Raw genomic sequence first — 56,671 nt, 5'->3', positions numbered from 1 at the left:
CTTCAGATCGCCGCTGCCGGAATATCTGGCTGATTGAGGATAGGGGCAGAGCTGCCGCGTCATCACCGGCTTGCCTTCCTTGATCTGCTTCGCCTGGATCACCGTCGGCGCCTTGCCGTTCTCCACCCAGTCCATCAGCGGCGTGAAGGCATCGAAGACATCCGTGCCGTAGCCCATGGTGCAGTGGAACATGCCGGGCACCATGAACAGGCGGTAGAACTCCGCCGTCCGCTCGGCGCCCATCTGTTTGCGGACGGCTTCATAATAGTTGACGCCCATCATTGGGTTGAGCGCAGGGTCGGACCAGCCGAAATAGTTGATCATCCGCCCACCGCGTTTTTGGAATTCGCTGAGATCCGGGTTGGTGGCGTCGACGATCTCGCGGATCGCGCCGATCTTCGGATATTCGCTATCGAAGTCGAACGTCTTCCAGTCGATCGCCTTTCCCGAGGCGGGCAGCATCGCCATGTTCTTGACGAAGGTCTCCCCATAGGCCAGCTGCCGGCTCGGCCCCTGCTCGGAGACCATCCACATGTCCCAGCCGCTCACACCGGTCGGATCGACACCCTCGGTGCCGAACTGTACGCCGGGGAAAATCGTCTCCCCCTTGATCTTCACCCCGCCGGCGAGCGTCTTCAGCGTTTCCACCTGCGCCGGCGTAAAGCAGTCGGAACCGCCGGCCTCGCAAGTCTTCAGGTCCTTGGCCGGATCGAAATTGCATTGACGGGGATCGGCGATCAGCCCGTCCTTGGCACCGTCGATCGCATCGCATTTGTCCATCACCGCCTTGGCGAGCACCGGAAGCTGAGCCCGGCTGATCGGCGCCTTGAGCAGTGCCCGCGCGTTCCAGACGCCCCAGATCTGCGTATTGGTGAGATCGAGAACCGGAGCTCCGGCAAGGATGCCGTCGAAATCGCCCGGATAACGTTGCGCCGCCATCAGGCCCTGGCGTCCGCCGGTCGAGCAGCCATCCCAGTAGGAGAAGGAGGGATGCCGGTCGTAATAACGTGCGGCAATCGCCTTGGCGGTGTCGACCGTCACATGCACCGCGCGTGAGCCGTAGTCGATCAAGAGGTCAAGGTCTTGCGCAAAATCCCCGAGCTTGTAGGTCGCCGCATCGTGGCCGGTATTCTGCTGGACGGTGAGGAAGCCTTTCGAAAGCGCCGCATTGCGGGTGGCGACCCGTGAAGCTGCCGCAAGGTCCTCGCCCGCGTAGCCGCCATTGCCGAACATATAGAGCCGCCGGTTCCAGTTGTCCGGCAGGGTAATCTCGAAGCGAACCTGCGGCCGGATATAGCCGGTCACCTGGCAATGGCCGGGGACCGTTCCCACGCCGGCTACATGCGTGGCCTTCAGCGTCGTCATCTCGGCAAAGGATTGGCTGTTCAGCATGCCGCAGGCGATCTGCGGCGACACGGTGGCGGAAGCGAAATCCGGCCTGTCCTTCTGATCGATGAAACTGCTCTTGTTTTGTGCGAGTGCCGGGGTGAAGGCCGCAAGCGCCAGAAAGGCGCAGGGCGCCAGCAGAAAGGCCCGCTGAAGCGATCGTGTCATCAAGTTCTCCTCCCAAAGACCGGTTGACCACGTCAAGATGCCGCAGGAGGGAAGGGGTAACAAATAGAAAAACCGACGCCACCCATAACCTCCAGGTTGTCGTCGGTAGCGCGGTTTAGTTGAGGACGCGCATCAGGCCCGGTGAATCCAGCGAGAAGGCCGGGATCGTCACCTCGAAGGTCTCGCCTTCATCGGTCTGCATGTCGTAATGGCCGAACATCAGCCCGGATGGTGTGTCGAGAGGACAGCCCGAGGAATATTCGTAGCTGTCGCCCGGCTTCAGCCGCGGCTGTTCGCCGACGACCCCTGGCCCGTCCACCTCGTCGACGATGCCGTTCTGGTCGGTAATGTGCCAGTAGCGATGCACCAGCTGCACGGTGAGCGTCGAATGATTTTCGATGACGATGCGATAGCCCCAGACATAGCGGCTCTCTTCCGGATTGGATTGCTCCTCCAGATAGTAGGGTTCGACGGCGACATCGATATCTCTTGTCCGGGCGCGATACATGCGACACCTCAACAAATCTAACTTGGTTCGATATTGTACAGAGGCGCCGCAACGTCAAGAAATCTCGCGGTTTGAACAACCGAGTGTGAGCATTTGTTGAAGTTAAGGATAACCGGGATGGTGAATTTCTGGTCGATCCACCACCCCGGCCACTATCTTGAAAAGCGAACGCTTACACGCCGGCCTTGGAAAGCGCCCGGGCGAAATCCTCGATCAGGTCGTCGGTATCCTCGATACCGGCCGACAGGCGCACGGTGCCGGGCGAGATGCCGAGTTCGGCACGGGCCTCGTCCGTGAGGTTCTTGTGCGTCGTTGTCGCCGGATGGGTGATCAGGCTCTTGGAATCGCCGAGATTGTTGGAAATCTTGACGATTTCCAACGCGTTCTGCAGCTTGAAGGCCGCTTCCTTGCCGCCCTTCAATTCGAAGCAGACGAGCGTCGAGCCGGCCTTCATCTGCCTGGCGATGATATCGGCCTGCGGATGGTCCTTGCGGCCGGGATAGATGACCCGGGCCACCTGTTTCTGGTCGGCGAGGAAGTCGGCGATCTTCGACGCGCTTTCCGTCTGCTGCTTGACGCGCAGCGGCAGGGTCTCGATGCCCTTCAGCAGCGTCCAGGCATTGAACGGCGACATCGCCGGCCCGGTATGGCGGAAATAGTCGTGCAGGTTCTCGTCGATCCAGGCCTTGTCGGACAACACGACGCCGCCGAGGCAGCGGCCCTGGCCGTCGATGTGCTTGGTGGCCGAATAGACGACGATATGCGCGCCAAGTTCCAGCGGCTTCTGGTAGAGCGGGGTCGCAAACACGTTGTCGACGACGACCTTGGCGCCGATCTGGTTGGCGAGCTTGGCGACGCCGGCAATATCGACCACTTCGAGCGTCGGGTTGGTCGGGCTTTCCAGGAAGAACACCTTGGTCTTCGGCGTGATCGCCTTTTCCCAATTCTCCAGGAAGCGGCCGTCGACCAGCGTGCATTCGATGCCGTATTTCGGAGCAAGCGTCTCGACCACCCAGCGGCAGGAGCCGAAGAGAGCCCGGGCCGCGACGATATGGTCGCCGGCCTTCAGCTGGCAGAGGATCGCCGCGGTGACGGCGGCCATGCCCGAGGCGGTGGCGCGCGCGTCTTCGGCGCCTTCCAGCATGCACATGCGCTTTTCGAACATGTCGTTGGTGGGGCTGCCGTAACGCGCGTAGATGAAGCCGTCTGTCTCGCCCTTGAAACGGGCTTCGGCCGCTTCCGAGGTGTCATAGACGAAACCCTGGGTCAGGAAGATCGCTTCCGAGGTTTCGCCATATTGCGAACGCAACGTGCCGCCGTGTACGAGCTGGGTTGCCGGGCGCCATTTGTTAGTCATGCGTGTCCTCTTTCAGAACAAAAAAACCGGTCGCATAAGCAGACCGGTTTCGCACCCGGTCTTTTTAGCCACTTATTTAACGTGGCTGCAAGCCGACCGGCCAAATCACCACGGGATAAGATTGGCATAGCGCCGCGCCCCGCTTGCGTCAATGGCTCGCATTTGGTTTTGTCGCGTCGAAAACTTGAGAGAGACATGATGGCTCGCGAAACAGGAATCTTGGCGGACCGCGCGATCGCGGCGCTTTTCGACAGTGGACGGCTGATCTCCGAGCGGGAGCTCGACCTGGATCAGGTTCAGCCCGCCAGCCTCGACCTGCGCCTCGGCGCCAAGGCGTTTCGCGTACGCGCCAGCTTCATGCCCGGTCCGACGAGCCTCGTCTCCGACAAGCTCGATCGGCTGAAGTTGCACGTGATCGACCTCTCGGAAGCCGCGGTGCTGGAAACCGGCTGCGTCTATATCGTGCCGCTGATGGAACGGCTCGACCTGCCGGCCAATATGTCTGCCTCCGCCAATCCGAAAAGCTCCACCGGCCGGCTCGATATCTTTACCCGCGTGATCACCGATTACGCGCAGGAATTCGACAAGATCCCGGCCGGCTACTCCGGCCCGCTCTACCTGGAAATCTCGCCGCGTACGTTCCCGATCGTGGTGCGCCGCGGTTCGCGCCTGTCGCAGATCCGTTTCCGCGTCGGCAACGCGCTGCTCGGCGAGCCGGACCTTCTGCAACTCCATAACGACGAAACCCTGGTCGCCTCCGCAAAGCCGAATGTCTCGGGTGGCGGCATCGCCCTGTCGATCGATCTTTCCGGCGACAGCGTCGGCCTGATCGGCTATCGCGGCAAACACCACACGGCCGTCGTCGATGTCGACAAGAAGGCGCAGCACGATATCTTCGATTTCTGGGAGCCGCTTTACAGCCGCGGCCGCAACGAGCTTATTCTCGATCCCGACGAGTTCTATATCCTCGTCTCGCGTGAGGCGGTGCATGTCCCGCCGCTCTACGCCGCCGAGATGACGCCCTTCGATCCCTTGGTCGGCGAGTTCCGCGTCCACTATGCCGGTTTCTTCGATCCCGGTTTCGGCCATGAGGCGGCAGGGGGACGGGGCAGCCGGGCGGTGCTCGAGGTGCGCAGCCACGAAGTACCCTTCATCCTCGAAGACGGCCAGATCGTCGGCCGCCTGGTCTACGAACACATGCTGGAAAAACCCGAAGGCATGTACGGCGCAGGCCTCGGCTCAAACTATCAGGCACAGGGCCTGAAACTGTCGAAGCATTTTCGCGTCTGACACCACCTCCGGCTTGACAGTCGATGCCGTCTGTTGGAAATCTGCAGACCGACGCGGGTGTAGCTCAATGGTAGAGCAGCAGCTTCCCAAGCTGAATACGAGGGTTCGATTCCCTTCACCCGCTCCAATTTCCCGCCACACGCACCAGCTGCCTTTCAGCCCAAAGGGCCATTTATCGCCCCATCAGTCGATGACGGGACTGCGAGGTTAGGGGAATTGCGCATCGTGTGGTAGCTTGGCGCAGATAGCTGCCCAGTCGCGACGACACGGAGGTAGGGTCCATGGCTGAGGGCATAGACGCACTTTTCGCGCAGGCGGCGCATCTGGCCGCCGGGTTCCGCCAGGCAGATCCTCAGCTCCACCGGCCGCAACTGCAATACCAGGAATGTCTGGCGACGCTCGTCGAAGATCTCCAGGAAGAGACGCTTGCGATGGAGGACGTCCTTCAACATCTCGTGGAAAAGGCCGAGCCGGGCCTCCACCGAATGACCGGCCCGCGTTTTTTCGGCTGGGTAATCGGCGGCTCGCATCCGATGGGCGTGGCGGCAGACTTCCTGACAAGCGCCTGGGGCCAGAATGCAGGCAATCACACCGCCTCTCCTGCCGCCGCGTCTTTCGAAAAGGTGGCAGCCACCTGGCTCCTGGACGTTCTGGGCCTGCCTGCTCAATGCTCCGTGGGTTTCGTCACGGGAGCGACGGTGGCTAATTTCAGCTGCCTGGCCGCCGCGAGAGGCGAGGTGCTTCGCCGGGCCGGCTGGGACGCCGATGCAGACGGGCTGTTCGGTGCACCGCCGATCACCGTTGTCGTTGGTGACGATGCCCACACCACCGTTTTCTCAGCCTTGCAGTTCCTGGGACTTGGGCATGATCGCGTCGTCAGGATAGCAACAGACAGGCAGGGGCGTATTCTTGCCCGGCATTTCGAAGAGGCGGTCAACAAGGCGGCTGGTCCAACGATCGCCATCCTTCAGGCGGGACAAATCAACACCGGAGCTTTCGATCCGTTCGCGGAACTTATCCCGGTCGCGAGGAGCAGGGATGCCTGGGTACATGTGGACGGCGCATTTGGTTTATGGGCCAAGGCTTCCCCGTCGACACGGCATCTTTGTCCTGGAGTGGAGTTGGCGGATAGCTGGGCCACCGACGGCCACAAGTGGCTTCAGACGCCCTATGACAGCGGCTATGCGATTGTAAGGGACGAGGTCGCTCACCGGCGGGCCATGACGATCGCTGCCAGTTACCTCCCCATCGCGGCGGAAGGGGAGCGGGACCCGTCACACTACGTGCCGGAGCTTTCGAGGCGAGCACGCGGCTTCGCGACCTGGGCAATGATGAAGCACCTCGGCCGCAACGGCATCGCCCGTCTCGTCGAAGGGTGCTGTTCCTCGGCGCGGATCATTGCCGAACATCTGTCGCGTGAACCGGGGATCGAGATCCTGAACGACGTCGACCTCAATCAGGTGATCTGCCGCTTCGGCTCGGATCTCTCGACCGCCGATGCCGACGAGGTGACGAGAAGAACCATTGCGCGGTTGCAGCGCGAGGGAACGATCTTCGTGGCCGGAGCCAGGTGGAGAGGGATGGATGTCATGCGGATTTCCGTAAGCAACTACCGGACTGACGCGAGCACGGCGAAGCTGGCCGCGGAGACGGTGTCGGCTGCGTTCCGGAAGGAACGGTTGGGCAGCTGATGAGCTGCGACGGAGACCTTGCAGTCGGTGGCCGCCGGGCGCGTTGAGCGCCCGGCGAACCGGCTTTACTTCTTGGTGTCAGCCCAGCTCTTTACGAGCTCGTCGTAGTTGACGGTGACGGGCTTTTCCTTCTCGTTGGCGACCTTGAGCTGGGGAGCGAGGTTGCCCTTGGCGACCGCCTCCTTGTTCCAGTATGCGAGGTCGTGTTCCTCGGCGAGCTTCGGACCCATATCACCCTGGACCTTGGCGCGTTCCAGGCGCTGCAGGACCTTTTCCTGCTCGGCGCAAAGCGAGTCCATGGCGGCCTGAGCCGTCTTGGCGCCCGAGGACGCATCGCCGATCGCCTGCCACCAGAGCTGCGCGAGCTTCGGGTAGTCGGGAACGTTCGTGCCGGTCGGCGACCACTGGACGCGGGCCGGTGAACGATAGAACTCGATCAGGCCGCCGAGCTTCGGCGCGCGGTCCGTGAAGCTCTTGTGCCGGATGGTGCTCTCGCGGATCAAGGTGAGGCCGACATGGCTCTTCTTGACGTCCACGGTCTTCGAGGTGACGAACTGGGCATAGAGCCAAGCCGCCTTGGCGCGGTTGGTGGGCGTGGACTTCATCAGCGTCCAGGAGCCGACGTCCTGATAGCCGAGCTTCATGCCGTCTTTCCAGTAGACCCCGTGCGGAGACGGAGCGAAACGCCATTTCGGCGTACCGTCCTGGTTCATGACAGGCAGGCCTGCCTTCACCATGTCGGCGGTGAAAGCCGTGTACATGAACATCTGCTGGGCGATTTCGCCCTGGGCCGGCACGGGTCCGGACTCCGAGAAGGTCATGCCCTGGGCGGCGGCCGGCGCATAGGCCTTCATCCAGTCGAGATATTTCTGGATGGAGTAGACGGCCGCCGGGCCGTTGGTATCGCCGCCGCGTGCGACGCAGGAGCCGACCGGCTGCGACTTTTCGTTGACCTTGATGCCCCATTCGTCGACAGGCAGGCCGTTCGGAAGGCCCTTGTCGCCGTTGCCGGCCATGGAGAGCCAAGCGTCGGTGAAGCGCCAGCCGAGCGACGGGTCCTTCTTGCCGTAGTCCATGTGACCATAGACCTTCTTGCCGCCCACGTCGCGGCCGGTGAAGAACTCGGCAATATCCTCATAGGCCGACCAGTTGACCGGCACGCCGAGCTCATAGCCATACTTGGCCTTGAAGTCGGCCTTGTTCTTGGCGTCGTTGAACCAGTCGTAGCGGAACCAGTAGAGGTTGGCGAACTGCTGGTCCGGCAGCTGGTAGAGCTTCTTGTCCGGTGCAGTCGTGAACTTGAGGCCGATGAAATCCTGAAGATCGAGGCCGGGGTTGGTGACGTCCTTGCCTTCACCCGCCATCCAGTCGGTGAGCGAGCGGGCCTGCTGGTAACGCCAATGCGTGCCGATCAGGTCGGAATCGTTGACGTAACCGTCATAGATGTTCTCGCCGGATTGCATCTGGGTCTGCAGTTTTTCAACCACGTCGCCTTCGCCGATCAGGTCATGGGTGACCTTGATGCCGGTGATTGCGGTGAAGGCCGGAGCCAGCACCTTCGATTCGTATTCATGCGTGGTGATTGTTTCGGAGACGACCTTGATGTCCAGGCCGGCAAGCGGTTTTGCCGCATCGACGAACCATTGCATCTCCTTTTCCTGTTCGGCACGGGAAAGCGTCGAGAGTTCGCCGACTTCCTTGTCGAGGAACTGCTTTGCCTCCTCGGTGCCGGCATAGGCGGAACCGGTCAGAGCCAGCAGCACCGCTGCCGTCGTTGTCATAAGATGCCGTCGCATTTTATCCTCCCAGAGTTTTGCGATTGCAATTTCGTACCGAGTGGCGGTTCTCCCGCCACTTTTTCAGCTTGCCTTTCAGACGAAGCGGAAGACGCCGATTGCGTAGACCACTGCCAGGGCAAGAGCCCACCACAGGTTGGGACCGATAAGCCCCAACCATGCGAGATGAATGAATGCCGCGCCGAGCAGCGAGATGAAGAGCCGGTCTCCGCGCGTCGTTTCGAAGCGCAGGATGCCGACCCTCGGCGCCCCGCCGGGCGCGAAATATTCCCAGACGCTCATGCCGATGAGCAGGGCGAGGATCGTCAGAAAGAACAGGGCCGTCGGCAGTGTCCAGGCCATCCATGAAAAGCTCATGCGTGGTTCCTCCTTGTCAGACCCGGCCGAGGGCAAAGCCCTTGGCGATGTAGTTTCGAACGAAATAGATGACGAGTGCGCCGGGAACGATGGTCAGCACGCCGGCGGCTGCCAGCACGCCCCAGTCCATGCCCGACGCCGAAACGGTGCGCGTCATGATGGCGGAAATGGGCTTGGCGGCCGTGGTTGTCAGCGTCCGGGCAAGCAGCAGTTCCACCCAGGAAAACATGAAGCAGAAGAAGGCCGCGACACCGATGCCGGAGGCAATCAGCGGCATGAAGATCTTCACGAAGAACCGCGGGAAGGAATAGCCGTCGATATAGGCGGTCTCGTCGATTTCCTTCGGTACACCCGACATGAAGCCCTCCAGGATCCAGACAGCAAGCGGCACGTTGAACAGGCAATGGGCGAGGGCGACCGCGATATGCGTGTCGATGAGACCGAAGGCGGAATAGAGCTGGAAGAAGGGCAGGGCGAAAACGGCGGGCGGCGCCATGCGGTTGGTGAGCAGCCAGAAGAACAGATGTTTGTCGCCGAGGAACCGATAGCGCGAGAAGGCATAGGCAGCCGGCAATGCCGCCAGAACCGAGATCGTGGTGTTCAGCGCCACATAGATGATCGAATTGATATAGCCGTTGTACCAGGAAGGGTCCGTGAAGATGACCATGTAGTTCCTGAGCGTCGGGTTCTGCGGCCAGAGCGAGAAGGCTCCGGTGATCTCGGAATTCTCCTTGAAGCTCATGTTGACGAGCCAGTAGATCGGCAGAAGCAGGAAGATGATGTAGATCGTCGAGACCAGCCAGGAGAGGTTGCCTGCAGGCTTGTATTTGATTGTCCTTGCCATGGTTTTCCTCCCTCCTTCAATTGTCTGCATCGCTGCTGGTCATCACAGTGTAGAAGATCCATGACAGCAGCAGGATGATCAGGAAGTAGACGATCGACATGGCGGCGGCCGGACCGAGGTCGAACTGGCCGACCGCTGTCTTGACGAGATCGATCGACAGGAAGGTCGTGGAATTTCCAGGCCCCCCGCCGGTGACCACGAAAGGCTCCGTATAGATCATGAAACTATCCATGAAGCGCAGCAGGACGGCGATAAGCAGCACCCGCTTCATCTTCGGCAGCTGGATGTAGCGGAACACCGACCACCTTGATGCCCCATCGATTTTCGCCGCCTGATAATAGGCGTCCGGAATGGAAACGAGACCGGCATAGCACAACAGCACGACGAGGCTCGTCCAGTGCCAGACATCCATGACAACGACGGTGATCCAGGCGTCCAGAGGATCGCGCACATAGTTGTAGTCGATGCCGAGCGCCGCCAGCGTGTGGCCGAGCAGGCCGATATCGACCCGCCCGAAGACCTGCCAGATCGTGCCGACGACATTCCACGGGATAAGAAGCGGAAGGGCCATCAGCACCAGGCAGACCGGCACGCCGATGCCCTTCTTCGGCATGTTGAGCGCGATGAAGATGCCGAGCGGAATCTCGATCGCAAGGATGATGAAGGAGAAAAGCAGATTGCGCTGCAGGGCTTCCCAGAAGCGGGCCGAATGCAGGATATCGTCGAACCAGTCGGTGCCGGCCCAGAAGAAGGCGTTGTTGCCGAACGTATCCTGGACCGAATAGTTCACCACGGTCATCAGCGGAATGGCCGCCGAGAAAGCGACCAGCAGGAGCACGGGAAGCACCAGAAACCAGGCTTTGTTGTTCCACGTCTTTTCCATGGTTCAGGCCTCCCTGCCAACGCGCCACGAATTGGCATAGATATTCAGCGCAACGGGGTCGAAGGTGACGCGAGGCTCTGCCGGAACCTCCGTGTCCTCGGAAACGACGATCGCAATCGATTGCCCCCCAAGGCTTGCGCGAACGATCCTGCGCCGGCCGATGTCTTCGATGCGCGTCACCGTGACAGGCATGCCCTCCCGGCCGAGGCGGATGAATTCCGGCCGGATGCCCAGTTCGATCCTGCCACCCGCATCGAGCTTCGGCGCATAATCGAGGGCGATCGTCTCGGCTCCGAGCTTGATCGTACTCCAATGGATCTCGGCGGGTATCACGTTCATCCCGGGGGAGCCGATGAAATAACCGACGAATGTATGGCTGGGCCTCTCGAAGAGTTCGGCCGGCGTTCCGATCTGGACGATCTCCCCATCGTACATGACGACCACCTTGTCGGCGAAGGTGAGCGCCTCCGTCTGATCATGGGTCACATAGACCATGGTGAAGCCGAACTGCTTGTGGAAGCGCTTCAGCTGCGAGCGGAGCACCCATTTCATATGCGGATCGATGACCGTCAGGGGCTCATCGAAGAGGATCGCATTGACGTCATTGCGGACGAGACCTCTCCCGAGCGAGATCTTCTGCTTCTGATCGGCCGTGAGCCGTTGGGCCTTGCGGTTCGACCAGTCGGAGAGGTCGATGATCTCCAGCATCTCGCGGACGCGGCGATCGACATCCGGTTCCGCGATGCCTCTGTTGCGCAAGGGAAATGCCAGATTGTCGTAGACCGTCATCGTGTCGTAGATGACCGGAAACTGGAAAACCTGGGCAATGTTGCGTTCCTGCGTGGAAAGATTGGTGACGTCTTTTCCATCGAAGAGGATACGTCCATGGGACGGCTGCAGCAGGCCGGAAATGATGTTCAGCAACGTGGTCTTGCCGCAGCCGGAAGGGCCGAGCAAGGCATAGGCGCCGCCATCGGCCCATTCGTGGTCCACCTCACGCAGCGCATAGGCGGCGTCGGATTTCGGGTTGGGACCGTAGGCGTGGCGGATGTGATCGAGCGTGATGCGTGCCATGTTCGCCGTCCTCAAGCCGCCGCCGCGATGGCGCGGCCGTCTGTTCCAAAAGCCATCAGATGGCGGGTATCCAAGAAAAGCTCGATTTCGGTATCCGGATCGATGTCGTGGATGCCGGGTGCCAGCATGACCCAGCGCACACCGTTGTAGTGCATATGCACGAAGCTTTCGGAGCCGGTGATTTCCGAAATCTGCGTCTGGGCCTTCACCCTCGCAGCATTGCCGGTCTGTGCCGCGAGCCCCAGGTGATGGGGGTGGAAGGCGATGGTTACCGGGCCGTCCGGCACGCCGGACAGATGCGGCGGCACCGCGAGGCTGTCTGCTTGCTGGTATCGGAACGAGCCGCCGGACTTCACCACATCGATGAAGTTGAGCGGGGGATCGGCAAATGTCTTGGCCGTCACCAGGTCAGCCGGACGACGGTAGACCTCGATCGTCGGCCCGAATTGCGTGATCCGCCCTTCCGAGAGCGTTGCCGTATTGCCGCCAAGCAACAAGGCTTCGGATGGTTCGGTCGTCGCATAAACGAAGATGGCGCCGGATTGCGCGAAGATCTTCGGCAATTCCTCGCGCAGTTCCTCGCGAAGCTTGTAGTCGAGATTGGCGAGTGGCTCGTCCATCAGCACCAGGCTCGCATTCTTGACGAGTGCGCGGGCGAGCGCCGTACGCTGCTGCTGCCCTCCGGAAAGGTTGAGAGGCGTCCGATCGAGGTAGGGGGTCAATCTCAGTAAGTCCGCAGCACGGCGGACTTCCCGGTCGATGGTCTTTCCATCCTTGCCTGCAATCCGCATCGGCGAAGCGATGTTCTCGTAGACGGTCAGGGCCGGGTAGTTGATGAACTGCTGGTAGACCATCGCGACGTTGCGTTTTTGCACCGCGACGCCGGTGACATCGGCACCGTCGAAATACACGGAGCCGCTGGTGGGACGGTCAAGTCCAGCCATCAGCCGCATGATCGACGTCTTGCCCGAGAGCGTCGGGCCGAGCAATACGTTCAGCGAGCCGCGATCGAATGCAAGATTGGTCGGATGAATATGATACTCACCCCCCACCATCTTGGCGACGTTGCGCATTTCCAGCATTCGGGTTCCCGTGCCTCCTCACATCGGGAACACATGTCGCTTATCCGGCCATTTTTGCCGGTATAGCGGCCATGTACTCCTCCAGATATTGTCTTTCCGTCTCACTCAACCGCAGACCGTCCTTGGTTCTGCGCCACAACACGTCCTCCGCGCTCATGGCCCATTCACGGTCGACAAGATATTTCACTTCGGCCTCGTAGAGATCGCCGCCGAAATGGTGGCCGAGGTCCTGCATCCTGGTGGCGCCGTCGAGGATCATCGCTGCGCGGGTTCCGTACCGGCGCACCAGGCGCCGCGCATGCCGTTCTTCCAGAAACGGATAGCGGGCTTTCAGCTTTACCACTTCTTCCTCGTAACCCTGCGCAGGAAAATCGCCGCCGGGCAGATGGCTCTTCGCCGTCCAGGAATGGCCTTTTGCTCCGATCGCTTCGGCGATCTTCTCCAGCGCATGTTCCGAAAGACGGCGATAGGTAGTCAGCTTTCCGCCGAAGACGTTGAGCAGCGGTGCGCCCTGAGTGACGTCGACCTTCAGCACATAATCGCGCGTTGCTTCCTGCGCCTTTGAAGCGCCGTCGTCAAAAAGCGGGCGAACCGCCGAATAGGTCCAGACGATGTCTGCCGGTCGCACCGGCTCCCGAAAATACTCGCTCGCGGCATTGCAGAGATAAGTCGTCTCCTCTTCGGAGATTTTCACATCCTTCGGATTGCCGGAATAGTCCCGGTCGGTCGTGCCGATAAGCGTGAAGTCGTTCTCGTAGGGAATTGCGAAAATGATGCGATTGTCCCGGTTCTGAAAGAAATAGGCGCGGGATCCTTCGAATTTCCTCTTCACGACGATATGGCTGCCCTGGACAAGACGCACATGGCGGGCGTCATTGTTGCCGAGCGCCTCGCGGATCACCTGGTCCACCCAGGGGCCGGCGGCATTCACGAGCATGCGGGCCTGATAGGTCTCGGTCCTGCCGGTGCTGGCGCCGACGGTCTCGATCGTCCAGAGGCCGCCTTCCCGGCGGGCGGCAACCACCCGGGTACGCGGCAGGATCAAGGCGCCGCGATCGGCGGCATCCCGAGCGTTCAGGACGACCATCCGCGCGTCGTCGACCCAGCCGTCGGAATATTCGAATGCCTTGGTAAAAAGCGGCTTCAGAGGCTTTCCTGCCGGGTCGGTGCGCATGTCTAGCACCGCGGTCGGCGGGAGCAGTTTTCGGCCGCCGAGATGATCGTAGAGAAACAGGCCGAGGCGGATCAGCCATGCGGGGCGAACGCCTCCCTTGTGGTAGGGCAGGACGAAACGCATCGGCCAGATGATGTGCGGCGCCATGGCCCAGAGGGTTTCGCGCTCCATCAGCGATTCCCGCACGAGCCTGAATTCGTAATGCTCGAGATAACGCAGGCCGCCGTGGATGAGCTTGGTGGCACCGGAGGAGGTGCCCGAGGCAAAATCGTCCATCTCCGCGAGTGCGACCGAATAACCCCGTCCGGCCGCATCGCGTGCGATGCCGCAGCCGTTGATGCCGCCGCCGATCACGAAGATATCGTGGATTTTTTGACCCATTATTTCCCTCGCTGATCCGAAACGGCAGCAAGCCCCTAGGCATTGTGAACTTAAAATGGATTAAATCGAAAATATTCCGAATGTCAAACGAAACTGAAGGGCTAATGAACTTCAGCGTTCGTCCCCGAAGTCTCCACCAGCGCAACGCCGTTCTGCAGACAGATTTCCCGGATCGAAGGAGACGCGCAGTGGTCGGTAATAAAGGTCTGGACCTGGGAGATCTGGCCTATACGCACGGGGGCGGTGCGCTCGAATTTCGTCGAGTCGGCAACCAGGATCACGTGCCTGGCATTGGCGATGATCGCCTGGGCAACTTTCACTTCCCGAAAGTCATAGTCGAGAAGAGCCCCATCCGGGTCGATCGCCGAAACGCCGATGATCGCGTAGTCGACCTTGAACTGGCGGATGAAATCGACCGCGGCTTCACCCACGATGCCGCCGTCCGATTGACGAACGACGCCGCCGGCAATGACCACCTCGATTTCGTCGAGAAGTCGCAACCTGTTGGCTACATTAATATTATTGGTAATCACCATGAGCTCCCGGTGATTGACCAGTGCCTCGCTGACGGCTTCGGTGGTGGTGCCGATGTTGATGAGAAGCGAGGCGTTGTCCGGAATGAGGTTGGCAGCCGCGACGCCGATCGCCTGTTTTTCCGCGGCGGCGATCTGCCTGCGTGCGTCATACCGGACATTCTCGTTGCTGCGGGGAAGCGTGGCGCCGCCATGGATCCGCGTGAGAATTTGCTTGTCGCACAGATCATTCAGATCTTTGCGGATCGTTTGCGAGGTTACCGAGAACGTCGCCGCCAGGTCGTCGACGAGCACTCGCCCCGCCGACTTCGCAAGTTCGACAATCTTCGTCTGGCGGTCCGTGATGAACACCTCACCCCTCCGTTCGCTTTTCTTTCACTTTTAGCGAAAGCGCGCGTAAAGGCAAATGCCGTGCGTCGATTTTTCGACGCACGGTGGGGACCGAGCTGGGAGTGCTCAGGCGGAGCGGATGTCGGCGACACCCTCCAGCTCGGCCATCACGGCGTCCGACAGCTGCAGTTCCGCCGCGGCGAGGTTTTCACGCAGGTGGCCCACGGACGAGGTTCCCGGAATGAGGAGAATGTTCGGTGCGCGACGCAGCAGCCAGGCAAGTGCGACCTGCATCGGCGTTGCGCCGAGGCGCTGGGCGACGTCCGACAGGATCGACGATTGCAGCGGGCTGAAGCCGCCGAGCGGGAAGAATGGCACATAGGCGATGCCATCACGGGCGAGATCGTCGATCATGGCATCGTCTTGCCGGTGAGCGAGATTGTACTGGTTCTGCACGCAGACGATCTTAGCGATGCCCTGACCCTCGGCAACCTGTGCCGGCGTGACGTTGCTGAGCCCGATGTGGCGGACCAGGCCCCTGCGCTGAAGCTCCGCCAGAACCGTCAGGGGCTCTTCGATCGAGCCCTCGGCCGGGCCGTGGACATCGAACATGATACGCAGATTGACGACGTCCATGACGTCGAGACCGAGATTGCGCAGGTTGTCGTGGACGGCCTGTGTCAGCTGCTCGGCGGAGAACGCCGGGTTCCATGAACCGTCGGTCCCGCGCATGGCGCCGATCTTGGTCACGATCATCAGGTCGTCGGGGTACGGATGAAGCGCTTCGCGGATGATCTGGTTGGTTACGTGCGGACCGTAAAAGTCGCTGGTGTCGATGTGATTGACGCCAGCCTCGACCGCCTCGCGCAGGACTGCGATTGCCGCATCGCGGTCCTTCGGCGGGCCGAACACACCCTTGCCCGCAAGCTGCATGGCGCCGTAGCCGAGCCGTCTCACGTTGCGGTCGCCGAGAATAAATGTACCCGCTTGGTCTATGTTCGACATGGGATATCTCCTTTTCAAGATGACGTGGATATAGAACTTGAGAGACCGCACGAAAATTGGGTACAGTCGGCACAGGCTGTGCGGAATTTCGAACAATGAAGATCGATCTGGGTGATCTGAATGCCTTTGTGGCAGTGGCGCGCGCCGGCGGGTTCCGCGAGGGTGCGCGGACCACAGGCGGCAGCGCATCAGGATTGAGCGAGGCGGTACGGCGTGTCGAGGCGCAACTCGGGGTCAGGCTTCTCAATCGGACGACACGCAGCGTGGTGCCGACGGAAGCAGGCGCCGGCCTGCTGGCTCGGTTGACCCCAGCACTCACCGAGGTCGACGCGGCCCTCGACGTGGTCAACAGGTTTCGCGACAAACCTGCGGGCGTTCTCCGTCTCAATGTACCGGTCAGCGCCGCGCGGCTGGTGCTCCCGGCGATCATCCCGCGGTTCCTCGCAGCCTATCCCGACATACGGCTCGAAATCACCGCCGATGACAGCTTCGTCGACGTCCTGGCTGCGGGATGCGACGCCGGCATCCGCTATGACGAGCGGTTGGAGCAGGACATGATCGCGGTTCCGATCGGTCCGCGCCTGCAGCGCTTCGCCGCCGCGGCATCTCCCGCATACCTCGATCGCCACGGCCGCCCCGATCATCCGCGCGACCTGCTTGGCCATGCCTGCATTCGCGGGCGTTTCACAAGCGGCGCGATGATGCTCTGGGAATTCGAACGGGACGGCGAGGTGGTGCGGATCGATCCGACGGGGCCGCTGATCGTGCAGATAGGTGCGGCAACCGATCTTGCCGTCGATGCAGCGATTGCCGGCACCGGCATCATGTTGCTGTTCGAGGACTGGTTGCGGCCCCATCTCGACAACGGCTCGCTCGAACCCGTGCTTGAGCCATGGTGGCCGCAATTTTCCGGCCCATTTCTCTATTACCCCGGCCGGCGGCTCGTACCGGCGCCGCTGCGGGCCTTCATCGATTTCGTCAAGGCGTCCAACCAATCATGAGAGCGTGACGCCGCCCTTGTGTTCGACCGAGGGGCGTCCCTCATGTCGGATGTCCGTTAGCTGCAGCCCGCCTTCTGCCGGTCCCGGCTGGAACCACGTTCCCGATGGGGCGTTCAGGAGCAGCGCGGAGCATGACATGGCTGGCAACTGGATTCATCTTTGCATCGACATGCAGCGGATCTTCGCTGAAGACACTCCTTGGCACGTCCCCTGGATGCGCCAAGTATCGCCATCGATCGAGGAGATTTCCGGCCTCCACCCGGAGAAGACGATCTTTACGAGGTTCGTCACGCCGTCGCGGCCCGAAGCGATGGAGGGCATGTGGCGGGTGTATTATGAAAAGTGGCGGATGATGACGCGCGAGCATCTCGATCCAGGCCTTGTCGATCTGATCCCTTCCTTGAAAGCACTTGTCCCTCCGGCACGCATCTTCGACAAGATGACGTATTCTCCCTGGGTCAGCGGAGGGCTGCATGGAATGCTCTTGAAGGAGGGTATCGAAACCGTGGTCCTGACCGGCGGTGAGACCGACGTTTGCGTCCTCTCCACGGCGCTTGGCGCCATCGATCTCGGATACCATGTGATCGTGCTGAGGGATGCCGTCTGCAGCGGCGCGGATGACACACATGACGCGTCGCTCGAACTTTTGGGAGACCGCTTCTCGGTTCAGCTCCACCTCGCGACGACCGAAGAATTCCTGCGAGAACTCTAGAAAGCCCGCCCGCTCGGCGGAAGCACCAGCCTGCCCGATTTCCGAGCTAAAAGCCCGGTTTAACGCCGCGAAATAAAGCACTCCGCGCGGCCCTGCTCCATTTTGCTGCTCCGGGTTTGGAGGTCCCTGCCGACATATTAACGAGTCGTTGACTACGTGCTTTAGCGATTTTTAATATTCGCATATGCTAGTGGATGCGAGCAGCGCAATGCGGACATGACGTCTTCTGCAGCCTTGGGCAAAACAATAACGCAGGGATCCGCCATGCTCGCACGCCGACCGAAGGAGAGCCGTGAAGGCTACTCCGTTTTCATCGCCACCTCGCTGCTCCTTCTTGTTGCCATGATCCTGGGTGGGATAGGTGCTCACGTGGTCGATCGCATGCGCAGTTCCGCCAACGCGCTGGACGACAACAGAGCCATTCTGGCGGCAGAGGCGGCGGTCTCCTCGTTCAAGGAAAAACTTGCCGCGACCGTGCGGGACAATGCCGTCTGGGATGACGCCTACAAGGCGATAACCCAAGGGGATCGCGAGGGTTGGGTCTATGAGAATTGGGGCAAGACCAGCGAGGACTACGCGCTCTATGACGGGATAGTGCTGACCGCGCCAGCAGGCGGCAAGAGCATCGCCTATCTCAAGGCCGATATAATAGACCCGACCGAATATCTCGGCTCCAAGTTTACGGGGCAGACGGAAGCCGCCGCTCGGCCTGGCATAGACCCCATCGTCAATTTTTTCAGAAACGGCGATGATATCATTGCGGTGGCTTCGGAAGCGGTCCAGCCGTTCGGGTCGCAGGTACAGGATCAAACCTTCTATGTTCTCAGCTTCTTCAAGACCCTGACGTCTGAAGTCGTGGCCCAGATGGCCAAGGAACATCAGCTCCCGGAGCTCCACATAACTGACCGTCCGGCGGGCGATCTTCTGAATTCCCCGCTCATGGATGTGGATGGAATTGAAGTCGCGCGTTTGGCTTGGCCAAGTGCCGCTCCGGGAAACACGATTTTTGACGAGGCGCGCCCTTTTATCGCCGCGGCGGTCGCAATCCTCGGCGTTTATCTGGTTGGTGTCCTGTTTGCAGGCCTGTCAGAAACGCGGCGGTTGAAGAGCTTGGCGGATCGCGCTCAGCACGAAGCCACGCATGACAGCCTCAGCGGTCTCTTGAACAGGCTCGGCCTGATCGAAGGACTGGACCGGTTGATGCAGGCCGACAAGAGCCAGGTGCTGGTCTTGCACCTTATCGATCTCGACGGTTTCAAGGCAGTCAACGATGCCTGGGGGCATGCGATTGGAGATCAGCTGATCAGGCTGGTGGCGGAAGCCCTGCGCGACATCCATGGAGACATATTCGGTGTCGCCCGGTTGGGCGGTGATGAATTCGCTCTGGTTCAGCGCGGCTCCGCGAACCTCGCCGAATTTGACAATCAAGTTCTTGAACGTCTCAAAAAGCCGTTTCTCATCGAAGGCCGCACGATCGAAATTGGCGCAAGCATCGGCGTCGCCTGCCGTGACGACGCAGGGAATGCGCACGAACTTCTTCGCCGGGCGGATATGGCTCTTTATGAAGCGAAAGAAATGGGCAGGGGATGCGCCGTCACCTATCATCCGGATCTTGACCGCCAGCGCGAGAAGATCGCAGGTTTGGAAAGCGACCTTCGGCGCGCCCTCCAGAACGACGAGATCCAGCCGGTTTTCCAGCCGCTGGCTTCGGCGGCCTCGGGCGAGATCACGGGCGTGGAGGCTCTGGCAAGGTGGAGACGCGCCGAAGGAGCAATCGGCCCGGACGCGTTCATACCTCTGGCGGAGAAATGCGGATTGATCGACATCCTGGGCCTCCAAATGCTTCGGAAGTCCATCGTGGCGTCCCGGGCATGGTCTCCGCTCTCCCTGTCGGTCAATGTTTCTCCGATCCAGCTATGCAACCCCAATTTCGCCGGGGATGTGCTCGCTGTCTTGAAAGAGGAAGGTTTTGATCCTTTGCGGCTGACACTGGAGATCACCGAAGCGGTGTTGATGTCCAACCCTGAACAGGCGAGACGCTCCATCACCGCCCTGAAATTGGCAGGCATCCGTTTTGCTCTTGATGATTTTGGCGCCGGTTATGCCAGCATCGGCACGCTTCGTGAGTTCGGCTTCGACCGGATGAAGATCGACCGGTCTCTCGTTCAAGCCATAGATGACGGCAGCACCGGCCGGAACGTCCTGACGGCCACGATCTCCTTGGCCCAGGCCCTCGGGATTCCTGTCACGGCCGAAGGCATAGAATCCGCCGATCAAGCGGACGTCCTCCGAATTGCCGGTTGCGATCAGCTGCAAGGCTTTCTGGTGGGCAGACCCATGGGGCGAGACGAGCTTGCGTCCTGGTTAGCGTCATCGATCGCCGCCTGAGGGTTCTTGTGACAGCGCCGGCCTAAGCCGAATGCTGTTGTCTGACCTCGTCGAACGGCAGCTCCACCGTGAAGGTCGTACCCTTGCCCAGAAGGCTCTGGACTGAAATCGAGCCGCCGTGCAACTCCACAATTTCCTTGACGATATTGAGACCGATCCCCGTTCCCGCGATACCGGTGGCGCTGCGGGCGCGAAAGTAGGGTTCGAACAGCTTCGGCAGGTCGTCGGCATCCATGCCGATGCCGGAATCGCTGACGCTGACCAGAACCCGCTGGCCGTCCTTCCATCCGCTGACACGGATTCTGGAACCGGCGGGCGAATATTTCACCGCGTTTGACAACAGATTGGAAAAGACCCGCTCTATTGCGGCCCCGTCGATCATCTGCAGGCCTGGAAGCGCTTCGAGATCATGGCTGATCGTGTGGCTCTTGCTGATCTCCGCCCGGCTTGCGATGCAATGGCGCAGAATCGCACTGAGCGAACCGGCTTCCTTGTTGATCGCAATGGTTCCTGTCTCCAGCCGCCCGGCGGCAAGGATGCTTTCCATCAGCTCGACCATGCGGGCGACGGCGCCCTTGATCTGCAGAGCCTTGCCCTCCAGGAACTGGGGGGTCGCAGCCGCCTTCGTGCGCGTCAGCCGCTGAGCCGCTCCGTCGATCACGGCCAGAGGCGTCCTGAACTCGTGCGAGATCATCCCGACGAAGCGGCGCTGCTGCGCATTGATGCCCCGTTCATGCTGGAGAAGGCGATCCAGCTCGACGTTCTTCTCCTGCACTTCCGCGGTCCTCGCCAGAACGATCTTTTCGAGTTCGTCCCGATGCTGGCGCAATCTGCGCTCGCTGGACTGAAGGGCTTTGAGGGCAAGCTGGCGGTCGTGCACGTCCTCGAGGAGGCCATACCAGCGGATGACCTTGCCGTCGCCGTCGAGCCGGGGAGCAGCACGGTTCCGATACCACCGATACCGCCCTTTTGTTGTCCCGATCCTGTAGATCATGTCGAATGGCACGCCGGTGTGGACCGCGGATCCCCATTTGGCAATCACTTCAGGCAGGTCCGCCGGGTGCAGGGTCTTCTCCCACCCCCGTCCCAGCGCCTCGCCGACCTCCCGTCCGGAAGCGTTCTGCCACCCTGGACCGACTTCGATGACGTTCCCTTCTGCGTCGGCCAACCACGGTGTTTGGGGATGCAGTTCAACGAGCGAGCGATAGTGTTCCTCACTGGCCCGCAGGACCTGTTCTGCGTGACGGAGTTTGGTAATGTCGGAAATGACGACAACGACAACCGGTTTCTTTCCGCCGGGCACTGGTACGAAAGACCGCCGTTTGTGCGTGAAAAGCGTCCGGGTCGAACCATCCGGCCCGGTGAGCTCTTCCTCGAACCGCCGTTCCTCGCCGGTGGCCAGCACTCCCGCATCCACCTTCTGGATTCGATCGGCTTCGTCCGCAGGCAAGAAGTCGTGGTCTGTGTGGCCAAGCACGTCTTCGAGGTTCACGCCGAACATCTCGCATGCCTTGCTGTTGAGGAACAGGAAACGCGACTCTCCATCCTTGATGATCGTAGGTCCTGGAGCGTCCTCGAACAGGTCTTCCAGAAGTTCGCGGTGAGGCGTTTGCAGATCAGGTCCGATGGCGGAGCAATGGTTCATTCGCAGGCGTCCAGTTACTCGCGTAAATTGATCGATGCCTAATGTACATTCAGAGCGTTACCGAATGCTGAAACCGGACGTTGCTGCCTTACGCGGCAAGGCGCTTCTATCAGCAGGCCGGCGAGGGCCATTTCTTCAGCGCGCCCTGACGGAAATTTCGTGGCCGTATCACGGTATGCGGCCGCTTATCAAGGCATGCCCGGTGACCGCTGCGGGCATGCCGGGCAACTATTCCTCGACCCAGTAGGAGGTCGTATTCTCGATGACTTTCTTGATTTTGCGATTGTCTCTCCACTCTCGTCCCGTGTCACGGATAACCGGTTTCTGCTGGGGAGAGAAAATGTAGTTCTTGTGCGGCGCCGCCAACCGTTCAAGCTCTGCGTTGACGCCGGAATAGAATTGTTTTTCCGGATCCCGAGAAGGGTCCATCAAGCTTGAAGCCTGTCGGGCGAACGAGCCCCGAAGAATGGAAGGGGAGGTGGTGAATTTCGGAAAAGTCTTGAACAGCGGGATTTTTATGCCGAGGAACCGGGCATATTCGTTCCTCTCGTGAAGATGGCCGTCCTTTGCGATATTCCAGTTCTGATCGGCCGTATGAAAGGAAACCTGCATCACGCCCGGATCTGAAAACGGGCCCAAAATTTCCTCGCCGAGGTCGGTCAGCGCGACCCAGTCATCCTCGAGGTGGAACACATAGTCGGAATGCGTGTTGGTCCACAGACGCTGGACCGCGGCGCCAAAACCCGGCTCGCTCGGTCTGAAGAAGGAGGCTGACGGCAGATAGTTGCCGACCACGCGCAGGCACTCGGCTTCATCCTCTTCCGCGCCGAAGATCGGATCTATGTTCACCAGGACGTTCGAGAAGGAAAAATGAGCAAAGCAGCGCTTGGAGAAACTTTCCAATGTCTGCTCGAGCAAGCCCGGCCTTCTGCCGGCAACTATACACAAATCCATACTAAAATTCGCCACGCAGCATATCTCCGGAAAACCCGGAACTCCGTATAGAGATCCTTTCGTCCAGATACCATAGTGCCCCAAAGGTCACCACCGGCGTCGAGATATGCTGTCCCGTGACCGCGCATAAAGACGCTTGATCGGAGCCATCCGAAATCGACGGCAAGCGCACTCTACCGAGGGAGGGGTCTGGCCCCGCCTCGATCTTCAGAACACGGCTCAGTTCACGGCCGCCTCCCGCAATGGCAAGCGGCAACGCCGAAAGATCGGGCAACTGCTCCGGCAGGGAAACGCCGGTTGCGTTCCACAAACCGATACGGGCTACCTTCTGAAGAAGGAAGCCAGGTATGCAAGGGTGCCACTGGATCTGCGGGTGGCTATCGAACGCACCTGATGGGCGACTGTACTTGCGCTCACATGGGCTCCGAAGTGGCAGAAGCAGACCAGTTTATGGAGCTGTCTGTCGGACAATTCAAAAAACCGTCTGGCTTCCCCATAGGTGTCGTCCCGCATCCCCGCTGCGCGCAGGACCGGATCGCCGAAGGCGACGGCAATCGCCGTCCCGTCGCCACGCATGGCGGCCCTTATTTCATCCGGCTGGTATTCGGTTTCCCGAAATGTCGAAAGGGATCGATCGGGGTTGAGCTCAAGAATCTCGGCCCACCGCTCGAGCCGCTCGCTGCTGGACATCTGGAAGTCGGGATAGCTGCGATTTATCCTGGCGATAGTCCTCAGCTGGTCGACTGCACGTTGCTCCATTACGGCCTCCTATTTGAACAAAATAGATGCCCGTCGCCCAATCTGTAATGTGATCCAGACCGCTTTTGATGTCCAATCACGATTGGCCACCGGCAGGAGCTCCGGTCTTTCCTGTAATCAAAATTGATGAGCGGCAGGGCAACGCCGATAGCGTGGTGCCGGGCCAGGGGCCGTCGGATGGGCAGAGGCTTGCTCATGCACCGTCGTCAGGCGAAAAGGTCACCCTTCTGAAGGATTTCGCGGGGATGGGCGGAATGTTCCTTCACCACCGTCTCGCTGCTGTCGATTTCCTGCAGCATGACGTCGTAGCCCCAGAGATCCGCCAGATGCTGCAGAACCTGCCGGGTTTCGCTGTCTTCGAGAACCCAGTCGTTCGGCGCCCGGTGTTGCAGGAGAAGGCGACGGTCCCCGGCGAGATCGACATCGATGATGTCGATCCTCGGATCGGTCCAGCCGATATCGTATTCGCGCGCCAGCTGGCGGCGAACGCGTTTGTAGCCCCGCTCGTCGTGGATCGCCGAAACCAGTATCCCTTCGCTCATCTGCGGATCGTCGTAGAGCTGGAAAAGGCGCCACTTGCGGATCAGGTGCGGGCTCAGGAACTGGCTGATGAAGCTCTCGTCGCGGTAGTCCGCCCAGATGCCGCGCAGGACCTGCATCGGATCTCCGCGGCCGGCGATATCCGGGAACCATTCGCGGTCCTCATCGGTCGGCTTCGTCACGATCCGCTCGATATCCTGCATCATCGCAAAGCCGATGGCATAGGGGTTGAAGCCGGAGAAGCGTCGGTCGTCATAGGTCGGCTGGAACACGACATTGGTGTGGGACTTCAGGAATTCGAAATAGTTCCCGTCGCTGATCTGCCCGCGGTCGTGCAGCCTTTCCATGATCTGGTAATGGACATAGGTCGCGGTCCCCTCGTTCATCACCTTGGTCTGGCGCTGCGGGTGGAAATATTGCGCCACGTGGCGGACGATGCGGAGGATTTCCCTTTGCCACGGCTGCAGCCGGGGCGACGACTTTTCGAGGAAATAGAGCAGATTGTCCTGCGGCAGGCCGAGCGCCGCGCGCCGTCTTTCGAAATCGACGTCGGCCGCATCGCGCTTGCGGCCCGTTGGCACCGTGCGCCAGAGGTCGTTGAACATCTGCTCTTCATGGGCGCGCCGTTCCAGCTGGCGTTTTTCCTCCTGACGCAGGTCGAGCCGCGTCTTGCCCGCATAACGGTGCACGCCATGCGACATCAGCGCATGGGCGGCATCGAGGGTCCGTTCGACCGCCGTTTCGCCGTAACGTTCTTCGCAGCGGGCGATGTAGCTCTTGGCGAAATCGAGATAGTCGAGAATGCCCTCGGCATCCGTCCACAGCTTGAAGAGATAGTTGTTCTTGAAGAAATGGTTATGACCGAAGGCCGCATGGGCGATCACCAGGGTCTGCATCGTCGCGGTGTTCTCCTCCATCAGGTAGGAGATGCAGGGCGACGAGTTGATGACGATCTCATAGGCGAGATCCCGCATGCCGCGGCGGTAGAAGGCCTCGTGATGGGCGAAATGTTTCCCGAACGACCAGTGCCGGTAAAACAGCGGCATGCCGGTCGATGAATAGGCGTCCAGCATCTGCTCGGCGGTGATCACCTCGATCTGGTTCGGGTAGACATCGAGCCCGAGTTCGCCGATCGCGATCTCCTCGCAGGCATCGTGGATGCGCTGCAGGGTGGCGAAATCCCAGTCGGCGCCATCGAAGAGCAGTCGATTCTTCTGCATAGCCGCCTGGGTCATGGCACCGCCTTCGTTGGTGTCGAACGCTTCTGGAAGAGGTCGTGGAAGACCGGAAAGATCTCGTTCTTGCGGCAGACCTTGCGCATCGCAAGAGTTGCCGAGCTCGATCGGATGCTTTCATAAAGGCGCCAGAGGGGCGAATTGGAGGCGAGGGAATCCCCGCCTTCCTCATCGACTTCGATATAGGCGAAATACTGGCAGAGCGGCAGGATCTCGTGTCTCAGCAGATGGCCGGCAGGACCTTCGTCCCGGTAGGAGTTGTCGCCATCCGACGCCTGCGCGGCGTAGATGTTCCATTCGGTGGGATCGAAGCGTGCGGCGATGATGGAGCGCATCGCCACAAGCGCGCTGGACACCAGCGTGCCGCCGGTCGCCTGGCCGTAGAAGAAGGTCTCCTCGTCGACCTCCTCGGCCTTCTCGGTGTGGCGGATGAAGACGATTTCCACCTTCTCGTAGCGCTGCGAAAGAAACAGATAGAGCAGCAGGTAGAAGCGCTTGGCCAGATCCTTCATGTGTTCCGACATCGATCCGGAGACGTCCATCAGGCAGAACATCACCGCCTTCGCAACCGGCTTCGGTTCGTTGTCGAAGCGGCGGTAGCGCACGTCGAGCGGATCGACATAGGGAATGCGCCGGATTCTGTCGGTCAGCGACTTGAGTTCCGCCTCCAGCGCAAGGCGGGTCTCATCATCCTCGCTTTCCTCGATCTGGCGTTGCAGCGCCTCGATCTCGGCGGGCTTGGGGCGCTTGAGAGCGATGCGCCGCATCATGGCGAGCCGCGTCGTCCGGTCGATGGAGAGATTGGAAGGGGAGCCGGAAATGGAGTAGCCGGCGCGAACCGGGCTCATCTCCTCGGTCTCGCTCAGCCGCCGCTTGGCGAGTTCGGGCAGTTCGAGGTCATCCAGAAACACCGAGAGGAATTCCTCGCGCGTCAGCACGAAGCGGAAGCCGTCTTCACCGTCGCCCTGGCCGGCCTCCTTGGGCCTGCCGGCACCCTGACCCGGCGGGCGGGGAATGATATCGCCTTCGACGAACGCCCGGTTGCCGGGCAGGACATGGTCCGTAATCCCGCCTTCGGCTCGGCGGAAGCTCGGCTCGCCCATGCCGCCGATCGGAAGGCTGACTTCGCCGCCATCCAGTACATCACGGATGCTGCGGCTTTGCAGGGATCGCCTGACTGCTTGCTGCACGGCCTCCTTCGCGCGCCGCAGAAACCGCTGCCGATTTTCCAGACTTTTACCGCGCGGGTTCAGCCGCCGGTCGATGATGTGCATGTTGGCTCCTGCATGAGCATTAGGGTCTGTACTCAACTAGGTTTCGGACACCGCACAACCCAGTATGCCACAATCCTACGTCCTGTCGTCACACACAATGATGGAGATGGAATCCACCTTTGTGTGTCTAAGGAACTGAACGGTTTTCTGCATGCTGCGTTCCAAATCCTAATTGAGTACAGACGCTAACCTGCCTGTTTAACCCGCATGTACCACTCCACCAGACGACGAACCTGTCTCTCGGTGTAGCCGCGCCCCGTCATGCGCGACACGAACTCGCTGTGTTTCTTTTCTGTTTCGCCGTCCTTCTTCGATCCGAAGGAGATGACCGGCAGAAGATCCTCCACCTGGGAGAACATTCTTTTCTCGATCACTTCCCGGATCTTCTCGTAGCTCGCCCAGGACGGGTTCTTGCCGCCGTTATTGGCGCGCGAGCGGAGGCAGAACTTGACGATCTCGTTACGGAAATCCTTTGGATTGGCGATACCCGCCGGTTTTTCGATCTTGGTCAGTTCCTGGTTCAGGAGTTCGCGATCGAGAAGCTGCCCGGTGTCGGGATCCTTGAAATCGACATCCTCGATCCAGGCGTCGGCGTAGTCGACGTAACGATCGAAAAGATTCTGGCCGTAGTCGGAATAGGATTCCAGGTAGGCCTTCTGGATCTCGTTGCCGATGAACTCCGCATACCGCGGGGCAAGGTCTGCCTTGATGAACTCGATATACCGCTTTTCGGTTTCCTCCTGAAACTGTTCGCGGCGGATGGCCTGTTCCAGCACGTACATAAGGTGGACCGGATCGGCGCCGATATCCGTCGTGTCGTGGTTGAAGGTCGAGGCGAGTACCTTGAAGGCAAAACGTGTCGATATTCCGTCCATGCCTTCATCGACGCCGGCCGCGTCCCGATATTCCTGGACGCTGCGGGCGCGCGGATCGGTTTCCTTGAGGCTCTCGCCGTCATAGGCACGCATCTTGGAGAAGAAGGTCGAGTTCTCGTGCTTGCGCAGCCGCGAAAGTACGGAAAACCGGGCCAGCATCTCAAGCGTCGCGGGCGCGCAGGAGGCATCCGCAAGCTCCGAGCCTTCGATCAGTTTCTCATAGATATGCTGTTCTTCGGTCACCCGCAGGCAATAAGGAACCTTGATGACGCAGATGCGGTCGATGAAGGCCTCGTTGTTCTTGTTGGCCTTGAAGCTCTGCCATTCCGCTTCGTTCGAATGGGCAAGGATGACGCCGGAGAAGGGAATGGCGCCGATATTCTCGGTGCCCATGTAATTGCCTTCCTGCGTCGCCGTCAGCAGCGGATGCAGCATCTTGATCGGCGCCTTGAACATCTCGACAAATTCGAGCACGCCCTGGTTGGCCCGGTTGAGCCCGCCGGAATAGCTGTAGGCGTCCGAGTCGTTCTGGGAATAGTTTTCGAGCTTGCGAATGTCGACCTTGCCGACCAGCGAGGAGACGTCCTGATTGTTCTCGTCGCCCGGTTCGGTCTTGGCGATGCCGATCTGGCGCAGTCGCGAGGGCTGCAGCCTCACCACCCGGAAACGGGATATGTCGCCTCCGAATTCATCGAGCCGCTTCAAGCACCAGGGGCTCATCAACCCGCTGAGGCGCCGGGTCGGAACGCCGTACTGCTCGAGCAGCATCGGCCCCATCGCCACCGGATCGAAGAGATTGAGCGGGCTTTCGAAAACCGGGCTGATATCGTCGCCGGCCTTCAGCACGTAGATCGGATTGGCTTCCATCAGCAGCTTCAGCCGCTCGGCAAGCGACGACTTGCCGCCACCGACCGGACCGAGCAGATAGAGGATCTGCTTTCGCTCCTCGAGCCCCTGCGCGGCATGCCGGAAGAAGGAAACGATCCGCTCGATCGTCTCTTCCATGCCGAAGAAACCGGAAAAAGCCGGATAGGCCCGGATGGTGCGGTTCATGAAGATCCGGCCGAGCCTGGCATCCTTGGCCGTGTCGACCATCTGCGGCTCGCCGATCGCCGCCAGCAGCCGCTCGGCCGCATTGGCATAGGCCATCGGATCTTTCTTACAAATCGCCAGATACTCGGCGACAGACATGTCTGTCTCGCGCCGCGCTTCGTAGTTCCTGGTGAAGGCATCGAACAAGGATTCACTCGGCATAGGCTACTCCAGTCAGGGTTGCGCTACTGCTCGACTGCCGCAAAGATTGAAAACGCTGCGGCAATCTATTGAGAATCAAGATGTTTCTAACCCTAATACGACACCCGGAGCGTTTTCATGGCAATGCACAAAAATGTGCGTCCACAAATCCGTGCTGACTTGGCAAACAGCAAGTCGGGGCCTGTTGCATGCCCACCACAACGTCTGCGCACCGCTTCGGGTCTTCCAGGAAGTCGCGTCGTTGGCGGGGAAGACAAGCCTTGCTTCGCCGTCTATGGATGCAGCCGGCAGCGAGACGGGCATTTTTTTATGGACCAGCAATTTTTCGATAGAGGCTCCGTGGAGGTGGCGCGTGACCTGATCGGCGTCGAGCTCGATGTTTGCGGCGCGGGCGGCGTGATCGTCGAGACGGAAGCCTATGAGCCGGACGACCCGGCATCCCACAGTTTTCGCGGGCCCACGCAGAGGAACGCGGTGATGTTCGGCCCGCCCGGGCATGCCTATGTCTATCGCTCCTACGGCATTCACTGGTGCCTGAATTTCGTCTGCCGGCCCGGCAGCGCCGTGCTGATCAGGGCGCTGCAGCCGGTCAGAGGCCTTGAGGAGATGGAGAAGAGGCGCCGCCTTGCCGATCCGCTACTCCTGTGTTCCGGTCCGGGCCGACTCTGCCAGGCGCTCGGCATCACCATTGAGCACAACGGCCTGCCGCTGTTCGCGCCTCCGTTCGATCTCACTTTTCCGCAAACACCGCCATTGATCGTCACCGGGCGGCGGATCGGCATCTCCCAGGCTGTCGATCTGCCATGGCGTTTCGGTCTTTCCGGCTCGCTGCATGTCAGCAGGAAATTCACCGGCAAGGGTGGCATGGCGCTTTGAGTTAAAGCTTGTCCGTTGCTGCCGCTCGCCGATATGGGAGACAAGGCGGGTTGGCCGACATTCAAGCGGCGATTTGAGAAAAACCGTAACCACCGCGCAATGCCGAAGCGAATGCCCTGATAGCGGGTAATATGCGCCCGGTTGAAGCAAATCAGGCATCCTTGCACCTTCCATTAACCTTCAGGCAAGGAATTAACCATACATATTAGAGACCACGGCGAAATGGGATGACTGCGGTCTCCCACCAGGCATGAAGCCGCAAAGCCGTACCGGTCCAATCCGGTATCCGCTCATGAAAATCCAGCAAAGCCGTGGTGACCGCGTTGCCCATGCCCGACGGATATTGGTCCGGTTTGGCGAGCATCCCCGTTCATCAGGCGCTGGCGACAGCAGCTCGCATGCCGCCGATCCTCTCCGAGGATTGGCTTGATTAATTTGGGGACGGCTTTGGTGCAGGAAATGCCATCGGATCAGGCGCGACGTGGCCAGGCAGGCAGCCTGGGCGAGAGACTGGCATTTGCCGGCCTCGACGGCGAACTGCGCGATCTGCTGCGCCGCTGCCGCCCGCAGCTCGACCGGCATCTGAAGACCGGCCTGCGCGACCTTTTTCACCGCTTTCAATCCTTTCCGGAAGCCGCTCGCAATTTCGAAAGCGAGCAGCAGATCGAACGGCTGCACGATCTGCAGGCCTCCCATTGGGGCGTGCTGACCGATGCCCGCTTCGATGCGCTCTATGCCGAGCGGGTGAAGGTTCTCTCCGACGCCGAGAGCCGCATGGGCCTCGATCCGCGCTGGCACGTCGCCGGTCACGCCGTAATGCTCGAACACCTGATCGCCGGCGCGATCGTCGACCTCGCTCCGAAGTCGTTGCTGCCGGGCGGTCGCAAGCGTGAACAGGAGCTGCTCGACCTTGTTGGCGCGATTACCCGCCTGGTGATGGTCGATGTCGAGATTGCCGTCTCGCTCCGCTTCAACGAACAGCGCCAGAAGCACCAGCGCGCGCTCGCCGAACAGCGCGAAGCCGATCATGCGCAGGCGATCGAAACATTCACCGACGTCATCGCAGCGCTTGCCGACCGCGATCTAACCGCCTCTCTGCCGGCCGATGTGCCGGATGTCTATCGCGAACTCGCCGATCTTCTCAACCAAGCGGTTGCCGGCATGCGCTCCTCGGTCGAGACCGCCGATGGACATGGCCAGAAGGCTGGTGCGCTCACCCAATCGCTTGCCGAAGGCGCCCGCTCGTTCGCCTCCGCTTCCGAAGAACAGTCGGCCCGCCTCAGGGAGGCGGCACGCGTGCTGCTCGACGTCACCGCCAGGGTCAAGGGAAGTGCTGCCGAGACGGCTGCCGCCGAAAAAGCCGCCGCCGAGACGCGCCGTTCGGTCGAGGCAAGCGGCGAGGTCGTCGGCCGGGCGATCAACGCCATGGCGGATATCGAATCCTCGGCCGAAAAGATCGGCGAGATCATCGGCGTCATCGACGACATCGCGTTTCAGACCAACCTGCTGGCGCTGAACGCCGGCATCGAAGCGGCTCGCGCCGGTGAGACGGGCCGCGGGTTTGCGGTCGTTGCCCAGGAAGTGCGCGCGCTTGCACAGCGCTCCGCTGATGCCGCCCGCGAGATCAAGACGCTCGTCAACGGCACCAAGTCGCAGGTGGATGCGGGTGTCCAGATGGTTCACCGCACCCAGGAGGCGATCGGCGGCATCGTCCGCCAGGTTTCCGATATCAACGACGCGATCGCCGGCATTGCCCGCGATACCGGCGAGCAAGCCGTCGGTCTCGACCGATTGACCCTCGAGATCGGTTCGGTCAGCGAACATGTCGCCTCGAATGCAAGCCTCGCGTCCCGCGCTGGCGAAGGCGCCGACGAACTCCATACCGTCATCCTGGAACTCGGACGGACGGTCCGTGAGTTCCGGATCGAACGACAGAACCGGTATGCGGATGCGCGCCGGCCGGCAGCGCCAAGACTCCAGCCGACTCTCGTCCCGATCGCGCCGATGGCCTCCGAGCGTGCGGATGACGGCGAATACATCTTTCAGAAACGACAAGGAATAAGCTGATGGCAGCAAAGAAGGCTGGACCTGCAAGTTTGAAGCTGGCCGCGGTGCTGGACCTCAACGAGGCCTCGAACCTGCATGGCAAGCTGGTCTCCATGCGCGGCAGCGATCTCAGGATTGATGCATCGGGCGTCGAACGCGTCGGTGTCCAATGCGCTCAGGTTCTGCTCGCCGGCGTCAAGGCTTGGGAAGAAGACAAGAAGTCCCTCCTCGTGGAGAAGGCTTCGGATGCATTTCAGAAGACGATGCAACTCATCGGCATCAATAACCAGAATTTGGTTGCTAAGGAGATCTAGCAATGAAGAAAAAAGTACTGACCGTGGATGACTCACGGACGATCCGGAACATGCTTCTGGTGACCCTGAATAACGCAGGTTTTGAAACAATCCAGGCGGAAGACGGCGTTGAAGGCCTCGAAGTCCTCGAGGGCTGCAATCCGGACGTCATTGTCACGGATATCAACATGCCGCGCCTCGACGGCTTCGGTTTCATCGAAGGCGTTCGCCGCAACGAAAAATTTCGCGCCGTCCCGATCCTCGTCCTGACGACGGAAAGCGATGCCGAGAAGAAGAACCGGGCCCGGCAGGCCGGCGCGACGGGCTGGATCGTCAAGCCTTTCGATCCTGCCAAACTGATTGATGCGATCGAGCGTGTAACCGCCTGAGCCAGGAATTCCCCCGATGGATATGAACGAAATCAAAGAGATCTTCTTTCAGGAATGCGAAGAGCAGCTCGCTGAACTGGAGTCGGGTCTTCTCAAGCTGAACGACGGGGATCGCGACCCCGAAACGGTGAACGCCGTTTTCCGTGCCGTTCATTCCATCAAGGGGGGCGCCGGTGCCTTCGGTCTGGACGACCTGGTCTCCTTCGCCCACGTCTTCGAGACGACGCTTGATTGCGTGCGCTCCAACAAGCTGGAGCCGACGCAGGATGTCCTGAAGGTCATGCTGAAATCGGCCGACGTGCTCGCCGACCTCGTCACCGCGTCGCGTGACGGCGGCGGCGTCGATGAGTCGAGAAGCCGCAGCCTCGTCAAGGAACTCGAGGCGCTTGCCCATGGCGAGTTGCCGTCTTCCTCCGGCCACGACGCCCCGAAACCGGCCGCAAAGGCTGCTCCCGCCGCGGCTCCTACGGCGAAAGCGGAGCTTCCCAAGCCGAGCGACGACAGCGGCTTCCAGCCGATCCCCTTCTCGTTCGACGGTTTCGGCGAGGACGATGAGCCGGCAGTCGAAGGTTCGCTCTACGAGGTGATCTTCAAGCCGCGCCGCGAACTCTATTCCAAGGGCAACGAGGCGGCGCTCCTGCTGCGCGACCTGTCCCGTCTGGGAGAGATGAGCATCAATTGCGATACGGATGCTCTGCCGACCCTCGACAAGATGGATCCGGAAGCGTCCTACTTCAGCTGGAAGATCTCGATCCGGACCACCCGGAGCGAAGACGACATCCGCGCCGTCTTCGAATTCGCGGAATGGGATTGCGACCTCGAAGTGAAGTTTGCCGAAGAGGCATCTTCCAATGAGGAACTGCCAATGGTCCCGGTTCCGTTCGATCTCTCGATCCTCGATGACTCTTCGGCCGGCGAAGACGCGGGCCAACGGGGCGCTTCGGAAGAAACCGTTGCCGCGGCCCTGTCCGCCGCCGAGACCGCGAGCAACGTCTCCAGGGCCGCTCGTGTCGCCGAGAAGAAGGAATCGGCCGCCGCCAGTGCCGCCGCCCAGAACAATGCCGCAGCCGCCGCTGCTGGCGCGGGCCAGACGATCCGCGTCGATCTAGACCGCGTCGACCGCCTCATCAACCTCGTCGGCGAACTCGTCATCAACCAGGCGATGCTCTCCCAGAGCGTCGTCGAGAACGACGCGACCGGTACTTCGGCCGTCAACATGGGCCTCGAAGAGCTGCAGCAGCTCACCCGCGAGATCCAGGACTCGGTCATGGCCATCCGCGCGCAGCCGGTAAAACCGGTCTTCCAGCGCATGTCGCGTATCGTTCGCGAAGTGGCCGACATGGTCGGCAAGTCGATCCGCCTGGTCACCGAAGGTGAAAACACCGAAGTCGACAAGACGGTCATCGACAAGATCGCCGAACCGCTGACCCACATGATCCGCAATGCCGTTGACCACGGCATCGAGTCGCCCGAAAAGCGCGAAGCCGCCGGCAAGGACCCGGAAGGCACGATCAAGCTGACCGCGAAACATCGTTCGGGCCGCATCCTGATCGAACTCGCCGACGACGGCGCCGGCATCAACCGCGAGCGCGTCCGCCAGAAGGCGATCGACAACGACATCATCGCGGCCGACGCCAACCTGTCGGACGACGAGATCGACAACCTGATCTTCATGGCGGGCTTCTCCACCGCCGACAAGATCTCCGACATTTCCGGCCGCGGCGTCGGCATGGACGTGGTCAAGCGGTCGATCCAGGCGCTCGGCGGCCGCATCTCGATCTCGTCGCGGCCGGGCTTCGGCTCGACCTTCACCATGAGCCTGCCGCTGACGCTCGCCGTCCTCGACGGCATGGTGGTCACGGTCGCCGGCCAGACGCTGGTGGTACCGCTCACCGCCATCGTCGAGACGTTGCAGCCGGAGGCTGCCGCCATCCATTCCTTCGGCGCCAATCAACGGCTTATCTCGATCCGCAACTCGTTCTGCCCGCTGGTCGATGTCGGTCGGGTCCTCAACTACCGCGCCACCCAGGCCAATCCGGTCGAAGGTGTCGCGCTGCTGGTGGAATCGGAAGGCGGCGGACAGCGTGCACTGATGGTCGATGCCATCCAGGGCCAGCGCCAGGTCGTCATCAAGTCGCTCGAGGCGAACTACACCCACGTCCCCGGCATCGCCGCAGCCACCATTCTCGGTGATGGCCGCGTCGCACTCATCCTCGATGTCGATGCGGTCGTCGCAGCGTCGCGAGGTCAGTCCATGAAACCTGAAATGTCGTTAGCCGCCACGGGTTGAGTTCACATGTCGTATGCCGTGAAGAATCTGGTCCAGGGAAGCAAGGAGCTGATCGCTTTTCGCATCAGCGATCAGGAATTTTGCGTGAACATCATGTCCGTCCGCGAAATTCGCGGATGGACGCAGGCAACACCGCTGCCGCATGCGCCCGCCTACGTCATGGGTGTCATCAATCTGCGCGGCGCGGTTCTGCCGATTGTCGACCTTTCGGCCCGGCTTGGCATGAAGGATGCCGAGCCGACGGCACGCCATGTGATCATCGTGGCGCAGATGAAGACCAAAGTTGTTGGTCTGCTCGTCGAAGCCGTTTCCGATATCCTTACGATTAACGACGAGAATATCCAGCCAGTACCGGAAGTCTCTTCCGATCTGGAGAGACAATACGCCCGGGGGATTCTCGCCATCGATAAGCGGATGATCTGCATGATCGAGTTGGACGCCCTCTTCCCCGACATGGAAAGCGAAGTTGCATGAAGCCCTTGGGCGCCATCGAAAGCCGACAGTCACCGGATGAAGTCCTCGCAAGCGGCGAATATCCGCTGACGCGTCGTGACCTCACCGATATTTCGGCGATGATCTACGCGGATGCCGGGATCTATCTCAACGATTCCAAGGCCTCGCTCGTCTATTCCCGCCTTTCCAAGCATATCCGGGCTTTGGGGCTGCGCGGGTTCAAGGACTATTGCGTTCTGGTGGCGTCGCCCGAAGGTGCCGCCGCCCGCCGAGAGATGCTGTCGCATCTGACAACCAACTTCACCCGTTTCTTCCGCGAGAACCATCACTTCGAGCACCTGCGTGACGAGGTTCTGCCGGGTCTGATCAACCGCGCCAAGAGCGGCGGTCGCGTGCGCATCTGGTCGGCCGCCTGTTCGGACGGGCAGGAGCCGTATTCGATTGCGCTGACCGCACTGTCGCTGCTTCCCAATGCGGCCGATCTCGACTTCCGTATCCTGGCGACCGATATCGATCCGAAGATCCTGGCCGCGGCCCGCGCCGGCGTCTACGATGAGAACGCGCTCGAGACCATGACGCCCGCCATGCGCAAGCAGTGGTTCCGGGAGGTCGATGCTGGCGGACGTCGCAGGTTCCAGATCGATGAACGCGTCAAGAAACTGATCACCTTCAACGAGCTGAACCTGATGGCGCAATGGCCCTTCAAGGGCAATTTCGATGTCATCTTCTGCCGCAACGTCGTCATTTATTTCGACGAGCCGACGCAGATGAAAATCTGGTCCCGCTTTGCCTCGCTCCTGCCTGAAGGCGGACATCTTTATATCGGCCATTCCGAGCGCGTCTCCGGCGACGCGAAAAACCTGTTCGATAATATCGGTATCACGACCTATCGCTATACCGGTAAGAGCGCAGGGAGGAAGGCATGAGCGCTCCGGCACGGGTCCTGGTCGTCGACGATTCCCCGACCATGCGTGGCCTGATTACGGCCATCCTGAATTCCGATCCGGAAGTCAACGTCGTCGGCCAGGCCGGCGACGCGCTGGAAGCGCGCGTCGCGATCAAGCAGCTCAATCCCGATGTCGTCACCCTCGATATCGAGATGCCCAATATGAACGGGCTGGAATTCCTCGAAAAGATCATGCGCCTGCGTCCGATGCCGGTCATCATGGTTTCGGCCATGACCCATCAGGGTGCCAACGCGACGCTCGCCGCTCTCGAAATCGGCGCCTTTGACTGTGTCGGCAAGCCGGCCCCCGGCGACGTTCGCCCTTTCATGGATCTTGCTGAAAAGGTGAAGGCTGCAGCCCGGTCAGGACCACGCCGGAACGGACCTGCGCCGGTCATCGCAGCCTCTCCCGCCGCGGAATACCGTGTCGGCAGGAAGGTTGTAGCTATAGGATCGTCAACCGGAGGCGTTGAAGCTCTCATCGCGGTACTGCAAAAGTTCCCGCAAAACTGCCCACCGACCGTAATTACTCAACATATGCCTTCCACGTTTACCAAAAGTTTTGCTGAACGGCTTAATCGTATCTGCGCTCCTGTGGTGCAGGAAGCCACCGATGGCGCGCGGCTGGAGATCGGCAAGATCTACCTCGCGCCAGGTGGCGAACGGCACTTGCAGGTGGTCAATCCGTCGGCGCCATGTTGCCGGCTGATCGAAAGGGAGCCGGTAAACGGTCACAGGCCCTCGGTGGACGTCCTTTTCGACTCGGTCGCCGATCTGGCGGGTCGCAATGCGGTCGGGGTTATCCTGACCGGCATGGGCCGCGACGGAGCTGCCGGTTTGCTCAGAATGCGTAGCGCGGGCGCACGCACGATCGGGCAGAACGAAAAGACGTGTGTGGTCTACGGCATGCCGAGGGTTGCCCATGAAATGGGGGCCGTCGAGCAGCAGCTGCCGCTGGGCGCCATTGGTGAAGAAGTGTTGAAGTTAACTGCCGCCCGAAAAGAAGGTACCGAATAAATGTCTATCGCTGAAAAAATCAAAGTTCTGATCGTTGATGATCAGGTCACCAGCCGCCTGCTGCTCAGCGACGCCCTGACACAGCTCGGCTTCAAACAGATCACGTCTGCCGGCGATGGCGAGCAGGGCATGAAGATCATGGCCGAGCAGCCGCACCATCTCGTCATTTCGGATTTCAACATGCCGAAAATGGACGGTATCGGTTTCCTTCAGGCCGTTCGCGCCAATCCGAACACCAAGAAGGCCGCATTCATCATCCTGACGGCGCAGGGCGACCGCGCCCTGGTTCAAAAGGCTGCATCGCTCGGCGCCAACAACGTTCTCGCCAAGCCGTTTACCATCGAAAAGATGAAGGCCGCTATCGAAGCGGTGTTTGGAGCATTGAAATGAATGACGCCGCTGCAGTCAGGCGTGTCCATATCATCCAGGGGGAGTTTAAGGTCCTGAACGACCCGAATGCTGTCCTCTCGACGATCTTGGGCTCATGCGTGGCTGCTTGTCTTCGCGATCCTGTCGCCGGTATTGGCGGCATGAACCACTTCCTGCTTCCGGGATCCGGCGGCTCCATGACCTCGGGCGGCGATGCAACGCGTTATGGCGTGCATCTGATGGAGTTGCTGATCAACGGACTTTTGAAGCAGGGTGCCCGGCGAGACCGGTTGGAAGCGAAGATTTTCGGCGGCGCCAAGACGATTGCCAGCTTTTCGAATGTCGGCGAACAGAATGCCGCATTCGCGATGCAATTTCTAAAGGACGAAGGCATTCCGGTGGTAGGTTCCTCAACGGGCGGGGAACACGGGCGCAAGCTGGAGTTCTGGCCCGTGAGCGGCCGGGCTCGTCAGTATCCGCTGACCGGCGCCGAAACTCAACGGACGGTGGCTATGGAGGAGCGTCCGGTACGCACGCCGCCGAAGCCGGTCGAGAGCTCGATCGAGTTCTTTTAAAGAAGTCATTTCTCGGGGCGAAAGAAGCCATGAACGACATCGTCAAGACGCCAATCGCTCCCTTTGAGGAATCTCTTCCAGAAGTCCTGATGCGTCTGGTCTCGGAGCTTCATGACGTCGCATACCTGATCGAACGGGTCGAGCCGCAGCTTCTGGAGCTCGGCGGCGAAACGATCCTGCAGTCGCCGGACAGCTTGAAAGTCCTGCAGGGCATCGACCTAGCCGTCCAGAAGACGCGCGGCCTTGCAGAATTCGTCGACACGATCACCGGCGGCATTCCGAGCGACTGGATGGTCGACGTCTCGACCGCCCTCAATCTCGTCAAACTCGCCGACATGCAGAAGGCGCTCACCAACGGCATGCGCCACGGCCATTCCCAGCCTTTGAGCAAGGCAGCCGGCGATTTCGATTTTTTCTGATCGCCAGCCCTGACATGCATGCTTCGGCCATGATGGCCCAGGCACTCGCCCGTCTCACAATCCCATCCACAATCACCAAAACCATGCTCCCGCGAAACGCTCGCACAAGCTTCGCTTCTTAGGGTGCGATTGAGCATAGGCTCGAATACCTAGTTGGCGATGTGGGAACAGAATGAATCTGTTGGCTCAATTTTCACAAGTCTTTAAAAATCTGGCCGGTTTAGGCCAGACGCGACTTATTGCTTTAGGCGCTGTCGGCGTCGTTTCAATTGCGATCGTCATTGCTGCGGCCCTCTTCGTTAACAAGCCGGCTTACGAGACGCTCTATGTCGGCCTCGATACGGCCGACCTCAACCAGGTAAGCATCGCGCTGGCCGAGGCCAACATGTCCTTCCAGGTCGGTACGGACGGTACGAGCCTTCAGGTTCCTGCCGGCTCGACGAGCAAGGCGCGGCTTCTGTTGGCCGAGCGGGGCCTGCCGAACAGCACCAACGCCGGTTACGAACTTTTCGACAATGTCGGTTCGCTCGGGCTGACCTCCTTCATGCAGGAAGTCACGCGTGTTCGCGCCCTTGAAGGTGAGATCGGCCGGTCGATCCAGCAGATCAACGGCGTCAACGCCGCCCGCGTTCATATCGTCATGCCGGATGTCGGCAATTTCCGCAGGGGTGAGCAGAAACCGACGGCATCGGTGATGATCCGGGCCAGTTCGACGACGGGGCGCAAGGCTGCTTCGTCCATTCGCCACCTTGTCGCCTCCGCAGTTCCCGGCCTCGACGTCGACGACGTGACCATTCTGGATTCCGCCGGTCAGCTGCTCGCCTCCGGCGACGAATACGGCGGCAGCGAAATGAACAAGTCGCTGAGCATCGTCCAGAACGTTCAGCAGGAAATCGAAAACAATATCGACAAGGCGCTGGCGCCTTTCCTCGGCATGGACAATTTCCGTTCCAGCGTCACGGCGGCCCTGAATACGGACAGCCAGCAGATCAACGAGACGGTGTTCGATCCGAATTCCCGCGTCGAACGTTCGGTCCGCACCACCAAGGAAGCGTCGAAATCGCAGCAGACCCAGGACGACAACGCCACGACCGTCGAGCAGAACGTGCCGCAGGCCGCTCCGCCTCCGGGTGGTGCGAACGGTCCGAAATCGTCTGATCAGTCCGATAAAAAGGAAGAGCAGACCAACTACGAAATCAACCAGAAGACCGTCGCCACGACGCGCAACAGCTACCAGATCGAGAAGGTTTCAGTTGCCGTCGTCGTCAACAAGGGTCGTATCGCGAAAATGGTCGGCGAGCCGGCTGACCAGGCCAAGGTCGATGCCTATCTCGCCGAGATGCAGAAGATCGTGGCATCCGCAGCCGGCATCAATGCCAACCGCGGCGACATCGTCACGTTGACGGCCATGGACTTCCTTGAGAACCAGCTGCTCAGCGAAGCCTCCAGCGGCCCGGGCGTGATGGACATGCTGAGCCGGAACGTCGCAGGCATCATCAACTCGCTCGCCTTCGTCCTCGTTGCTTTCCTGGTGGTCTGGCTCGGTCTTCGCCCGCTCATCCGCACCGTCAGCGGCAACAGCGTCGCCGGCGAAGCAGCGGACGGCGCAGGTCTCGAACTTCCGGATTTCTCGCCGACGACCGGCAGCCCGGCACTCATGGACGGTTTCGGCTCTGACTTCGGTTTCGACAGCTCGAACGACATGCTGGGCGGTGGCGACGACGAGGGCTTCAACCGCCGCGTCAAGGAAGGTCCCGAAAAGCGCCTGGCCCGGATGGTCGAAATCTCCGAGGAGCGCGCCGCCAAGATTCTCCGCAAGTGGGCACTCGAAAAGGCAGCCTGACGGGGTATCACGAAAATATGATCGCTATGGGCCGGACCTTGTCCGGCCCATTTCTTTTCAGCCCCGCCGCGCACTTGGCTCATTTACCTATAGGCGAATCAGCATGAATATGGCGCAACTGGGGAAATCCGATGTCGAGGCGATGGTAATTCGTAACGCGTCTCCTACAATGGCCTTGATTCGTACAATCACTTCCAGAGGTCCCAAAGAGGTGGAACTGCTGAAACTCCCGAAGTCCACGACGAGGGAAATCGGCTACCGCCATTATTCTTGATGTATTTGCTTAATCCGGGATCGTTTCGGCGCTGGAGGGGTTGTATGGGAATCGCAACATGCCGCGATGCGGGCATTCATGATGAATGCACCACGTGGCGGGGAGCAGGTACCGAATGGAGTTGTCGGGGGTAGAAAAGATGACGGAGGGGCGCTCCTATGCGGAGTCTGCCGGCTCCAGAGGACTCTCGCGTGAGCAATTGGTTCGCCGTCTTTCGGTTTTGGCGGGCTCCAACAACATTCAGGCGGTCATGCGCCTGCTCGCAGATTACGTCGGCGCTTCTCATTTTCTGCTGGCCCGCTACGACCTCATCCAGGAACAGGGCCTCGATTTCATTGTTACCTCCAACTGGCCCTTCGATCTCGTACGGCGCTTGGGCTCGGAGCTGGCAAGCGGTTACGCGCGTTCCACCGAACTGGAAAAATGCCTCTCGCTGCTAACCCCCAGCTTCGCCCTGTTGCCTGACGACATCGTGCCGCCGGACGACATCAGCCGGCAATATTGCGCGCTGACCTTTTGCGTCGGCAGGACGCGGTTCTCGCTGATGCTGCTGTTCCTCGACGGCATCATCCTGTCGCAGGAACGATTGAGGGAGGTGGGCTTGTTCGCCGCCTACGGCGCCAGCTTTGGAGAAAATGCCGACGCCAGGACCGAGCGTGATTTCGAACTGACGGAACGCGAGCTGGAATGTCTCTTCTGGATTGCGGAAGGCAAGACCAGTGACGAGATCGCCGTGATCCTCGGCATATCCCGCAATACGATCAACAACTACATTACCAGCGTGATGCGCAAGACGGCAACCAAGACTCGCTCCGAGGCGATTGCCTACGCGGTTCGCAACAACTTAGTTTAGGAAAATAATTTCAATGGGTTATTCGCGCAGCGGCACGGCAGACGGACCTGGAAGCATCCAGTATCTGCGCCTCCAGCGCGCATCGAGCCGCTCGGACATCTTTCCGAAACTCGTCGCCATGCAGAAGAACCTGAAGGCGCGGAATTTTGCGGTTTTCCGGATTGCCGGCGCCGGGCTGCCCAACAAGCGCAAGCTTGTATGCGAGCTCGAAAACTGGGGAGCTGGCGCGCTCGAAAGCAGCAATCAGCTCATCGGTGTTTATGGCGAGGCGCTGCTGGACCATATCGAAACCTCGCTTCTGCCGCTGATCTGGAACGGATCGGAAAATACCAGTTTTGCCGATGCGGGCGAATTTTCGCCATTGACGCATCGCCTGGATTCCAGCGTCGTTCCTTTTTCGGGGATCGCCTTTCCCGTGCGCCTCGGTGCCCTCGGCAACGGCTACGTCGCTTTCTTCGGGACATCGATGGATTTGGCGAGCGATGTCATTATCGACCAGCATGTCAGGAGCTGCCAGGTGGTCATGGACCTCCTGGCGCTTGACGAACGCCGCAGCGTTCCCGCGGAATCCCTGAGCGAACGTGAGATCGCCTGCCTTCAGCTGGCCGGCGACGGCCGTATCAGCGAAGAGATTGCCGAGAAACTCGGCCTCTCCGTCCACACGGTCAACGCCTATCTCGGCTCTGCCACCATCAAGCTCGATTCGGTCAACCGCATCCAGGCGATCGCCAAGGCGATCAGGCTCGGTTATATCCACTGATCCGCTCGGAGAAGAGCCGATCTTTTTCGTCTCGGGAGTATGGCGGCTCACATCTGCGAATTACTGGTCTTGACGAACTTGGCGTCCTGGAGGCTCTTTGCCAGGAAAGCTGTGTTGTCGTGGGGATCCTCGAAGGGGGCCTGGAACGCAATGTGGTCGATTTCGAGGGCTGCCAGCTGGTCGGCCAGCGTCAGACGCGCATAGACCGAGACACCGCGCGGCTTGATTTCGAGATCGAGGACGACCTCCGGCTTGCCGTTCCATTCGAGCTTGTAGTCACCGCCGGCGCCGAAACTGACGGTCCCGGGATGGAAATAGAGCTCGGCTGCTGAAGACACGAGATCGGCAAGGCTGCTGTGGCACTCTAGACGTAGAAGTGAGATGAGATCGCCGGCATCGAGCAGGCGAAGTTCCGAAGCCACCGGGCTGATTGCTTGTGCAACGATTTCTTCCCGTTCGGTGGAGTAGGTGCATTTCTTCATGACGCTCAGCGTGTCCGTTTTTTGAGCGACCGGGAAGCGTAGACCCGGTGCACGAGTTCTGCCACAGCCTTGTAGAAGACTGGCGGAATGACACTATCCGCCGAGACTTGCGCAAACATGGAGCGCGCCAGGGGCGGGTCCTCGAAAATGGGGATATCGTTTTGCTCGGCGATTTCGCGAATCTTGAGGGCAATCAGGTCCTGGCCCTTGGCGACGACGACCGGTGCGTCGTTCTCCTCGCGCACGTAACGCAGCGCTACCGCAAAGTGAGTCGGGTTGGCGATCACGAGAGTGGCGCGCGGCACGTTGTTGATCATCCGCCGGCGGGCACGGTCTCGCGCAACCGATTTCTGGCGCTGCTTGACGATCGGGTCGCCCTGAGCCTGCTTGTATTCGTCCTTGACCTCCTGCTTGGTCATCTTGAGTTCGTTGTACCAGTGATAGCGCGTCCACAGCACGTCGACCACGGCAAGTATCCCCGCCGACAGGACCACCACGATCACCATTTGGCGGATGACTGAATCCAGTTTTACGAGGATGACCTGCGGATCAGAGAACATCGCGTCCAGCGAGGAGAGATATTCGCCGCGCAATGCGAAATACATGATCACTGCCACGATCAGGATCTTGAAGATCGATTTTCCGAACTCGACGAAACCCGGAACGCTGTAAATCCGCCCGAAACCTTTGGTCGGTGAAACGCGAGAAATCTGCGGCCGGACGCGCTCGAGGACCAGCGACGGCATGTTCTGCGCGAACGACGAGCCAAGGCCGAAAATGATGAAGAGCAGCATAACCGGAGTGAGGAACGCCGCGATCGCCCAGCCGAGATGGACGCTGAGCGAGACGACGTCCGTCGAATTTTCGAGCCGCCACTGATCCGGCTGTTCGAAAAGGTCCTTCAGCGTCTCGGCCATTTTTGCGATGTTCGAGGGCAGGAAGAAGACGAGAAAGACATAGAACGCCAGCATGGAGGCGAAAAGCGGCACCTCTCGGGAGACCGGGACGTTACCCTTGTCTGCCGCTTCCGACATTCGTTTGGCGGTCGGGTTTTCTGTTTTACTGTCTTTATCGTCGTCGGACACGGCTTTGAACCAATCGGTCTTCCGGTTGCGAGGACGTGGCTCAAACGAATCGGCCGCCGCCGCCCGCGATGTTACCGCATCGCCTGCTAGCCGCTAATCGAGTCAAGAAAAAGACTGTGGGTGGCCGGAAAATATCGGCGAAAGGTTGGTCAAACGAAAACGGAGCGGGAAATTTCCCGCTCCGCTTCCTTCGTGGCGCCTCAATCGGCAGGTCAGGCGGCCTCGGCCGGCTTGTCGCCTTCCTTCTTTTCTTCCTTGAGCATGATCTGGCCTGAATTGGCGAGCCGGATCGCTTCCTGTGCGATCGCGCGACGGGCGATCGCCACTTCGCGCGGATTGAGGTTCATGTTCTGAACCGCCAGATCGCTTTCGATCATGCGGCGCTGGCGCGGGCTGATGGCCGCGAGAACACATTCCTTGATCTCGTTGGTCGCCCCACGCAGCGCCATCGTGAGAATGTCCCCTGCGACGTCGTTGAGCAGCATGACGCGGCTGCGCTGCGGCATGTAGAGCAGGTCTTCGAAGAGGAAGATCTTCGGGCGAACCTTGTTGACGGAGTCCTTGCTGATCGTCTCGAGGGAGTTGAGCAGGGTATCGACCTGGCTCTTTTCGAGCTCGTTCATCAGCTCGGCGACCTTGTTCGAGCCATTCGAGTTGCGTTCGGCTTCGATTGCCGCGATCAATTCCATCACCCGGTTCTCGATGATCTGCGCGGCCTTGGGGCTGACTTCCTTCATGTTGACGGCGCGATTCATGATATCGGCGCGGCGGCTGTCGGGAAGCTGGAGAAGGACCTTGGCGCCAAAGATCGATGGCATCTGCGAAAGAATGTAGGCGACCGTCTGAGGATGTTCGCGCGACAGGAATTTGCCCACGAATGCCGGATCGGCATCCTGCAGGCGGTCCCAGATATTGGCTTGGTAGTCGTCGAACGCGGTGCGGCGGCCGAGCAGCCCGTCGACTTCTTCGGGTGTCAGGCCCGCTTCGAGAATGCCCTCGATCGCTGCGGCATTGTCCATGAGACCGGTGCCCTCGGTGAACAGGTCCTCAAACTCGTTGACGAGTTCGAGGAGTTCGTCCGGGGGGATGGCGCGCAGGCTCTGGGCACAGGCAATGATATTCTGCAGCTCGGCCTGGGTGAAATACTTGAGAAGTTTGCCAGCGACGCCCTTGCCCATAGCCAAGAGCACTGCCGCGGCCTTTTCGGCCTTGGATAACGGTTTCGTCGAGAGGGCGCTGCCACCGAAATCGTCAAAGTCCATCATGGTCTTCCTTCTCTGTCCCAAACAGGGATCAGGTTCTTCTCGTGCTCAGTACTTCCGTCAGTCGCACACCGAAACGCGTGTCATCATTTTCCAGCACGGTGATCTCACCCTTGCCGATGCGGCGTCCGTTGACCACGATTTCAACCGGCTCGCCGATCTTCTTGTCGAGTGCGATCGTCGCACCCTCTTCGAGGGTCATCAGGCCCGACACCTGCATGCGGCTCGTACCGAGCACGATCTCGACGTCGATCGGGATATCCATGATCAGGTCGAGATTGGCGTTGAGCGCGCTGCCCGGTTCCTGGTAGGCGGCGCTGCTGGATGTCGAGCTGCCGAAATCGTTGCCGCCGAAACTTTTTGCGCCGCCAAAATCCGAGGCACCGCCACCGAAGCCACTGCCGAATGTATCAGCCTGTGCTTCGAAGCCGCCGCCGAAGGACGGGGCGTCGGCCGAAAAATCGGAGGTTGCTGACGAGCCGAAATCGGCATCGAAATCAGGCGCGCCGCCATCGGCATCCGTCTTCAAGACGCCGCGCAAATCGTCGATGGCCTGATCCAGATCGGCATCATTGCCGAGCGGCATCAGCGAGTCGTCGTCAGTGAGAGGTGTCTTCTTCGTAGCCATGCGGTGATTATTCCTGTTGAAACTTGCGTCAGCCTGCCTTGGCGAAAAAGCCGGCAACAGGCTGGCCGCGGGTCTAGCCTATCAGGTGTTGGAGAATCTCGTCGTCCGTGCTGATGTTATCCTTTACGCGGACTGTATACCGCTCGCCGGACCGCCCGAATTCGCACGAATACATATCCCGGCCGTTTGCACTGACCTGCACCTGGACATCGCGCTTGTCCTGGAAAGCAATCACGTCGCCGGCTGCGAGCCGCGAGATCGTACCGAGCGTCAGCTTCTGCAGGCGGATACGGGCTTCGAGGGTGACATGCGAGCGGCGGACCTGGTCGTTCATGCGGTCCGTCCATTCCTGCTTGGCCTTGGAAGCCTGAGCCTTCGCTTTCGGCGCGGTGACCTTGGTCTTCAGGAACGCACGCTGAGGGATGACGAGAGCGAATTCGGAGGTCACCGAACCGAGCTCGAACGCCATGCGGATCGAGACGCCGAATTCGGGGCGCGCCAGATCGTCCGGCTTTGGACGGTCTTCGGCGTTGTGAGGCCGTTCAAGGGCCGCTTCGAAGCTCCCCTGGGCGTTGACGCCGGAGCGCAGCACATTGGCGATCCGCTCGAAGACCACCACGGCGAGGTCGAGTTCGATATCTGAGAGGGGGCGTTCGATCGGCTGTACGATGGTCTCGAGCGCCGAGCCCAGCATCAGTTCCATGAGCGCAATCACGAAACTGTTGCCGCAGCCGAGCACGAAGTTCGGCGACCAGTTGCGCAGGGATCCGTCGGAAAGGGCAAACCCATCGCCGAGATCGGCGATGAGATCGGTCATCAGGCCGGACGTGCAGCTCACATAGGAGACGCCGATCCGGATGCCGGTTTCGCTGTGAAAGACGTCCGGCAGGAATTCTGCATAGAGCTGCGCGAATTCGCTGCTGATCTTCTCGACGGTCTTCTTGTCGCCGAGGCCTCCGGTCAGTTTTGCCAGGAGCGCCAGGTCCATGCCCGACGCCGGTGATTGGTTTGCTTGGTTCGACGTCATCATGCCGCCTTTTCTCCACCAGGATTCATCATTTCCTGCTCGACCGAGTCGATCGAGGGCCGTTCTTTGTTGGAAATCGTCTTGCGTCCGTATTCGAGCGCGACCTGCGGCACGGAGCCGTTCATGTAGGCAAGCAGGGTCTGCTTGACGATGATGTACAGGCGATGCTGCTTGGTGCGGACGATCTTGATCTGGGAGGTCAGCGGGTTGCAGACCGAATAGGACAGGAAGATGCCGAGCATGGTGCCGACGAGAGCCGCGCCGATGAGGCCGCCGAGAACTTCCGGCGATTCGTTGATCTTGCTCATCGCCTTGATAACCCCGAGAACGGCGGCGACGATACCGATGGCCGGGAACGAGTCGCCCATCGCGGTGATAGCGTGATAGGGCTTCATCTTGTCGGAGAACATGGTGTTGATTTCTTCATCCATCAGCGCCTCGATCTCGTGGGAGCGGGCATTGCCGATGATGATGAGGCGCACGTAGTCGCAGATGAAGGCGGTCAGTTCCTTGTTCTTCAGGACCGTCGGAGCGGTCTGGAAGATCGGCGATTCCTCCGGATTGTCGATATGCGCCTCGATTTCGTTGCGCGACTTGGTTCTGAGGTCGCGCATCAGCGAATAAAGCACGCCGAGAACGTCCAGATAGTTGCGCTCTTTCGGTACGGTGTTCTTAAAGGCCTCTCCGAGCGCCTTACCGCTATCCTTCACGACCTTCATCGGGTTGGCCATGATGAAGCCGCCGAGACCGGCGCCGCCGATGATCAGAAGCTCGTAGGGCTGGATGAGGACGTCGATGTGGCCACCCATGGCCATGAAGCCACCGAGAATACAGCCAACGGTGATGACAAAGCCGATAATAATATTCATCGCGTACCTGTGCCCGATCGTTTTCGTTTGTCTTGGGGATAAGGCGTCTGGCTTGCGTGAGGCTGGCTGTGGAGACGTCAACGGAAGCAGGTCCGGAACAGCTTCGCACAAGTCTTCGAGCCTAGTTCTGCCGACGATCGGACCGGATTGCCCGCTCCGCAGCGACGTCCGCCGCTTCCGCGGACTTAGGTAGAGCTATCGTGATCACGACCTATACCAGCTACGCAATGATCAGCCGCGACATGTCTAAGTCGCTGGAACGCGTCGCCGAAAAGCCGGAAGTTGCGCGCGAGAGCGAATACTACCTCTCCAAGATCGGCAGCATCAAAACCATCGACGACTTCATGGCCGATACGCGCATCTATAACTACGCGCTGAAGGCTCACGGTCTCGAGGACATGGCTTATGCCAAGGCATTCATCCGCAAGGTCCTGACGGAGGGCACCGACAACAAGGCGGATTTTGCCAACCAGCTCTCCGACAGTCGCTATTCGCAGCTCGCCGAATCCCTGAATTTTGCCGCCTTCGGCACCACCGCCACCTCCTTCGACAGGGCCCAGAAGGGCGTCGTCGACAAGTTCCAGCGCCAGACGCTGGAAGAGGATGCGGGCGTCGACAACATGGGCGTCCGGCTGGCGCTCTATTTCGAGCGCACCGCCCCGACGATCAAATCCGGCATGGAAGTCCTTGCCGACGATGCGCTTTCGGAAGTCATGCGCACCGCGCTTGGCATGTCGGCTGAGATGATCGGCGCCGACCTCGATCGCCAGGCCAAATACATCGAAGACACGGTCAAGATCGCGGATTTCCAGGACCCGGCCAAGGTCAACAAATTTCTCGAGCGGTTCACGGCGATGTGGGAGATCAGCAACCCCACCGAGAGCTACGATCCGCTCGCCGTCTTCAATTCCCCATCCTCGAGCGGAATTTCCACGGATCTTCTGATCTCGATCAATAACCTGAAACTCGGAGGCAAATGATATGCAGTCCGGACTTTACGTCGGCATCTCTTCCCAGATCGCGCTCGAGCGCCGCTTGAACACGATCGCCGACAATATGGCCAACATGAACACCGTCGGCTTCCGTTCCACGGAGGTCAAGTTCGACGAGGTCTTGAGCAAGACCCAGAACGACATCGGTGCAAAGGTCGCGTTCGTCACCCAGGGCAACGACTATCTGTCGACCCGGACCGGCGAAATGCAGCGCACGGGCAACCCGCTCGATTTCGCGATCAAGGGCAATGCCTGGTTTGCGATCGATACGCCGGGCGGCCAGGTGCTGACCCGCGACGGCCGTTTCACGATGGATGAGCTCGGCCAGCTCCGTTCGATCCGCGGTTATGCGGTTCTCGATGCCGGTGGTGCCCCGATCCAGCTCAACCGCGACGGAGGCCCTCCGACTGTCGGCTCCGACGGCATCATCCGGCAGAACGAACAGCCGGTCGCCAGCCTCGGTCTGTTCACGGCTGACGTCACGAAGGGCTTCGTCCGCCACGACAACTCCGGCGTCATCACCGTCGATACCCCGCAGCCGGTGCTCGAGGGCATCGATAACTCCGTCGTCCAGGGTTACCTCGAAGGGGCGAACGTCAACGGCATCCGCGAAATGACCCAGCTGATCCAGGTCAATCGCGCTTTTGAAAGCATCTCGTCGCTGATGCGCGACAGCGAGACCTCGCTGGACGATGCGATCAAGACACTCGGCGGCTCCAACGCTTAAACGATAGGAAAGAGGGCCCACCATGATGGAAGCGGCTATCCTCGATGCAGTCAACGGCGGCAAGCTGGCCCAGCTTGCCGGCCTTTCGGCACGTTATTCCGACCCGGCCTTCTCGGTCGCCCACGGTGGTCATGTCAGGACCATCGCTGCAGGACATTATACCGTCGCGGGCTTGTCGAAACACGTGCGGCTTGGCGAGTTCGTCGCCCATCGCAGCGCGACCGGCATCCATCTCGGCGAAGTGGTTCGCGTGGAGCCGGACATCATCTACGTCTGCCCCATCGAACCCGGCGAGCCGATCGGCATCGGCGATACGGTGATCCGCAAGGGCGCCTTCCGTGTCGCGCCGGACAATAGCTGGTGTGGGCGCACGATCAATTCGCTCGGAGAACCGATCGACGGCAAGGGTCCGGTCGGGCGCGGTCTTCATCCACGTTCGATCGCCAATACCGCTCCGCCTTCGATGACGCGCAGCCGCGTCGAAAAGGGTTTCAGGACCGGGGTCCGGGCAATCGACATCTTCTCGCCGCTCTGCCTCGGTCAGCGTCTCGGCATTTTCGCCGGCTCGGGCGTCGGCAAGTCGACGCTTCTCTCGATGCTCGCCAGAGCCGACTCCTTCGACAAGGTGGTGATCGCGCTGGTCGGCGAGCGCGGCCGCGAAGTGCGCGAATTCATCGAGGATACGCTCGGCGAGCACATGTCGAAATCGATCGCCGTCGTCGCGACCAGCGACGAAAGCCCGATGCTGCGCAAGATGGCGCCGCTGGTGGCGATCACCATCGCCGAGCATTTCCGCGACCAGGGCGACAACGTCCTGTTCATCGCCGACAGCGTCACCCGTTTTGCCCACGCGATCCGCGAAGTCGCCGTTGCGGCCGGCGAACCGCCGATCGCCCGCGGTTATCCGGCGTCGGTCTTCACCGAGCTGCCGCGCCTGCTTGAACGCGCCGGCCCGGGCGTCGAAGGAACGGGTACGATCACCGCGATCATCTCGATCCTCGTCGATGGCGACAACCATAACGACCCGATCGCCGACTCGACCCGCGGCATTCTCGACGGTCACATCGTTCTCGAGCGTTCGCTTGCCGATGAGGGCCGTTACCCGCCGATCAACCCGCTCTCCTCGATCTCGCGTCTTGCCCGCAAGGCCTGGACCGAGGATCAGGAAAAGCTGGTGTCGCGCCTGAAATCGCTGGTGCACCGCTACGAGGAGACCCGCGACCTGCGCCTGATCGGCGGTTATCGCGCCGGCAGCGATCCGGATCTCGACATGGCGATCAAGCAGGTGCCGGTCATCTATGAAGTCTTGAAGCAGACGCCGGGGGAAAAGCCGGCGCTCGACGCTTACGCGGATCTGGCCAATGCGCTGCGTGCGGCGGCAGGGCAGGGCAATCCGCAGTCGGCCATAGCCAGAAGGTGATTATTCGATGAGCGAAAAGAACAACCAGGAAGCGGCAGCTCAATCGGAAGAGGCTCGCTCGCGATTGGGCGACAAGATCCTGGTCGCGACGGGCATCACGCTCGCCGCAGCCTCCGCCTTCTTCCCCTGGTACGTCTTCCTGAATGCCGACAAGTTCGGCATCCGGACGGAAGCGCTCGGCCGCACGCGCGATCTGCCACCGGGCGCCGCCCGCTCGGTCGTTACCGTGTCGCCTCTCGCCATGACCGACAGTACCAAGGACGATTGGCCGAAGCCTGTCGAGCCGATGGACGCGTTGACCACGGCCACCACGTCGTCCCTCGGCGAAACGCGCAAGGACGGCAATCTGCAGGAAGAGCAGCCTTTTCCGGGCCGCGGCAATTTCCGGCTGCTTCACGTCGCCAATGGCCGCGCGCTCATCGAGGACGGCTCCGGCATGTACATGGTCCGGGTCGGCTCGGTTCTGCCCGACAACAGCAAGCTCGCCACGCTCGAACAACGCGGCGGCAAGTGGGTGATCATTACTTCCAGCGGAGAAGTTTATCAGGACACGGGCGGGAGTGCTCGCCCGTAAGTCCGACGCAAGGTTACTGGCATAGTTTCCGGACAGAAGATGGAGACAAGCCTATGCAACCGATTCAATTGTTCGAAATGGCATCCCGTCAGGCCGATTGGCTTTCGGTGCGCCAGGAAGTCGTTGCGGGCAACATCGCGAATGCCAACACGCCGAAGTTCAAGGCGAAGGACATCACGCCTTTCGATTCGGTGCTGGACCGCACCCATGTTCCGATGGCCCGCACCAATCCGGGCCATTTCGCCAGCAACGACCTCAGCGATGAGATCGACATAAAGGCATCGGAACTGAACGAGGAAATCGGCGTCCAGGAATCCGGAAATACCGTCTCGCTGGCCGATGAGCTGACGAAGACGGGTGAAATCAAACGCCAATACGAATTGAGCACAGGACTAGTGAAATCGTTTCACAGCATGATGCTGACGTTAGTTAAGAGGTAAGCAAATGGATCCGCTTTCAGCCTCCCTGAAGATCGCTGGATCGGGAATGGAGGCGCAGTCGACACGTCTGCGCATCGTTTCCGAAAACATCGCCAACGCCCGCTCCACCGGCGACACGCCCGGTGCCGACCCCTACCGCCGCAAGACGATCACCTTCGGCTCGGAGTTGGACAAGGCAAGCGGCGTGGACGTGGTCGAGATCAAGAAGCTCGGCAACGACAGCTCCAAGTTCATCGAGGAATATGATCCGGACCACCCGGCCGCCGATGCCAAGGGCATGGTCAAGATGCCCAACGTCAACATGCTGATCGAGATGGGCGACATGCGCGAAGCCAATCGTTCCTATGACGCAAACATCCAGACCATCAAGCAGACGCGCGAACTGATCGCAGCGACGATTGACCTTCTGAAGGCCGGACAATGATCGACAAGATTCAAAACCTTAGCTCCCTCTCGCTGACCAACGGCCTCGACGAGGTCGGTTCCGCAAGCAGCTCCACGCTCGCCGGCCGCATCGCGACGACGCCGGGCCAGAACACCGGCATGGATTTCGGCAGCATCATGGCCAACATGGCGACGGACACGATGAACAGCCTGAAGGGCGCGGAATCGATGTCCTTCAAGGCCATCCAGGGCAAGGCCAATACCCGTGAAGTCGTAGATGCGGTTCTTGAAGCGCAGCAGTCGCTCCAGACCGCCATGGCGCTGCGCGACAAGATCGTCTCCGCCTATCTCGAAGTCACGAAAATGCAGATCTAGAGTTTGAGGACGAAGACATGAGAGCGCTTTCCGTCGCAGCAACGGGCATGGATGCCCAACAGACCAATCTCGAAGTCATCGCGAACAATATCGCGAACATCAACACGACCGGTTACAAGCGCGCCCGCGCCGAGTTTTCCGATCTTCTCTATCAAAGCGAGCGCGCCCAGGGCGTGCCGAACCGCGCCAACCAGGCGATCGTGCCGGAAGGCGCGAACATCGGTCTCGGCGTGCAGACCTCGGCTGTCCGCAACATCCACACCCAGGGTGAGTTGACCCACACCGAGAACGATCTCGACGTGGCGATCGTCGGCCGCGGCTGGTATCAGATCCAGACCCCGGACGGCCAGACGCTCTACAGCCGCGCCGGCGCCTTCAACAAGAACGCCGACGGGCAGCTGGTCACGATCGACGGTTATGCGGTCGTGCCGAATATCACTTTCCCGGCAGACGTCAGCGAAACCAAGATCACCCGTACGGGTCAGGTCATGGTCCGCATCGGCAATTCCCCGGATTTCACCGAGATCGGCCAGCTCACCACCGCCAACTTCGTCAACGAGGCCGGCCTGCAGCCGCTCGGCGACAACCTGTTTGCGCAGACCGCCGCATCCGGCGAACCGATCGTGGCAGCCCCTGAGGATCCAGGCTTCGGTTATCTGAAGCAGGGTTATCTGGAGAGTTCGAACGTCGACGCCGTCCGGGAGATCACCGACCTGATCTCCGCACAGCGCGCCTACGAAATGAACTCCAAGGTCATCACCACCGCCGATGAGATGGCTACGATCGTCAGCAAGAACCTGAAATAATAACCAGGAGACGGGCAGACATGAAGTTTCGCCGGAAAAATGCGATTGGCGCCAGGCTTGGCTTGCGGCTCCTGACAGCTCTTCTTGCCGCAACCGGCTCGCCGGTGCTCGCCGGTATGGGGACGGCCGTGGTGCCGGTCCAGACCATTTATCCCGGCGAAGAGATCACCGAGGGCAGGGTCGAGGAGGTGCAGGTCACCAATCCGAATCTGGGCGGCGACTATGCCCGCAGGACCGAGGAGGTCGTGGGCATGGTGGCAAAGCGCACGCTGTTGGCCGGGCGCACCGTTCCGGTTTCGGCACTTCGCGAAGCCTTCGCGGTCACTCGCGGCAAGTCGGTCCGCCTGACCTTCACCATCGGCGCCATGACGATTTCGGCCTCCGGCGCGCCGCTTGAGAATGCGGCTGTCGGGGATGTCATTCGTGTGCGCAACATCGATTCGGGTGTCACGGTCAGCGGTACCGTCATGGCTGATGGGACGATCCAGGTGATGGCGAAATGAGAACCCGTCTCTTCCTCACGCTTGCCGTGATCGGCTCCCTCCTGGGCGGCGCGCCGGCGTCCGCCGACGGACCCTATGTCGTCACCGCCCGTATCAAGGACATCGCGTCCCTGCAGGCCGGCCGCGACAACCAGCTGATCGGCTACGGCCTGGTCGTCGGTCTTCAGGGCTCGGGCGACAGCCTGCGCTCGTCTCCCTTCACCGACCAGTCGATGAAGGCGATGCTGCAGAACCTCGGCATTTCGACCCAGGGCAGCCAGTCCAACGCCAAGAACGTCGCGGCCGTCATGGTCACGGCAAACCTGCCTCCCTTTGCCAGCCCCGGCAGCCGCATCGACGTCACGGTCAGCTCGCTCGGCGACGCGACCTCTCTGCGCGGCGGCACGCTGGTCATGACCTCGCTTTCCGGCGCCGACGGCCAGATCTACGCTGTGGCGCAGGGAGCACTGGTCGTGTCCGGCTTCTCGGCCCAGGGCCAGGCGGCCACATTGACCGAAGGTGTGACGACGGCGGCCCGCGTTCCGAACGGCGCAATCGTCGAGCGTGAATTGCCCTCGAAGTTCAAGGACTCGGTAAACCTCGTCCTGCAGCTCCGCAATCCCGACTTCTCGACCGCAGTGCGCGTCTCCGACATCGTCAACAGCTTCGCGGCTCGTCGGTACGGCGGCCCGATCGCAGAACCCCGCGACAGCCAGGAAGTGATCGTTCAAAAGCCGAAGTCCGCCGATCTGACGCGGCTGATGGCCGAGATCGAGAACCTCGTGGTCGAAACCGATACGCCGGCCAAGGTCGTCGTCAATGAACGGACCGGCACGATCGTCATCGGCGCGGATGTGAAGATTTCGCGCGTTGCCGTGAGCTACGGGACACTGACGGTGCAGGTCACGGAGACCCCGCAGGTGATTCAGCCCGAACCTTTCTCGCGTGGCGAGACGGCGGTTCAGCCCCAGACGGATATCATGGCGATGAAGGACGGCGGCCAGGTCGCGCTCCTCAACGGTCCGGATTTGCGAACCTTGGTCGCCGGTCTCAACAGCATCGGCGTCAAGCCGGATGGCATCATCGCCATCCTGCAAGGCATCAAGTCCGCCGGCGCCCTTCAAGCGGAGCTCGTCCTGCAATGACCGAGACGCTATTCACCATTTCCGTATCCAAGACGCTGGCCCGCCGCGTCCTTACCGTTGCCGCTGTCCTGATGCTGGTTTCCCAGGTCGGAGCGCAGCAGCCGGGGCCGGTCACCGAAGCGTCGACCAGTGACGAGATCCAGAAATTCTGCACCAATATCGCCGATGCCGCGCGGGACCAGCGTTATCTCCTGCAGAAGCAGGAGCTTGAGAAGCTACAGGCCGAGGTCGACGACCGCATCAAGGCACTCCAGGATCGTACCGCCGAATACCAGGACTGGCTGAAGCGCCGCAACGACTTCCTGGCGCGCGCCCAGGCCGGCCTGGTCGACATCTTCAAGACGATGAAACCGGATGCGGCAGCGCCGCAGCTCGGAGAAATGAACATGGAGGTCGCAGCCGCGATCATCATGCAGCTTCCGGCCCGCCAGTCGGCCCTTTTCCTCGCGGAAATGGACCCGCAGAAGGCCGGCATGATCTCCACGATCATCTCAAGCGCTTCCGACCCCAATACGTCGAAAGCACGCGCTCCCAATGTTCCGAAAGTGCCCTCATGACGAAACGCATTCCCGCCATCATGGCCGTTCTGTTCCTGGCTGGTTGTTCGAGCCAGACGATCAAGGAGATCGGCAATGCGCCGGCGATGAGCCCGATCGGCAGCGGCCTGCAATATGCGCAGGCGCCGCAGATGTCGTCCTATCCGAAGCAGCCGCGGCAGATGGCCAACGGCTATTCGCTCTGGAGCGATAGTCAGGCTGCGCTTTTCAAGGATGCACGCGCTTTGAATGTCGGCGACATCCTCACGGTCGATATCAAGATCAACGACAAGGCATCGTTCGACAACGAGACGGAACGCAACCGCACGAACTCCACCAGCCTGACCTGGGGTGCCAACCTCAGCAACCTGTTCGGCTGGACTCCGAAAGCGGGTACGACCGGCGATCTCGGTACCGATTCGAGCACGGATTCGCAGGGCAAGGGAACGACCAAGCGTGCCGAAAGCCTGAAGCTGCTCGTGGCTGCCGTCGTGACCGGCATTCTCGAAAACGGCAATCTCCTGATCAGCGGCTCGCAGGAAGTGCGCGTCAACCACGAAATCCGCATTCTGAACGTTGCCGGTATCGTCCGGCCGCAGGATGTCGATTCCACCAATATGATCTCCTATGACAAGATCGCCGAGGCCCGCATCTCCTACGGTGGCCGTGGCCGCCTGACGGAAGTCCAGCAGCCGCCGGTCGGTCAGCAGGTCGTCGATATGTTCTCGCCCTTCTGACGGACCTGGGCGAAGGTCTCTTGATGTGAAGGTTTGAAGACCATGGCGGATGAAGCACAGGCGGCCGACGCCGCTAAGAAAAAGAAGAACGGCACCATCATGGTCATCGCGGGCGTCGCGATCCTGACCGTGATCGGCGCCGGTGGCGGCTGGGTCGTCGGCGGCATGATCGCGCCGAAGGATCCGAACGCGGCGCAGAAGCAGGAGACGGCGGCAGCCGACGGCGAGGCCGGCAAGAAGGAAGAGGGGCTTCCCCATATTTCCACAGAGGCCAACGGCGTCGTTCTCCTCGAGCCGATCACCACCAATCTCGCCTATCCGTCCGAAAACTGGATCCGGCTCGAAGTCGCGCTTGCGTTCACGGGCCCGCCGGAACTGGCACTCGCGGAAAATATCCACCAGGATATCCTCGCCTACATGCGCACCGTTTCGCTGCAGCAGATCGAGGGTCCGCGCGGCTTCCAGTATCTCAAGGACGATATCAAGGAACGTGTCGATCTTCGCTCGCAGGGCAAGGTCGCCAAGGTGATGTTCCGCTCCTTCGTGATCGAATAGCGGCGGGTTTCAAAGACAACGCACGAAAAAGCGGCCCAAATGGCCGCTTTTTTGTTTGCTCGGATCTCTGTCCGGTCGAGACGCTCCTTCCGGTTTTGCCGGAAGGAGCGTCTGTTCGTTCAGCGCAGGCGCTTCAGGAAGCCGTCCGGGGCGACGGTGATCAGCAGCTTGTTCTCGACCGACTTGTCGATCTCGAATTCCGGATGGGTCTTCAGATATTCGAAGACGGCCGTTTTCGGATTGTCG

General features: G+C 60.5%; 57 protein-coding genes, 1 tRNA gene and 1 riboswitch (1 of these 59 cut by a window edge). Of the genes, 33 read left to right on the top strand and 25 right to left on the bottom strand.

Annotation, left to right across the window (positions count from 1 at the left end):
* The 3 genes from C5J22_RS12980 to C5J22_RS12970 form a co-directional block, all read right to left on the bottom strand.
* Window positions 1-1,554, bottom strand: partial view of a tannase/feruloyl esterase family alpha/beta hydrolase gene (locus C5J22_RS12980; RefSeq protein ID WP_105438563.1) — the 5' portion only. It extends 33 nt beyond the left edge of the window; 1,554 of the gene's 1,587 nt are visible here — the first part of the coding sequence; the start codon lies at window positions 1,552-1,554; its stop codon lies off the left edge, out of view.
* Between the two features lie 115 nt (window positions 1,555-1,669).
* The gene (apaG, locus tag C5J22_RS12975) at window positions 1,670-2,062 is read right to left on the bottom strand and encodes a Co2+/Mg2+ efflux protein ApaG (protein ID WP_046603197.1); all 393 of its coding nucleotides are present in this window, start codon (window positions 2,060-2,062) and stop codon (window positions 1,670-1,672) included.
* 172 nt (window positions 2,063-2,234) lie between these two features.
* Window positions 2,235-3,419, bottom strand: coding sequence for an O-succinylhomoserine sulfhydrylase (locus C5J22_RS12970; RefSeq protein ID WP_105432093.1), 1,185 nt, complete (start codon window positions 3,417-3,419; stop codon window positions 2,235-2,237).
* Window positions 3,420-3,462: 43 nt separating this feature from the next.
* A riboswitch (SAM riboswitch) is annotated at window positions 3,463-3,541 on the bottom strand.
* A 73-nt stretch (window positions 3,542-3,614) separates the two neighbouring features.
* On the opposite strand from C5J22_RS12970, the gene C5J22_RS12965 reads away from it, so the two are divergent.
* The 3 genes from C5J22_RS12965 to C5J22_RS12955 all read left to right on the top strand — a co-directional run bounded on the left by C5J22_RS12965 (window position 3,615) and on the right by C5J22_RS12955 (window position 6,400).
* Window positions 3,615-4,709 (top strand): 2'-deoxycytidine 5'-triphosphate deaminase, encoded by a 1,095-nt coding sequence (locus C5J22_RS12965; RefSeq protein WP_172717201.1) that lies wholly within the window; start codon window positions 3,615-3,617, stop codon window positions 4,707-4,709.
* 53 nt (window positions 4,710-4,762) lie between these two features.
* Window positions 4,763-4,836 (top strand) — tRNA-Gly (locus C5J22_RS12960).
* 154 nt (window positions 4,837-4,990) lie between these two features.
* Window positions 4,991-6,400, top strand: a complete 1,410-nt coding sequence (locus C5J22_RS12955) for an aspartate aminotransferase family protein (RefSeq protein WP_105438562.1) — start codon at window positions 4,991-4,993, stop codon at window positions 6,398-6,400.
* A gap of 65 nt (window positions 6,401-6,465) precedes the next feature.
* Here C5J22_RS12955 and C5J22_RS12950 read toward each other — a convergent pair whose 3' ends face one another.
* From C5J22_RS12950 to C5J22_RS12910, 9 genes are all read right to left on the bottom strand, one after another.
* Entirely contained in the window at window positions 6,466-8,196 is a 1,731-nt protein-coding gene (locus C5J22_RS12950; RefSeq protein WP_105404051.1) for an ABC transporter substrate-binding protein, read from the bottom strand.
* Window positions 8,197-8,271: 75 nt separating this feature from the next.
* Window positions 8,272-8,553, bottom strand: coding sequence for a DUF2160 domain-containing protein (locus C5J22_RS12945; protein ID WP_046664796.1), 282 nt, complete (start codon window positions 8,551-8,553; stop codon window positions 8,272-8,274).
* Window positions 8,554-8,569: 16 nt separating this feature from the next.
* Entirely contained in the window at window positions 8,570-9,397 is an 828-nt protein-coding gene (locus C5J22_RS12940; RefSeq protein WP_046630625.1) for a carbohydrate ABC transporter permease, read from the bottom strand.
* Between the two features lie 16 nt (window positions 9,398-9,413).
* Entirely contained in the window at window positions 9,414-10,280 is an 867-nt protein-coding gene (locus C5J22_RS12935; RefSeq protein ID WP_046610946.1) for a carbohydrate ABC transporter permease, read from the bottom strand.
* Window positions 10,281-10,283: 3 nt separating this feature from the next.
* Window positions 10,284-11,354, bottom strand: coding sequence for an ABC transporter ATP-binding protein (locus C5J22_RS12930; protein WP_105438561.1), 1,071 nt, complete (start codon window positions 11,352-11,354; stop codon window positions 10,284-10,286).
* Between the two features lie 11 nt (window positions 11,355-11,365).
* Window positions 11,366-12,436, bottom strand: a complete 1,071-nt coding sequence (locus C5J22_RS12925; protein WP_105438560.1) for an ABC transporter ATP-binding protein — start codon at window positions 12,434-12,436, stop codon at window positions 11,366-11,368.
* 40 nt (window positions 12,437-12,476) lie between these two features.
* Window positions 12,477-13,991: a glycerol-3-phosphate dehydrogenase gene (gene glpD / locus C5J22_RS12920; RefSeq protein WP_105438559.1), complete on the bottom strand. Its 1,515-nt coding sequence runs from the start codon at window positions 13,989-13,991 to the stop codon at window positions 12,477-12,479.
* Window positions 13,992-14,092: 101 nt separating this feature from the next.
* Window positions 14,093-14,875, bottom strand: a complete 783-nt coding sequence (locus C5J22_RS12915; protein ID WP_105438558.1) for a DeoR/GlpR family DNA-binding transcription regulator — start codon at window positions 14,873-14,875, stop codon at window positions 14,093-14,095.
* A gap of 105 nt (window positions 14,876-14,980) precedes the next feature.
* Complete coding sequence (locus C5J22_RS12910; RefSeq protein ID WP_105438557.1) at window positions 14,981-15,859, bottom strand: aldo/keto reductase family oxidoreductase; 879 nt, start codon at window positions 15,857-15,859, stop codon at window positions 14,981-14,983.
* A 95-nt stretch (window positions 15,860-15,954) separates the two neighbouring features.
* Here C5J22_RS12910 and C5J22_RS12905 point away from each other — a divergent pair, with 95 nt between their 5' ends.
* From C5J22_RS12905 to C5J22_RS12895, 3 genes are all read left to right on the top strand, one after another.
* Window positions 15,955-16,860: a LysR family transcriptional regulator gene (locus C5J22_RS12905; RefSeq protein ID WP_105438556.1), complete on the top strand. Its 906-nt coding sequence runs from the start codon at window positions 15,955-15,957 to the stop codon at window positions 16,858-16,860.
* A gap of 136 nt (window positions 16,861-16,996) precedes the next feature.
* Window positions 16,997-17,572 (top strand): cysteine hydrolase family protein, encoded by a 576-nt coding sequence (locus tag C5J22_RS12900; protein WP_105438555.1) that lies wholly within the window; start codon window positions 16,997-16,999, stop codon window positions 17,570-17,572.
* 264 nt (window positions 17,573-17,836) lie between these two features.
* Complete coding sequence (locus C5J22_RS12895; protein ID WP_105438554.1) at window positions 17,837-19,960, top strand: EAL domain-containing protein; 2,124 nt, start codon at window positions 17,837-17,839, stop codon at window positions 19,958-19,960.
* 22 nt (window positions 19,961-19,982) lie between these two features.
* Here the strand turns inward: C5J22_RS12895 and C5J22_RS12890 are convergent, their stop codons facing one another.
* The 6 genes from C5J22_RS12890 to C5J22_RS12865 form a co-directional block, all read right to left on the bottom strand.
* Window positions 19,983-21,605 carry a PAS domain-containing sensor histidine kinase gene (locus tag C5J22_RS12890; protein WP_105438553.1) on the bottom strand — a complete coding sequence of 541 codons (1,623 nt, stop codon included), beginning with the start codon at window positions 21,603-21,605 and terminating at the stop codon, window positions 19,983-19,985.
* A 228-nt stretch (window positions 21,606-21,833) separates the two neighbouring features.
* Window positions 21,834-22,523, bottom strand: coding sequence for a hypothetical protein (locus C5J22_RS12885; RefSeq protein ID WP_245440369.1), 690 nt, complete (start codon window positions 22,521-22,523; stop codon window positions 21,834-21,836).
* Window positions 22,524-22,880: 357 nt separating this feature from the next.
* A complete protein-coding gene (locus tag C5J22_RS12880; RefSeq protein ID WP_046630638.1) occupies window positions 22,881-23,318 on the bottom strand; it encodes a hypothetical protein in 438 nt (145 codons plus the stop codon).
* A 206-nt stretch (window positions 23,319-23,524) separates the two neighbouring features.
* Window positions 23,525-25,093: a SpoVR family protein gene (locus tag C5J22_RS12875; protein WP_105438552.1), complete on the bottom strand. Its 1,569-nt coding sequence runs from the start codon at window positions 25,091-25,093 to the stop codon at window positions 23,525-23,527.
* A complete protein-coding gene (locus tag C5J22_RS12870) occupies window positions 25,090-26,367 on the bottom strand; it encodes a YeaH/YhbH family protein (protein WP_105438551.1) in 1,278 nt (425 codons plus the stop codon). The genes C5J22_RS12875 and C5J22_RS12870 overlap by 4 nt, the downstream gene beginning before the upstream one ends.
* Before the next feature lie 185 nt (window positions 26,368-26,552).
* On the bottom strand, window positions 26,553-28,496 hold the full coding sequence (locus C5J22_RS12865; RefSeq protein WP_105438550.1) for a PrkA family serine protein kinase: 1,944 nt from the start codon (window positions 28,494-28,496) through the stop codon (window positions 26,553-26,555).
* A 309-nt stretch (window positions 28,497-28,805) separates the two neighbouring features.
* Here C5J22_RS12865 and C5J22_RS12860 point away from each other — a divergent pair, with 309 nt between their 5' ends.
* From C5J22_RS12860 to visR, 14 genes are all read left to right on the top strand, one after another.
* Window positions 28,806-29,372 carry a DNA-3-methyladenine glycosylase gene (locus C5J22_RS12860; RefSeq protein WP_105438549.1) on the top strand — a complete coding sequence of 189 codons (567 nt, stop codon included), beginning with the start codon at window positions 28,806-28,808 and terminating at the stop codon, window positions 29,370-29,372.
* A gap of 459 nt (window positions 29,373-29,831) precedes the next feature.
* Window positions 29,832-31,439, top strand: a complete 1,608-nt coding sequence (locus C5J22_RS12855) for a globin-coupled sensor protein (protein WP_105438863.1) — start codon at window positions 29,832-29,834, stop codon at window positions 31,437-31,439.
* Window positions 31,439-31,732 carry an STAS domain-containing protein gene (locus tag C5J22_RS12850; RefSeq protein ID WP_037087115.1) on the top strand — a complete coding sequence of 98 codons (294 nt, stop codon included), beginning with the start codon at window positions 31,439-31,441 and terminating at the stop codon, window positions 31,730-31,732. The genes C5J22_RS12855 and C5J22_RS12850 overlap by 1 nt, the downstream gene beginning before the upstream one ends.
* 2 nt (window positions 31,733-31,734) lie before the next feature.
* Window positions 31,735-32,100 (top strand): chemotaxis response regulator CheY1, encoded by a 366-nt coding sequence (gene cheY1 / locus C5J22_RS12845; RefSeq protein WP_037087114.1) that lies wholly within the window; start codon window positions 31,735-31,737, stop codon window positions 32,098-32,100.
* Between the two features lie 16 nt (window positions 32,101-32,116).
* Window positions 32,117-34,390 carry a chemotaxis protein CheA gene (locus C5J22_RS12840; RefSeq protein WP_105438548.1) on the top strand — a complete coding sequence of 758 codons (2,274 nt, stop codon included), beginning with the start codon at window positions 32,117-32,119 and terminating at the stop codon, window positions 34,388-34,390.
* A gap of 6 nt (window positions 34,391-34,396) precedes the next feature.
* Complete coding sequence (locus C5J22_RS12835) at window positions 34,397-34,864, top strand: chemotaxis protein CheW (RefSeq protein WP_105404065.1); 468 nt, start codon at window positions 34,397-34,399, stop codon at window positions 34,862-34,864.
* On the top strand, window positions 34,861-35,769 hold the full coding sequence (cheR, locus tag C5J22_RS12830) for a protein-glutamate O-methyltransferase CheR (protein ID WP_105438547.1): 909 nt from the start codon (window positions 34,861-34,863) through the stop codon (window positions 35,767-35,769). The genes C5J22_RS12835 and cheR overlap by 4 nt, the downstream gene beginning before the upstream one ends.
* The gene (cheB, locus tag C5J22_RS12825; protein ID WP_046630655.1) at window positions 35,766-36,806 is read left to right on the top strand and encodes a protein-glutamate O-methylesterase CheB; all 1,041 of its coding nucleotides are present in this window, start codon (window positions 35,766-35,768) and stop codon (window positions 36,804-36,806) included. Before cheR ends, cheB begins: the two co-directional genes overlap by 4 nt.
* On the top strand, window positions 36,807-37,196 hold the full coding sequence (locus C5J22_RS12820; RefSeq protein ID WP_007759259.1) for a response regulator: 390 nt from the start codon (window positions 36,807-36,809) through the stop codon (window positions 37,194-37,196). It begins immediately after the preceding gene.
* Window positions 37,193-37,750, top strand: coding sequence for a chemoreceptor glutamine deamidase CheD (cheD, locus tag C5J22_RS12815; protein WP_046603224.1), 558 nt, complete (start codon window positions 37,193-37,195; stop codon window positions 37,748-37,750). Before C5J22_RS12820 ends, cheD begins: the two co-directional genes overlap by 4 nt.
* 29 nt (window positions 37,751-37,779) lie before the next feature.
* Complete coding sequence (locus C5J22_RS12810; protein WP_046664774.1) at window positions 37,780-38,169, top strand: hypothetical protein; 390 nt, start codon at window positions 37,780-37,782, stop codon at window positions 38,167-38,169.
* Window positions 38,170-38,341: 172 nt separating this feature from the next.
* The gene (gene fliF, locus C5J22_RS12805; RefSeq protein ID WP_105438546.1) at window positions 38,342-40,012 is read left to right on the top strand and encodes a flagellar basal-body MS-ring/collar protein FliF; all 1,671 of its coding nucleotides are present in this window, start codon (window positions 38,342-38,344) and stop codon (window positions 40,010-40,012) included.
* A 413-nt stretch (window positions 40,013-40,425) separates the two neighbouring features.
* On the top strand, window positions 40,426-41,139 hold the full coding sequence (gene visN / locus C5J22_RS12800; RefSeq protein ID WP_245282687.1) for a transcriptional regulator VisN: 714 nt from the start codon (window positions 40,426-40,428) through the stop codon (window positions 41,137-41,139).
* Between the two features lie 13 nt (window positions 41,140-41,152).
* Window positions 41,153-41,899, top strand: a complete 747-nt coding sequence (visR, locus tag C5J22_RS12795; protein WP_105426281.1) for a transcriptional regulator VisR — start codon at window positions 41,153-41,155, stop codon at window positions 41,897-41,899.
* Window positions 41,900-41,946: 47 nt separating this feature from the next.
* On the opposite strand, the gene C5J22_RS12790 is transcribed toward visR, so the two are convergent.
* From C5J22_RS12790 to motA, 6 genes are all read right to left on the bottom strand, one after another.
* Window positions 41,947-42,381, bottom strand: coding sequence for a hypothetical protein (locus C5J22_RS12790; protein WP_105438545.1), 435 nt, complete (start codon window positions 42,379-42,381; stop codon window positions 41,947-41,949).
* A gap of 5 nt (window positions 42,382-42,386) precedes the next feature.
* Complete coding sequence (gene flhB, locus C5J22_RS12785) at window positions 42,387-43,466, bottom strand: flagellar biosynthesis protein FlhB (protein ID WP_105404070.1); 1,080 nt, start codon at window positions 43,464-43,466, stop codon at window positions 42,387-42,389.
* A gap of 212 nt (window positions 43,467-43,678) precedes the next feature.
* On the bottom strand, window positions 43,679-44,731 hold the full coding sequence (gene fliG, locus C5J22_RS12780; RefSeq protein ID WP_105417518.1) for a flagellar motor switch protein FliG: 1,053 nt from the start codon (window positions 44,729-44,731) through the stop codon (window positions 43,679-43,681).
* A gap of 28 nt (window positions 44,732-44,759) precedes the next feature.
* Window positions 44,760-45,356: a flagellar motor switch protein FliN gene (gene fliN / locus C5J22_RS12775; protein WP_105417520.1), complete on the bottom strand. Its 597-nt coding sequence runs from the start codon at window positions 45,354-45,356 to the stop codon at window positions 44,760-44,762.
* Window positions 45,357-45,429: 73 nt separating this feature from the next.
* Window positions 45,430-46,383, bottom strand: coding sequence for a FliM/FliN family flagellar motor switch protein (locus C5J22_RS12770; RefSeq protein WP_172724252.1), 954 nt, complete (start codon window positions 46,381-46,383; stop codon window positions 45,430-45,432).
* Entirely contained in the window at window positions 46,383-47,252 is an 870-nt protein-coding gene (motA, locus tag C5J22_RS12765; RefSeq protein ID WP_105404074.1) for a flagellar motor stator protein MotA, read from the bottom strand. The genes C5J22_RS12770 and motA overlap by 1 nt, the downstream gene beginning before the upstream one ends.
* 200 nt (window positions 47,253-47,452) lie before the next feature.
* Between motA and C5J22_RS12760 the strand changes: the two genes are divergently transcribed.
* The 13 genes from C5J22_RS12760 to C5J22_RS12700 are packed head-to-tail and all read left to right on the top strand — an operon-like array spanning window position 47,453 to window position 56,425.
* Complete coding sequence (locus C5J22_RS12760) at window positions 47,453-48,232, top strand: DUF1217 domain-containing protein (protein ID WP_105404075.1); 780 nt, start codon at window positions 47,453-47,455, stop codon at window positions 48,230-48,232.
* A gap of 1 nt (window position 48,233) precedes the next feature.
* Window positions 48,234-48,971, top strand: coding sequence for a flagellar basal-body rod protein FlgF (flgF, locus tag C5J22_RS12755; RefSeq protein WP_105404076.1), 738 nt, complete (start codon window positions 48,234-48,236; stop codon window positions 48,969-48,971).
* Between the two features lie 22 nt (window positions 48,972-48,993).
* On the top strand, window positions 48,994-50,391 hold the full coding sequence (gene fliI, locus C5J22_RS12750) for a flagellar protein export ATPase FliI (protein ID WP_105404077.1): 1,398 nt from the start codon (window positions 48,994-48,996) through the stop codon (window positions 50,389-50,391).
* Between the two features lie 7 nt (window positions 50,392-50,398).
* Window positions 50,399-50,965 (top strand): flagellar protein, encoded by a 567-nt coding sequence (locus C5J22_RS12745; RefSeq protein WP_105438544.1) that lies wholly within the window; start codon window positions 50,399-50,401, stop codon window positions 50,963-50,965.
* A 53-nt stretch (window positions 50,966-51,018) separates the two neighbouring features.
* On the top strand, window positions 51,019-51,405 hold the full coding sequence (flgB, locus tag C5J22_RS12740; RefSeq protein ID WP_105404079.1) for a flagellar basal body rod protein FlgB: 387 nt from the start codon (window positions 51,019-51,021) through the stop codon (window positions 51,403-51,405).
* A 4-nt stretch (window positions 51,406-51,409) separates the two neighbouring features.
* Window positions 51,410-51,829, top strand: coding sequence for a flagellar basal body rod protein FlgC (gene flgC / locus C5J22_RS12735; protein WP_046664764.1), 420 nt, complete (start codon window positions 51,410-51,412; stop codon window positions 51,827-51,829).
* Entirely contained in the window at window positions 51,826-52,164 is a 339-nt protein-coding gene (locus tag C5J22_RS12730; RefSeq protein ID WP_105438543.1) for a flagellar hook-basal body complex protein FliE, read from the top strand. The genes flgC and C5J22_RS12730 overlap by 4 nt, the downstream gene beginning before the upstream one ends.
* Window positions 52,165-52,181: 17 nt before the next feature.
* Entirely contained in the window at window positions 52,182-52,970 is a 789-nt protein-coding gene (gene flgG, locus C5J22_RS12725) for a flagellar basal-body rod protein FlgG (protein ID WP_037087082.1), read from the top strand.
* Between the two features lie 20 nt (window positions 52,971-52,990).
* The gene (gene flgA / locus C5J22_RS12720; RefSeq protein ID WP_052751612.1) at window positions 52,991-53,473 is read left to right on the top strand and encodes a flagellar basal body P-ring formation chaperone FlgA; all 483 of its coding nucleotides are present in this window, start codon (window positions 52,991-52,993) and stop codon (window positions 53,471-53,473) included.
* Window positions 53,470-54,597, top strand: coding sequence for a flagellar basal body P-ring protein FlgI (locus tag C5J22_RS12715; RefSeq protein ID WP_105404080.1), 1,128 nt, complete (start codon window positions 53,470-53,472; stop codon window positions 54,595-54,597). The genes flgA and C5J22_RS12715 overlap by 4 nt, the downstream gene beginning before the upstream one ends.
* Window positions 54,594-55,154, top strand: a complete 561-nt coding sequence (locus C5J22_RS12710; RefSeq protein ID WP_105438542.1) for a MotE family protein — start codon at window positions 54,594-54,596, stop codon at window positions 55,152-55,154. Before C5J22_RS12715 ends, C5J22_RS12710 begins: the two co-directional genes overlap by 4 nt.
* Window positions 55,151-55,870, top strand: coding sequence for a flagellar basal body L-ring protein FlgH (gene flgH, locus C5J22_RS12705; protein WP_105438541.1), 720 nt, complete (start codon window positions 55,151-55,153; stop codon window positions 55,868-55,870). The genes C5J22_RS12710 and flgH overlap by 4 nt, the downstream gene beginning before the upstream one ends.
* A 42-nt stretch (window positions 55,871-55,912) precedes the next feature.
* The gene (locus tag C5J22_RS12700) at window positions 55,913-56,425 is read left to right on the top strand and encodes a flagellar basal body-associated FliL family protein (protein ID WP_105438540.1); all 513 of its coding nucleotides are present in this window, start codon (window positions 55,913-55,915) and stop codon (window positions 56,423-56,425) included.
* Between the two features lie 119 nt (window positions 56,426-56,544).
* Here the strand turns inward: C5J22_RS12700 and C5J22_RS12695 are convergent.
* The coding region (locus C5J22_RS12695) for a cephalosporin hydroxylase family protein (protein ID WP_245440391.1) at window positions 56,545-56,671 on the bottom strand (127 nt) is incomplete at its 5' end.

Source organism: Neorhizobium sp. T25_13, from assembly GCF_002968675.1.
Classification (GTDB): domain Bacteria; phylum Pseudomonadota; class Alphaproteobacteria; order Rhizobiales; family Rhizobiaceae; genus Neorhizobium; species Neorhizobium tomejilense.
The sequence above is the reverse complement of the archived record's forward strand: the minus strand, read 5'-3'. Positions and strand labels throughout refer to the sequence as shown.

Coding starts and splice junctions, on each gene's coding strand:
- fliI (WP_105404077.1), top strand. CDS start 48,994: ATGATGGAAGCGGCTATCCTCGATGCAGTCAACGGCGGCAAGCTGGCC.
- C5J22_RS12925 (WP_105438560.1), bottom strand. CDS start 12,436: ATGCTGGAAATGCGCAACGTCGCCAAGATGGTGGGGGGTGAGTATCAT.
- C5J22_RS12700 (WP_105438540.1), top strand. CDS start 55,913: ATGGCGGATGAAGCACAGGCGGCCGACGCCGCTAAGAAAAAGAAGAAC.
- motA (WP_105404074.1), bottom strand. CDS start 47,252: ATGAATATTATTATCGGCTTTGTCATCACCGTTGGCTGTATTCTCGGT.
- C5J22_RS12870 (WP_105438551.1), bottom strand. CDS start 26,367: ATGCACATCATCGACCGGCGGCTGAACCCGCGCGGTAAAAGTCTGGAA.
- C5J22_RS12905 (WP_105438556.1), top strand. CDS start 15,955: ATGAAGATCGATCTGGGTGATCTGAATGCCTTTGTGGCAGTGGCGCGC.
- C5J22_RS12965 (WP_172717201.1), top strand. CDS start 3,615: ATGATGGCTCGCGAAACAGGAATCTTGGCGGACCGCGCGATCGCGGCG.
- fliF (WP_105438546.1), top strand. CDS start 38,342: ATGAATCTGTTGGCTCAATTTTCACAAGTCTTTAAAAATCTGGCCGGT.
- C5J22_RS12810 (WP_046664774.1), top strand. CDS start 37,780: ATGAACGACATCGTCAAGACGCCAATCGCTCCCTTTGAGGAATCTCTT.
- C5J22_RS12820 (WP_007759259.1), top strand. CDS start 36,807: ATGTCTATCGCTGAAAAAATCAAAGTTCTGATCGTTGATGATCAGGTC.
- C5J22_RS12900 (WP_105438555.1), top strand. CDS start 16,997: ATGGCTGGCAACTGGATTCATCTTTGCATCGACATGCAGCGGATCTTC.
- C5J22_RS12730 (WP_105438543.1), top strand. CDS start 51,826: ATGATCGACAAGATTCAAAACCTTAGCTCCCTCTCGCTGACCAACGGC.
- C5J22_RS12745 (WP_105438544.1), top strand. CDS start 50,399: ATGAGCGAAAAGAACAACCAGGAAGCGGCAGCTCAATCGGAAGAGGCT.
- C5J22_RS12970 (WP_105432093.1), bottom strand. CDS start 3,419: ATGACTAACAAATGGCGCCCGGCAACCCAGCTCGTACACGGCGGCACG.
- visN (WP_245282687.1), top strand. CDS start 40,426: ATGACGGAGGGGCGCTCCTATGCGGAGTCTGCCGGCTCCAGAGGACTC.
- C5J22_RS12855 (WP_105438863.1), top strand. CDS start 29,832: ATGCCATCGGATCAGGCGCGACGTGGCCAGGCAGGCAGCCTGGGCGAG.
- C5J22_RS12935 (WP_046610946.1), bottom strand. CDS start 10,280: ATGGAAAAGACGTGGAACAACAAAGCCTGGTTTCTGGTGCTTCCCGTG.
- fliN (WP_105417520.1), bottom strand. CDS start 45,356: ATGGCTACGAAGAAGACACCTCTCACTGACGACGACTCGCTGATGCCG.
- visR (WP_105426281.1), top strand. CDS start 41,153: ATGGGTTATTCGCGCAGCGGCACGGCAGACGGACCTGGAAGCATCCAG.
- C5J22_RS12890 (WP_105438553.1), bottom strand. CDS start 21,605: ATGAACCATTGCTCCGCCATCGGACCTGATCTGCAAACGCCTCACCGC.
- C5J22_RS12880 (WP_046630638.1), bottom strand. CDS start 23,318: ATGGAGCAACGTGCAGTCGACCAGCTGAGGACTATCGCCAGGATAAAT.
- C5J22_RS12850 (WP_037087115.1), top strand. CDS start 31,439: ATGGCAGCAAAGAAGGCTGGACCTGCAAGTTTGAAGCTGGCCGCGGTG.
- C5J22_RS12895 (WP_105438554.1), top strand. CDS start 17,837: ATGCTCGCACGCCGACCGAAGGAGAGCCGTGAAGGCTACTCCGTTTTC.
- C5J22_RS12875 (WP_105438552.1), bottom strand. CDS start 25,093: ATGACCCAGGCGGCTATGCAGAAGAATCGACTGCTCTTCGATGGCGCC.
- C5J22_RS12860 (WP_105438549.1), top strand. CDS start 28,806: ATGGACCAGCAATTTTTCGATAGAGGCTCCGTGGAGGTGGCGCGTGAC.
- fliG (WP_105417518.1), bottom strand. CDS start 44,731: ATGATGGACTTTGACGATTTCGGTGGCAGCGCCCTCTCGACGAAACCG.
- cheR (WP_105438547.1), top strand. CDS start 34,861: ATGAAGCCCTTGGGCGCCATCGAAAGCCGACAGTCACCGGATGAAGTC.
- C5J22_RS12945 (WP_046664796.1), bottom strand. CDS start 8,553: ATGAGCTTTTCATGGATGGCCTGGACACTGCCGACGGCCCTGTTCTTT.
- C5J22_RS12790 (WP_105438545.1), bottom strand. CDS start 42,381: ATGAAGAAATGCACCTACTCCACCGAACGGGAAGAAATCGTTGCACAA.
- glpD (WP_105438559.1), bottom strand. CDS start 13,991: ATGGGTCAAAAAATCCACGATATCTTCGTGATCGGCGGCGGCATCAAC.
- C5J22_RS12715 (WP_105404080.1), top strand. CDS start 53,470: ATGAGAACCCGTCTCTTCCTCACGCTTGCCGTGATCGGCTCCCTCCTG.
- cheB (WP_046630655.1), top strand. CDS start 35,766: ATGAGCGCTCCGGCACGGGTCCTGGTCGTCGACGATTCCCCGACCATG.
- C5J22_RS12930 (WP_105438561.1), bottom strand. CDS start 11,354: ATGGCACGCATCACGCTCGATCACATCCGCCACGCCTACGGTCCCAAC.
- C5J22_RS12835 (WP_105404065.1), top strand. CDS start 34,397: ATGTCGTATGCCGTGAAGAATCTGGTCCAGGGAAGCAAGGAGCTGATC.
- C5J22_RS12840 (WP_105438548.1), top strand. CDS start 32,117: ATGGATATGAACGAAATCAAAGAGATCTTCTTTCAGGAATGCGAAGAG.
- C5J22_RS12955 (WP_105438562.1), top strand. CDS start 4,991: ATGGCTGAGGGCATAGACGCACTTTTCGCGCAGGCGGCGCATCTGGCC.
- C5J22_RS12910 (WP_105438557.1), bottom strand. CDS start 15,859: ATGTCGAACATAGACCAAGCGGGTACATTTATTCTCGGCGACCGCAAC.
- C5J22_RS12865 (WP_105438550.1), bottom strand. CDS start 28,496: ATGCCGAGTGAATCCTTGTTCGATGCCTTCACCAGGAACTACGAAGCG.
- flgG (WP_037087082.1), top strand. CDS start 52,182: ATGAGAGCGCTTTCCGTCGCAGCAACGGGCATGGATGCCCAACAGACC.
- C5J22_RS12710 (WP_105438542.1), top strand. CDS start 54,594: ATGACCGAGACGCTATTCACCATTTCCGTATCCAAGACGCTGGCCCGC.
- flgF (WP_105404076.1), top strand. CDS start 48,234: ATGCAGTCCGGACTTTACGTCGGCATCTCTTCCCAGATCGCGCTCGAG.
- flgB (WP_105404079.1), top strand. CDS start 51,019: ATGCAACCGATTCAATTGTTCGAAATGGCATCCCGTCAGGCCGATTGG.
- flgC (WP_046664764.1), top strand. CDS start 51,410: ATGGATCCGCTTTCAGCCTCCCTGAAGATCGCTGGATCGGGAATGGAG.
- cheD (WP_046603224.1), top strand. CDS start 37,193: ATGAATGACGCCGCTGCAGTCAGGCGTGTCCATATCATCCAGGGGGAG.
- cheY1 (WP_037087114.1), top strand. CDS start 31,735: ATGAAGAAAAAAGTACTGACCGTGGATGACTCACGGACGATCCGGAAC.
- C5J22_RS12940 (WP_046630625.1), bottom strand. CDS start 9,397: ATGGCAAGGACAATCAAATACAAGCCTGCAGGCAACCTCTCCTGGCTG.
- apaG (WP_046603197.1), bottom strand. CDS start 2,062: ATGTATCGCGCCCGGACAAGAGATATCGATGTCGCCGTCGAACCCTAC.
- flgH (WP_105438541.1), top strand. CDS start 55,151: ATGACGAAACGCATTCCCGCCATCATGGCCGTTCTGTTCCTGGCTGGT.
- C5J22_RS12770 (WP_172724252.1), bottom strand. CDS start 46,383: ATGACGTCGAACCAAGCAAACCAATCACCGGCGTCGGGCATGGACCTG.
- flgA (WP_052751612.1), top strand. CDS start 52,991: ATGAAGTTTCGCCGGAAAAATGCGATTGGCGCCAGGCTTGGCTTGCGG.
- C5J22_RS12950 (WP_105404051.1), bottom strand. CDS start 8,196: ATGCGACGGCATCTTATGACAACGACGGCAGCGGTGCTGCTGGCTCTG.